55 protein-coding genes (2 of these 55 running past the window's edge) are annotated in these 55,320 nt (G+C 60.0%); 28 read left to right on the forward strand and 27 right to left on the reverse strand.

Annotated features, from left to right (window positions below; translation table 11 throughout):
- The 3 genes from C4J84_RS08320 to C4J84_RS08330 form a co-directional block, all read right to left on the reverse strand.
- Nucleotides 1-2,010, reverse strand: the beginning of a protein-coding gene (locus C4J84_RS08320; RefSeq protein ID WP_124370107.1) for an RHS repeat-associated core domain-containing protein. The gene continues 2,700 nt to the left of window position 1, outside the view; 2,010 of the gene's 4,710 nt are visible here — the first part of the coding sequence; it begins with the start codon at nt 2,008-2,010; its stop codon lies beyond the left edge, outside the window.
- A 198-nt stretch (nt 2,011-2,208) separates the two neighbouring features.
- Entirely contained in the window at nt 2,209-3,690 is a 1,482-nt protein-coding gene (locus C4J84_RS08325; RefSeq protein WP_124370108.1) for a methyl-accepting chemotaxis protein, read from the reverse strand.
- 96 nt (nt 3,691-3,786) lie between these two features.
- On the reverse strand, nt 3,787-4,593 hold the full coding sequence (locus C4J84_RS08330; RefSeq protein ID WP_124370109.1) for a TatD family hydrolase: 807 nt from the start codon (nt 4,591-4,593) through the stop codon (nt 3,787-3,789).
- A gap of 236 nt (nt 4,594-4,829) precedes the next feature.
- On the opposite strand from C4J84_RS08330, the gene C4J84_RS08335 reads away from it, so the two are divergent.
- From C4J84_RS08335 to C4J84_RS08345, 3 genes are all read left to right on the forward strand, one after another.
- The gene (locus tag C4J84_RS08335) at nt 4,830-6,251 is read left to right on the forward strand and encodes a transglycosylase SLT domain-containing protein (protein ID WP_124370110.1); all 1,422 of its coding nucleotides are present in this window, start codon (nt 4,830-4,832) and stop codon (nt 6,249-6,251) included.
- A 103-nt stretch (nt 6,252-6,354) separates the two neighbouring features.
- Nucleotides 6,355-6,789: a DoxX family protein gene (locus tag C4J84_RS08340; protein ID WP_124370111.1), complete on the forward strand. Its 435-nt coding sequence runs from the start codon at nt 6,355-6,357 to the stop codon at nt 6,787-6,789.
- A 257-nt stretch (nt 6,790-7,046) separates the two neighbouring features.
- The gene (locus C4J84_RS08345; RefSeq protein ID WP_124366363.1) at nt 7,047-7,355 is read left to right on the forward strand and encodes a class I SAM-dependent methyltransferase; all 309 of its coding nucleotides are present in this window, start codon (nt 7,047-7,049) and stop codon (nt 7,353-7,355) included.
- A 17-nt stretch (nt 7,356-7,372) separates the two neighbouring features.
- Here the strand turns inward: C4J84_RS08345 and C4J84_RS08350 are convergent, their stop codons facing one another.
- Genes C4J84_RS08350 through C4J84_RS08360 form a run of 3 tightly spaced genes read right to left on the reverse strand, consistent with a single transcriptional unit; the run spans nt 7,373 to nt 10,776 of the window.
- Nucleotides 7,373-9,112 (reverse strand): Gldg family protein, encoded by a 1,740-nt coding sequence (locus C4J84_RS08350; RefSeq protein WP_124370112.1) that lies wholly within the window; start codon nt 9,110-9,112, stop codon nt 7,373-7,375.
- 15 nt (nt 9,113-9,127) lie between these two features.
- On the reverse strand, nt 9,128-9,853 hold the full coding sequence (locus C4J84_RS08355) for an ABC transporter permease (RefSeq protein ID WP_124370113.1): 726 nt from the start codon (nt 9,851-9,853) through the stop codon (nt 9,128-9,130).
- Nucleotides 9,850-10,776: an ABC transporter ATP-binding protein gene (locus C4J84_RS08360; protein WP_124370114.1), complete on the reverse strand. Its 927-nt coding sequence runs from the start codon at nt 10,774-10,776 to the stop codon at nt 9,850-9,852. Before C4J84_RS08360 ends, C4J84_RS08355 begins: the two co-directional genes overlap by 4 nt.
- A 239-nt stretch (nt 10,777-11,015) precedes the next feature.
- Between C4J84_RS08360 and C4J84_RS08365 the strand changes: the two genes are divergently transcribed.
- On the forward strand, nt 11,016-12,029 hold the full coding sequence (locus C4J84_RS08365) for a hypothetical protein (RefSeq protein WP_124370115.1): 1,014 nt from the start codon (nt 11,016-11,018) through the stop codon (nt 12,027-12,029).
- A gap of 125 nt (nt 12,030-12,154) precedes the next feature.
- Nucleotides 12,155-12,628 (forward strand): transcription elongation factor GreB, encoded by a 474-nt coding sequence (gene greB / locus C4J84_RS08370; protein ID WP_065892558.1) that lies wholly within the window; start codon nt 12,155-12,157, stop codon nt 12,626-12,628.
- Between the two features lie 45 nt (nt 12,629-12,673).
- Here greB and C4J84_RS08375 read toward each other — a convergent pair whose 3' ends face one another.
- Both C4J84_RS08375 and C4J84_RS08380 read right to left on the reverse strand, forming a co-directional pair.
- Nucleotides 12,674-15,184, reverse strand: coding sequence for an ABC transporter permease (locus tag C4J84_RS08375; RefSeq protein ID WP_124370116.1), 2,511 nt, complete (start codon nt 15,182-15,184; stop codon nt 12,674-12,676).
- On the reverse strand, nt 15,184-15,867 hold the full coding sequence (locus C4J84_RS08380) for an ABC transporter ATP-binding protein (protein WP_124435168.1): 684 nt from the start codon (nt 15,865-15,867) through the stop codon (nt 15,184-15,186). Before C4J84_RS08380 ends, C4J84_RS08375 begins: the two co-directional genes overlap by 1 nt.
- A 10-nt stretch (nt 15,868-15,877) precedes the next feature.
- Here C4J84_RS08380 and C4J84_RS08385 point away from each other — a divergent pair, with 10 nt between their 5' ends.
- The 3 genes from C4J84_RS08385 to C4J84_RS08395 all read left to right on the forward strand — a co-directional run bounded on the left by C4J84_RS08385 (nt 15,878) and on the right by C4J84_RS08395 (nt 17,881).
- Nucleotides 15,878-16,483 carry an arylesterase gene (locus C4J84_RS08385; RefSeq protein WP_124370117.1) on the forward strand — a complete coding sequence of 202 codons (606 nt, stop codon included), beginning with the start codon at nt 15,878-15,880 and terminating at the stop codon, nt 16,481-16,483.
- 58 nt (nt 16,484-16,541) lie between these two features.
- A complete protein-coding gene (locus C4J84_RS08390) occupies nt 16,542-16,835 on the forward strand; it encodes a hypothetical protein (protein WP_057722836.1) in 294 nt (97 codons plus the stop codon).
- Nucleotides 16,836-16,915: 80 nt separating this feature from the next.
- Entirely contained in the window at nt 16,916-17,881 is a 966-nt protein-coding gene (locus C4J84_RS08395; RefSeq protein ID WP_124370118.1) for a L,D-transpeptidase family protein, read from the forward strand.
- Between the two features lie 98 nt (nt 17,882-17,979).
- Here the strand turns inward: C4J84_RS08395 and oprI are convergent, their stop codons facing one another.
- On the reverse strand, nt 17,980-18,231 hold the full coding sequence (gene oprI / locus C4J84_RS08400) for an outer membrane lipoprotei OprI (protein WP_003172710.1): 252 nt from the start codon (nt 18,229-18,231) through the stop codon (nt 17,980-17,982).
- Between the two features lie 612 nt (nt 18,232-18,843).
- Between oprI and C4J84_RS08405 the strand changes: the two genes are divergently transcribed.
- Complete coding sequence (locus C4J84_RS08405) at nt 18,844-19,125, forward strand: GNAT family N-acetyltransferase (RefSeq protein WP_003233387.1); 282 nt, start codon at nt 18,844-18,846, stop codon at nt 19,123-19,125.
- Nucleotides 19,126-19,187: 62 nt separating this feature from the next.
- Here the strand turns inward: C4J84_RS08405 and C4J84_RS08410 are convergent, their stop codons facing one another.
- Both C4J84_RS08410 and C4J84_RS08415 read right to left on the reverse strand, forming a co-directional pair.
- Complete coding sequence (locus tag C4J84_RS08410) at nt 19,188-20,264, reverse strand: 3-deoxy-7-phosphoheptulonate synthase (protein ID WP_124361897.1); 1,077 nt, start codon at nt 20,262-20,264, stop codon at nt 19,188-19,190.
- A 131-nt stretch (nt 20,265-20,395) separates the two neighbouring features.
- On the reverse strand, nt 20,396-20,830 hold the full coding sequence (locus C4J84_RS08415; protein WP_124370119.1) for a PilZ domain-containing protein: 435 nt from the start codon (nt 20,828-20,830) through the stop codon (nt 20,396-20,398).
- On the opposite strand from C4J84_RS08415, the gene C4J84_RS08420 reads away from it, so the two are divergent.
- The 5 genes from C4J84_RS08420 (at nt 20,829) to cysB (ending at nt 24,752) form a co-directional block, all read left to right on the forward strand.
- Nucleotides 20,829-21,215 carry a thioredoxin gene (locus C4J84_RS08420; protein WP_124361899.1) on the forward strand — a complete coding sequence of 129 codons (387 nt, stop codon included), beginning with the start codon at nt 20,829-20,831 and terminating at the stop codon, nt 21,213-21,215. The two genes, C4J84_RS08415 and C4J84_RS08420, sit on opposite strands and share 2 nt — an antisense overlap.
- A complete protein-coding gene (locus tag C4J84_RS08425; RefSeq protein WP_124370120.1) occupies nt 21,212-22,174 on the forward strand; it encodes a putative 2-dehydropantoate 2-reductase in 963 nt (320 codons plus the stop codon). The genes C4J84_RS08420 and C4J84_RS08425 overlap by 4 nt, the downstream gene beginning before the upstream one ends.
- Nucleotides 22,175-22,190: 16 nt before the next feature.
- A complete protein-coding gene (locus tag C4J84_RS08430; RefSeq protein WP_124361901.1) occupies nt 22,191-23,108 on the forward strand; it encodes a 5'-nucleotidase in 918 nt (305 codons plus the stop codon).
- Nucleotides 23,109-23,173: 65 nt separating this feature from the next.
- The gene (locus C4J84_RS08435) at nt 23,174-23,680 is read left to right on the forward strand and encodes a universal stress protein (protein WP_124366373.1); all 507 of its coding nucleotides are present in this window, start codon (nt 23,174-23,176) and stop codon (nt 23,678-23,680) included.
- Nucleotides 23,681-23,777: 97 nt separating this feature from the next.
- The gene (gene cysB / locus C4J84_RS08440; protein WP_124370121.1) at nt 23,778-24,752 is read left to right on the forward strand and encodes an HTH-type transcriptional regulator CysB; all 975 of its coding nucleotides are present in this window, start codon (nt 23,778-23,780) and stop codon (nt 24,750-24,752) included.
- 39 nt (nt 24,753-24,791) lie between these two features.
- Here cysB and C4J84_RS08445 read toward each other — a convergent pair whose 3' ends face one another.
- A complete protein-coding gene (locus C4J84_RS08445) occupies nt 24,792-25,274 on the reverse strand; it encodes a GreA/GreB family elongation factor (RefSeq protein ID WP_124370122.1) in 483 nt (160 codons plus the stop codon).
- A 5-nt stretch (nt 25,275-25,279) separates the two neighbouring features.
- Nucleotides 25,280-25,648 carry a hypothetical protein gene (locus tag C4J84_RS08450; protein WP_124366375.1) on the reverse strand — a complete coding sequence of 123 codons (369 nt, stop codon included), beginning with the start codon at nt 25,646-25,648 and terminating at the stop codon, nt 25,280-25,282.
- A gap of 132 nt (nt 25,649-25,780) precedes the next feature.
- On the opposite strand from C4J84_RS08450, the gene earP reads away from it, so the two are divergent.
- Nucleotides 25,781-26,914, forward strand: a complete 1,134-nt coding sequence (gene earP, locus C4J84_RS08455; RefSeq protein ID WP_124370123.1) for an elongation factor P maturation arginine rhamnosyltransferase EarP — start codon at nt 25,781-25,783, stop codon at nt 26,912-26,914.
- Nucleotides 26,915-26,963: 49 nt separating this feature from the next.
- Nucleotides 26,964-27,536, forward strand: a complete 573-nt coding sequence (locus tag C4J84_RS08460) for an elongation factor P (RefSeq protein ID WP_003172723.1) — start codon at nt 26,964-26,966, stop codon at nt 27,534-27,536.
- A 65-nt stretch (nt 27,537-27,601) separates the two neighbouring features.
- Here C4J84_RS08460 and C4J84_RS08465 read toward each other — a convergent pair whose 3' ends face one another.
- The 4 genes from C4J84_RS08465 to C4J84_RS08480 form a co-directional block, all read right to left on the reverse strand.
- Complete coding sequence (locus tag C4J84_RS08465) at nt 27,602-28,618, reverse strand: alpha/beta hydrolase (protein ID WP_124370124.1); 1,017 nt, start codon at nt 28,616-28,618, stop codon at nt 27,602-27,604.
- Nucleotides 28,619-28,643: 25 nt separating this feature from the next.
- Nucleotides 28,644-29,063 (reverse strand): organic hydroperoxide resistance protein, encoded by a 420-nt coding sequence (locus C4J84_RS08470; protein WP_124370125.1) that lies wholly within the window; start codon nt 29,061-29,063, stop codon nt 28,644-28,646.
- A 229-nt stretch (nt 29,064-29,292) separates the two neighbouring features.
- Nucleotides 29,293-29,745 (reverse strand): MarR family winged helix-turn-helix transcriptional regulator, encoded by a 453-nt coding sequence (locus C4J84_RS08475; RefSeq protein ID WP_124435169.1) that lies wholly within the window; start codon nt 29,743-29,745, stop codon nt 29,293-29,295.
- 81 nt (nt 29,746-29,826) lie between these two features.
- Nucleotides 29,827-30,777, reverse strand: a complete 951-nt coding sequence (locus tag C4J84_RS08480) for a LysR family transcriptional regulator (protein WP_124370127.1) — start codon at nt 30,775-30,777, stop codon at nt 29,827-29,829.
- 108 nt (nt 30,778-30,885) lie between these two features.
- Between C4J84_RS08480 and C4J84_RS08485 the strand changes: the two genes are divergently transcribed.
- Nucleotides 30,886-31,635: a sulfite exporter TauE/SafE family protein gene (locus C4J84_RS08485; RefSeq protein WP_124366380.1), complete on the forward strand. Its 750-nt coding sequence runs from the start codon at nt 30,886-30,888 to the stop codon at nt 31,633-31,635.
- Here the strand turns inward: C4J84_RS08485 and C4J84_RS08490 are convergent.
- Entirely contained in the window at nt 31,625-32,506 is an 882-nt protein-coding gene (locus C4J84_RS08490; RefSeq protein ID WP_124370128.1) for a LysR family transcriptional regulator, read from the reverse strand. The genes C4J84_RS08485 and C4J84_RS08490 overlap by 11 nt on opposite strands.
- Before the next feature lie 70 nt (nt 32,507-32,576).
- Here C4J84_RS08490 and C4J84_RS08495 point away from each other — a divergent pair, with 70 nt between their 5' ends.
- Both C4J84_RS08495 and C4J84_RS08500 read left to right on the forward strand, forming a co-directional pair.
- The gene (locus tag C4J84_RS08495; protein ID WP_164487521.1) at nt 32,577-32,783 is read left to right on the forward strand and encodes a DUF1127 domain-containing protein; all 207 of its coding nucleotides are present in this window, start codon (nt 32,577-32,579) and stop codon (nt 32,781-32,783) included.
- A 45-nt stretch (nt 32,784-32,828) separates the two neighbouring features.
- Nucleotides 32,829-34,058 carry a winged helix-turn-helix domain-containing protein gene (locus tag C4J84_RS08500; protein WP_124370130.1) on the forward strand — a complete coding sequence of 410 codons (1,230 nt, stop codon included), beginning with the start codon at nt 32,829-32,831 and terminating at the stop codon, nt 34,056-34,058.
- 99 nt (nt 34,059-34,157) lie between these two features.
- Here the strand turns inward: C4J84_RS08500 and C4J84_RS08505 are convergent, their stop codons facing one another.
- Nucleotides 34,158-35,504 carry a class II 3-deoxy-7-phosphoheptulonate synthase gene (locus C4J84_RS08505; RefSeq protein WP_124370131.1) on the reverse strand — a complete coding sequence of 449 codons (1,347 nt, stop codon included), beginning with the start codon at nt 35,502-35,504 and terminating at the stop codon, nt 34,158-34,160.
- A gap of 125 nt (nt 35,505-35,629) precedes the next feature.
- Between C4J84_RS08505 and C4J84_RS08510 the strand changes: the two genes are divergently transcribed.
- From C4J84_RS08510 to C4J84_RS08520, 3 genes are all read left to right on the forward strand, one after another.
- Nucleotides 35,630-36,385 carry a spermidine synthase gene (locus C4J84_RS08510; protein WP_124370132.1) on the forward strand — a complete coding sequence of 252 codons (756 nt, stop codon included), beginning with the start codon at nt 35,630-35,632 and terminating at the stop codon, nt 36,383-36,385.
- 637 nt (nt 36,386-37,022) lie between these two features.
- Entirely contained in the window at nt 37,023-37,331 is a 309-nt protein-coding gene (locus tag C4J84_RS26405) for a transposase (protein ID WP_256660109.1), read from the forward strand.
- Nucleotides 37,332-37,339: 8 nt separating this feature from the next.
- Nucleotides 37,340-38,170: an IS3 family transposase gene (locus C4J84_RS08520; RefSeq protein WP_256660197.1), complete on the forward strand. Its 831-nt coding sequence runs from the start codon at nt 37,340-37,342 to the stop codon at nt 38,168-38,170.
- 112 nt (nt 38,171-38,282) lie between these two features.
- Here C4J84_RS08520 and C4J84_RS08525 read toward each other — a convergent pair whose 3' ends face one another.
- Entirely contained in the window at nt 38,283-39,074 is a 792-nt protein-coding gene (locus C4J84_RS08525) for a crotonase/enoyl-CoA hydratase family protein (protein ID WP_124370133.1), read from the reverse strand.
- A gap of 424 nt (nt 39,075-39,498) precedes the next feature.
- On the opposite strand from C4J84_RS08525, the gene C4J84_RS08535 reads away from it, so the two are divergent.
- Nucleotides 39,499-41,172, forward strand: coding sequence for a DEAD/DEAH box helicase (locus C4J84_RS08535; RefSeq protein WP_124366387.1), 1,674 nt, complete (start codon nt 39,499-39,501; stop codon nt 41,170-41,172).
- A 90-nt stretch (nt 41,173-41,262) separates the two neighbouring features.
- On the opposite strand, the gene C4J84_RS08540 is transcribed toward C4J84_RS08535, so the two are convergent.
- Entirely contained in the window at nt 41,263-42,030 is a 768-nt protein-coding gene (locus tag C4J84_RS08540; RefSeq protein WP_124435170.1) for a class III extradiol ring-cleavage dioxygenase, read from the reverse strand.
- 104 nt (nt 42,031-42,134) lie between these two features.
- Here C4J84_RS08540 and C4J84_RS08545 point away from each other — a divergent pair, with 104 nt between their 5' ends.
- Nucleotides 42,135-42,791 carry a thiopurine S-methyltransferase gene (locus C4J84_RS08545; protein WP_124435171.1) on the forward strand — a complete coding sequence of 219 codons (657 nt, stop codon included), beginning with the start codon at nt 42,135-42,137 and terminating at the stop codon, nt 42,789-42,791.
- A gap of 57 nt (nt 42,792-42,848) precedes the next feature.
- Here the strand turns inward: C4J84_RS08545 and htpX are convergent, their stop codons facing one another.
- Nucleotides 42,849-43,736 carry a protease HtpX gene (gene htpX, locus C4J84_RS08550; RefSeq protein ID WP_124361920.1) on the reverse strand — a complete coding sequence of 296 codons (888 nt, stop codon included), beginning with the start codon at nt 43,734-43,736 and terminating at the stop codon, nt 42,849-42,851.
- Between the two features lie 304 nt (nt 43,737-44,040).
- Nucleotides 44,041-45,252, reverse strand: coding sequence for a pyridoxal phosphate-dependent aminotransferase (locus tag C4J84_RS08555; protein WP_065885153.1), 1,212 nt, complete (start codon nt 45,250-45,252; stop codon nt 44,041-44,043).
- Nucleotides 45,253-45,454: 202 nt separating this feature from the next.
- Here C4J84_RS08555 and msrB point away from each other — a divergent pair, with 202 nt between their 5' ends.
- Nucleotides 45,455-45,847 (forward strand): peptide-methionine (R)-S-oxide reductase MsrB, encoded by a 393-nt coding sequence (msrB, locus tag C4J84_RS08560; RefSeq protein ID WP_124370136.1) that lies wholly within the window; start codon nt 45,455-45,457, stop codon nt 45,845-45,847.
- Between the two features lie 151 nt (nt 45,848-45,998).
- Complete coding sequence (locus C4J84_RS08565) at nt 45,999-46,484, forward strand: glutathione peroxidase (protein WP_124370137.1); 486 nt, start codon at nt 45,999-46,001, stop codon at nt 46,482-46,484.
- Here C4J84_RS08565 and C4J84_RS08570 read toward each other — a convergent pair.
- Complete coding sequence (locus C4J84_RS08570; RefSeq protein WP_124372406.1) at nt 46,477-48,789, reverse strand: response regulator; 2,313 nt, start codon at nt 48,787-48,789, stop codon at nt 46,477-46,479. The genes C4J84_RS08565 and C4J84_RS08570 overlap by 8 nt on opposite strands.
- A 167-nt stretch (nt 48,790-48,956) precedes the next feature.
- On the opposite strand from C4J84_RS08570, the gene C4J84_RS08575 reads away from it, so the two are divergent.
- Together C4J84_RS08575 and C4J84_RS08580 are read left to right on the forward strand one after the other, a co-directional pair.
- Nucleotides 48,957-49,847, forward strand: a complete 891-nt coding sequence (locus C4J84_RS08575) for an ATP-binding protein (RefSeq protein ID WP_124370138.1) — start codon at nt 48,957-48,959, stop codon at nt 49,845-49,847.
- Nucleotides 49,844-50,326 carry a GAF domain-containing protein gene (locus tag C4J84_RS08580; protein ID WP_124361924.1) on the forward strand — a complete coding sequence of 161 codons (483 nt, stop codon included), beginning with the start codon at nt 49,844-49,846 and terminating at the stop codon, nt 50,324-50,326. Before C4J84_RS08575 ends, C4J84_RS08580 begins: the two co-directional genes overlap by 4 nt.
- A 208-nt stretch (nt 50,327-50,534) precedes the next feature.
- Here C4J84_RS08580 and C4J84_RS08585 read toward each other — a convergent pair whose 3' ends face one another.
- From C4J84_RS08585 to C4J84_RS08595, 3 genes are all read right to left on the reverse strand, one after another.
- A complete protein-coding gene (locus C4J84_RS08585; RefSeq protein WP_124435172.1) occupies nt 50,535-54,170 on the reverse strand; it encodes a transporter substrate-binding domain-containing protein in 3,636 nt (1,211 codons plus the stop codon).
- An 8-nt stretch (nt 54,171-54,178) separates the two neighbouring features.
- Nucleotides 54,179-54,805: a response regulator transcription factor gene (locus C4J84_RS08590; RefSeq protein ID WP_124366395.1), complete on the reverse strand. Its 627-nt coding sequence runs from the start codon at nt 54,803-54,805 to the stop codon at nt 54,179-54,181.
- Between the two features lie 255 nt (nt 54,806-55,060).
- A protein-coding gene (locus C4J84_RS08595; protein WP_124370140.1) for a response regulator crosses the window boundary here: on the reverse strand, nt 55,061-55,320 show its 3' portion. The gene runs 136 nt beyond the window's last position; the window shows 260 of its 396 coding nt (coding positions 137-396); its start codon lies off the right edge, out of view; the stop codon is at nt 55,061-55,063.

A 55,320-nucleotide genomic window follows, 5' to 3' on the forward strand; every position in this document is an offset into this window, starting at 1 on the left:
GAAACTGGCCCAATGGCGGACACAGCGCGCCGCCTTGCCAACGCGCTCCCATTCCCAAAAGAAACGCGCCCCACCGGCCAACTGCCGTTCAAGAATGACGTGCTGCTCGTCGTACCGATAAACTTCGCTTTCACCGACAGCATTGGTCGCTGAAACCAGTCGTCCGGCGCCGTCATAGGCGTAGGCAACGACGTTCTGCTCGGTCACCCAAACAAAGGGTTCATGCCCCGTGGCGCGATGAATCTGGTAGTCCACCGCCACGATGCGGTCGAATTCATAACGCAACAAAAGCGAACGGCCCACACCGTTATCCAACCGCTCGATCCGCCCCAACCGATCCCGGACAACCAACAGCCGGTTGTCATACGCATCGCTGATCGCCGTCAGCCCACCGTCGCGAAAGTGGTAGAACCGCGACCCCTGGGCCAGCACCAGTTCATCAGGCAACGACCCCAAGTAAATCGCCGCTTCCGCCAGGCTGTTGGTAATCGCCGGCCGAGCAGCCGTCGGCAAGGGCAGGGTGGTCGAGCGATTCTCATGGTCCGTCCACACCACCGAATCGCCCGCCACCACAAGCCGCTGCGCCAGCGCATGACTCCAGCCAAACCCCAGCCCACAGTCCACTTCCACCGCACTGCTGCGATACAAGCGCGTCCACTCGAACGGCAAGACCCCATCCAGCGCGCCATCGGTAAGCGTCAGCAATTCCTCGCCAGTGACCATCGACACCGGGCAACCGTTAGTAACGGTTTTATCCGCAGAGGCCGCCGCATCACCCTTCGGGTTCGAAGCCACGGCAGGCACATCATCCACCGCCTCCTGCCGAACCAACGCCGTACGCTGGGTCTTGCTGCGCACCGCCGGCACCGGGTTCGAAACCAGCGTGTCACCCGCCTTCAACGGCGCCACCGGCACTGCCTTGACCAGCGTCGCCGCACTGCTTAGCAACACCGGCTTGGCCGCCTCCACATGGGTTTCCAGCCCAGGCCCCACAACCTGCTTGGCCAGCAGCTCCAACAGCGCCCGCGCCCGTCCGGATTTGACCTGGCTGAGCACCTGAGCCCCCAACCGAAGCTGTACCCCAATTCCCCGCGTCGCCCATATCAGCAACAGATTGATCAACACTTCGCCGGTAATCTCACCCAGCAGTTCATACATCTCGGGCGGCGGCAACATGCGCATCCAGGCCACCGCCGCCGAGAGATAAATGAACAACAGCGGCTCATCACTCAGCACCAGTAAACCCTGGGCGAGCGTGTCTTTACCCAGCTTGAGTAACTGATCCAGTTCGGCTTGGGAGATGTACTTCAACAACCGTTCGCTGTTGGACTTGAGGTTCGCCAGCAGGTCGTACAGCTCGGTAATGTTGTCCCACAGGTTGTAAAAAGCCTTGCCAATCCCGGTTGCAAAGGCCGCGCCCTGTTTCGCGCTGCGTGTGAAGGGCGGGGCGTTTGCAAAATCTGTCCACTGAAGCTTGAAGCGCTCGTTCCATTGCTGGCGCAGTTCAGCTTCCAGCCCGGCGATCACCGACTGGTAGGACGCATACAGCGCCTTGACGTGATCTTTGGAAACGTTGGGGTAAAAGGTGACCTGGTACCGCTGGTCGCGAGTGCATTCTGGGACTTCAAGAATGCCGCTGGGGCCGATGGTTCGCTGCAGCGGCGCGCCAATGGGATTGCCGTCCTTGGCGATGGCTTGCAGCGTGACCGGCGTGTTGCCGATCGGCACGAACCGGGTGCTTTCGAACAGGTGCACCAGGGTCAGCCCACCCTGGGCTTTGCACATGGCGACGGTGCGACTGGGCATGTCGGAAGAGATCGGCGCAACCAGTGCGACGTCTTCCCCGACCTTGAACACCTGCTCCACTTCCAGTGCCGAGCCACTTAAAAAGCTGTCGGCCCAGTCGTCGAACGTATTCAGGCAGTCGCGCAAATTCCGAAGAATGCTTTCAACATCTGGCGCTTCGGGGTCCATGGGGGCCAGCACAAAGCTGGCAATCACCGGAATCAAAAGACGGCCCTGGCGACCTGGGCTCTAACGAAAAAAACCATCTGCACTCCCTCGCACTGTTTGATCAGGCGAGGGACTTTGCAGAGGTTCGTCGGTAAAAGAAGTCGGCGTTATTCGCGGGAGTGGCGAGGAAGTTTCGTCTTAATCTCAGGTAGGCTGCGGCTTGGTCGTAGGAATCGGATTACGGTCTGAACGGCCCTACAGCTTCAACTGCCCAATCGCTGTGCTCAATTCTCCCGCCAACGCCGCCAGTGCATGGCTGGTGGTCGCCGAATCTACGGTCTGCCGCACGGTGTTCTCGGTTACATCGCGAATACTCACCACTGCGCGGTTCATCTCTTCGGCGACATGGCTTTGCTGTTCAGCGGCCACCGCGATCTGGGTATTGCTCTCGCGCATCTGCGCCACGGCGCCGGTGATGTCGGCGAGTGCGGCACCGGCTTCCTGGGCCTGTTTTACGCAGTCGTCAGCCTTGAACGAGCTTTCCTGCATGAAGTCCACCGCGTCGCGGGTGCCGGCTTGCAGCGCCGAGACCATGCGGGTGATTTCGTCGGTGGAGCTTTGTACGCGCTTGGCCAGGTTGCGCACTTCGTCGGCGACCACCGCAAAGCCACGGCCCATTTCTCCGGCGCGGGCAGCTTCGATGGCGGCGTTGAGGGCGAGCAGATTGGTCTGTTCGGCGATGCTGTGGATCACCCCGACCACGCTGTTGATTTTCTGGCTGTCTTCGGCGAGTTTCTGGATCATCTCAGCGGTCTGTTGCACGCCGCTGGACAGCCCGGCAATCGAACGTTGCACGCGGGTGACCACTTCCTGCCCGCTGCCGGCGAGGGTGTCGGCGGTTTGCGAGAGGTCGCGGGTGGCACCGGCGTGCTGGGCAATGTGGTAGACGGTGGCGGTCATTTCGTTGATCGCCGTGGCGGCCTGGTCGGTCTCGCTTTGCTGGCCGAGCATGCCGCGCTGCACCTCGTTCATGCTGCTGGCCAGCCGCGCGGCGCCCTCGTCCAATTGTTTGGCAGTATGGGCCACGGTGTTGACCACCCGCTGGTAGCCGGCCTGCATGGCGTTGAAGGCGCTGGCCATCTGCCCGACTTCATCCTTGCAGGCCAGGGGCACGCGGGCGGACAAATCGCCGGTCTTCTCCACATGCAGCATCACGTCCTTGAGAGTGTTGAGCTGGCTGAGCAGGAAGCGGATCAGCAGTTGTGAGGCGCCAAGCATCGCGAGCATCAGGATCGCCACCGCCAGCGCATAGTTGACGAAACGTTCGCCGAACACCTGGCGCAGGCTTGGCGCGTATGCGAGTACGGCGACTTGCTGTCCGTCGGCACGGCGGATGACCTCGGCGCCCACCAGCGGATTGACGCCGAACAATGGCAGGTGACTGAGCTCGATCCAGCCGCTCGCGTCTTGCAAGGCTGAGAGATCCTCGCCTGCGCGTTGTGGGACTTGGCCACGGGTGAAGGTCAGCCAGTTCTCGCCAGTGGGCAGTGGCGTGTCAGCCGGCCAGGCGTTGAGCAACTGCCCCTGGGCCTGGGCCGACACCTGGGAGGCATGGCTGCGCGCCTGTTGTTCGAGCTGGACGGCATACAGCACCAGCAACAGGGTGGTGATGAAGGCCACCGCATTGACGGCCCAGAATTTGTATTTAAGCGAGATATTGCTAAGCCAGGCACCCATGGAAGGTTTTCTCTGATAGCGGAAACAGCATTGGCAAGGTGCCATTATTGTGCCGCTACTCAGGAAAGCGTTTTTGACATGGGTCAATGCGCCGCATCACTCCACGGCAGGCAGGCCGAAAAAGGCGCGGGCACAGGCGGTGCTGTGCATCGCCAGCTCTTGCATCGTTTCATTGCGATGCAGGGCAACCTCGCGTAGCACTTCGGTCAGGAAGGCGGGCTCATTGCGGCCGTTCTTCGGCTTCGGACGCAGCGTGCGCGGCAGCAGGTAGGGCGCGTCACTTTCCAGCATCAGACGGCCACGGGGAATTTCCCTGACCAACGGGTGCAGATGCGTCCCACGGCGCTCGTCGCAGATCCAACCGGTGATGCCGATGTGCAGGTCAAGGTCGAGGTAGCTGAAGAGCGCCGCTTGTTCGCCAGTGAAGCAATGCACCACGGCGGCGGGCAGATGGTCACGGTAGTCCTTGAGAATCTCCAGCAGGCGTTGGTTGGCATCGCGCTCGTGAAGGAACACGGGAAGTTTCAGCTCGACGGCCAGGGCCAGGTGTTCCTCGAGGACTTTTTCCTGCTGCGGGCGCGGCGAAAAATCACGGTTGAAATCCAGTCCGCACTCGCCGACGGCGCGCACGCGTGTTTCGCTGAGCAAACCGCGCAAACGCTGGGCGCTGTCGCGGTTCCAAGCGCTGGCGGAGTGGGGGTGGATGCCGGCGGTGCTGAACAGGCGTTGCGCGCTTTCATCGAGTTTTACACATAGTTCCAGGGCCTGCTCGCTGCCTTCGACGCTGGTGCCGGTGAGCACCAATTGTTGCACGCCAGCGGCGTAAGCACGCTCTAGAACGGCCGAGTGCCTCTCGTCGAAACTGGGGTTGGTCAGGTTGACGCCGATATCAATGAGTTGCATGGTGCTATCTCCGCCTGCGGCCGGAAAGCATATCAGAGCTGTAGATTTATAAGAAAAACGAAGAACTACAACGCGTTATCGCTGTCTTTGAACGTCGCAAGCGACATTGTGCCGGGCCTGCTGCCTCTCACTGTGTCGCCGTTGCGCGCCTTGCCAGCGCTTAAAGCGCTCTGTTTCTGACGCCCAACACCTCGCTTTTCACGAAGGCGTTGGCCAGTATTCTTTCCGGAGAGCGGATGATCCGACCCTCGGCTTTGCTTTTAGTGTGCGTGACGTTGCTGCTGCCCATGGCGGCGGTCGCGCGTCTGGATGGGCCGCTGGAAGTGACAAAGCCCGGCAAGGTGCGTGACCTGGCAGACATTCGTTCCAGCCGCACCCTGCGCGTACTGGTCAACCAGAGCCGTAACAGCTCCGGTGAAGTGCAGGGCCAGGCCATCGGTGTCGAATACCATCGCCTGCGTGCGTTCGAGCAATACCTCAATGGCCATGCCCGTGATGGCCAGCAAATCAACCTCAAGATCATCCCCAAGGCCAAGGAGCAGTTGCTTGGCGCACTGGCCCGTGGCGAAGGCGACCTGGTTGCCCCTGGCGAATTGCTGGACGTGAAGGCCGCGCACAAGATCAGCGCCAGTGCCCCGATTGCCAGCGATGTGCCGTTGTGGCTGGTCGGCGTCAAGGGTGAACGCCGGTTTACCAGGTTGGAGCAGTTGTCGGGCCGCACCCTGACGCTGACCACCGGCAGCGCGGCGGCGGATGCGATCAGCCAGGTCAACCAGAAGCTGGCCCTGCACAAGCAGCCGCCGATCAAGGTGGAATGGGTCGACCCGAGCCTGGCGGTGGAAGACGTGCTGGAGATGGTGCAGGCCGGGATCTTTCACCTGACCATCGTGGAAAAGCCGATTGCCGAACGCTGGTCGAAAATTCTGCCCAAGTTGCGCTTTGACAAGCAGGTGGCCATCAGTGAGCCGGGTGACGAGTACTGGTTCGTACGCCAGGATGCGTCAATGCTGCGGGCGAGCATCGATCGCTTCCTCAAGACTTATCACACCCCCTCCGACCAGGATGTGGCGTTCCAGCGTATCTATCGACGTCTCTATCAAGTGCGCAACCCGTTGGCCCGCGCCGATCGTCAACGCCTGGAGAAACTGCGCCCGATTCTGCAAAAGCATGCACGCGAGCAAGGCATGGACTGGTTGAACCTGGCTGCGCTGGCCTTCAAGGAGTCTGCGCTGGACCCTGGCGCACGCAATAGCGGTGGGCCTACCGGGCTGATGCAGATCACGCCTTCGGCGGCGCAGCGGGTAGGCGTCAACAATATCGAGAATCTGGACAGTAATGTGCAGGCGGGTGCGCGCTACCTGGCGATGATCCGCCGTAAGTTTTTCGCCAGCCCCAAGCTCAATGAGCGCGAACGCATGGCCTTTGTGCTGGCGGCGTATAACATGGGGCCGGAGCGGGTGCAGGGCATGCGCACCGAAGCCAGGCGCCGGGGGCTCAACCCCAATCAGTGGTTCTTTCAGGTTGAACGCATTGCCATGGAGCAGGTGGGGATGGGCGGCGTCAGCTATGTTAATAGTGTCAACAAATACTATCTGGCGTTCGATCGGGAGCGGGAGTCCCTGGAGCCGCCAGCGGCGAAAGTTGCGTCTCGCAAATAATCGATTTTATCGATGTTGATAAGGCAATTTTTCGGCTTTTATCATTGTTTAAACTGATTAATATAGCGGCCAACCAACCCCTACCTGAAAAAGGATTTACCCCATGCGCCCACTGATTACCCGCGTCCTGTCCACCCGTGCCGGCTACGGCCTGACTGTTCTGCGCATTTTCGTCGGCATTATCTTCGCTGCCCACGGCTCGCAAAAACTTTTCGGCTGGTTTGGCGGCGGTGGTCTGGCGGGAACCGCACAGTGGATGGAGAGCATTGGCCTGGCGCCGGGCACGCTGATGGCCGTGCTGTCGGGTGGCACCGAGTTCTTTGCCGGCCTGGCGCTGATCATCGGCCTGCTTGCACGTCCAGCAGCTTTGGGCCTGACCTTCCTGACACTGGTGGCGATCCTTTCGGTGCACATTCATAACGGGCTGTTCATGGCCAACAATGGGTATGAATTCGCCCTGGCCCTGCTTGGCGGCTCGCTGGCGGTGCTGTTCGAAGGCGCCGGCAAACTGTCGGCCGACCGCGCCATCGCCAGCTGAGCGTTTCGCACCTCATGAGAGGCCCGCCCTGTGCGGGCCTTTTTCGTTGCTCGGGATTCTTGACACTGCCCCGCCAGCTTCTCTAGGATGCTGCTCATGCGCCGATTTAAACAGCTAATTGCGGGGCGCCACTGGACTCGATGCAGTCCGACAGAACCATGCACTCGTCAGGAGGCACGGGTCGAAATACCGCTAAAGCGCTGGTTCGGTGTTGCCTCTCACCTGCCCGCAGACTTTTGAGGCAGAGACACGACACGATGAATGCACTACGCCCCCTGATACGCCTGGCCCCGATCACTGCGGACCTGACTCAACGCAACCCGAAAATCCTCCTGGGCGGCAAGCACCAGCCGACGCTGCTGCGTTACCTGGACGGCTGGCCACGTCGCACCGGGCGGCCTTCGGCGTTCTTGATCCAGTTCGTGGAAGACGGCGACTCCCTGGCCCGTTTTGCCAGTAACAGCTTTGACCTCGCGGTGATCCAGGCGCCGAGTGCGGACAACGCCGAAGAAGTGATCCGCCAACTGACGCGGATTGCGCGGCAAGGGCTGATCGCCCGTCGCTGATTACCAACCCCAAATGTTCAGCTGAAGCCCGCGGGCGGCCATCGGCGTCGACACAGCCAGCGATAACGTACCCAGGCGATCAGGCATAAAACCAGCGGTACCGTTACGATCAGCAGCAGCTTCAGGTTCCGCTCGAAGCGGTGCAGCGGCGCGTACGCCTGAGTCTTGAGGGCATGGAGTTCCATGGGCAGGCGCAGGCGCTCTTTGTTGAGCGCTTGCAATTGGGTATTGGTGTCCACGGCCTGGGTGCCCAAGTGTGTGGGCTGTGGATTCAACCGCTGCCACGCTTGCTCGGTACGCTCAAGGCGACGTTCCAGTTCTGCGGCCGTTTCCCGATAGGTCTGTGCGGCGGCTTCGCGCATGGGTTCCAGGGTACTGAGTGAATGCGAAGTGAGGCGCGGACGAATATTCGCCAGTTCTGCGGGAGCCGCCAGGTTATCCAGGGTATTCAATACGAACTGCACGTTGCTGTTGGCCGTTGTCTGGCTGACAGCGTCCGCGAGTAAATCGGTATCGGCAACTACCACCACCTCGATTCGGGCAGCCTTTTGTAAGCCTGGCGGCTGCCCCCTGAGACCGTCAGGAAATGCCGAGTAGGCCGGCCCCTCCAGGCGAGCGGCGATCACATGGCGCTGACCCGAGGTGGAAGCTTCGTCGATGAGTGAATCGAACGCCGTCGCTGAAGCGAAACGCCCGGCGTCCAGCAGCGCAGACTGCCGGGAGCTTTGTAGCAGCGGGGTGAACGTCATCCGGCTTTTTCGCGTGCGCAAGAGTGCGCCACTGCTTGATACGCTCAGGCTGTCGAGTTTCCAGGTGCTGACGTCGTGCGCGGTCATTGCCAGGCGTGGCAGTTTCAACCTGGCTGGGTGCAATACGGTAGGCATGCCTGGGCCGAGCGAGGCCGAGGAGGCGTAAAGACTGTCAACCAACAGCTTGTTCGCGGGCATCCGTATGCCCCATGTGGTCAACAGGCCATCCAGCTCGGAGTCTACCGCTACGGTTTCAGCCCCCATCTCGCTCACCGGGTCGATGAAAACCATCAGCTTGCCGCCGCTTAAGGCAAATTGCTCGATGGCGTAAAGCGTTTGTTCGGCTAGCGCCCGTGGCTGTACCACCATCAAGCTACCTACAGATGGAGGCACCTGGGTAATGTTCGATGCCAACTCCACCAGGTTGAAATGCTCGCGCATTTGCTCCAAAAGGTGTCCGGCGGACTCATCCAACGGCAACCCGGACAGGAGGCCGACGCTGGGACGCTGGGGGTGCATCAATTTATGGATCAGCTGGCTGATTTGATACTCGAGCAACGGCTCGTCGTCGGGGTTGAACGCTTCGATACGTTGCGTGCCCTGGCCGGCACGCGTGCCTATAAGGCCGAGGTATCCCTGTGTGTCATCCAGGCCGAATAAGCTGGCCTTGTAGGCGTCTTCTGAAAAAGGAGTGGGGTCAATAACGTGCAAATTGATCATGCCCTCGGCGGCTGCTTCAAATTCCTGGAGCACGTCTTCTACGCGTTGGCCGAAGCGTTTCATAATGCGGCTTTTCTTCGGTGCAGTAAGCGAGTTGAAATAATACAAGTCCAGCGGGCTATCAAGTGTTGCGAGCAGTTGCCGCGTGGATGGCGATAAGGTGTGAATTTTCTGTTGTGAAAAGTCCCAGCGAATATCGGGTAGTTTGTTTATCCAGACCAGATTGAATGCCAGGAACAGTAATGATATGACGATCAATGTCATACCCGTACGAAGAGCGGATCGCATCAGCGACTTTCCTTCTCAGCTGTTTTTATAGTTGAGTGTGACAATGGATGCAGAGAGAAAAGCAAGGATCATGCTGACAAAATATAAACAGTCATGAAGTGTTATTTTGCCGTTGTCCATTGAGCTGAAGCGGGAAATCGGGTCAAGCCTCATCACGCTATCAACTATCCAGATCGGTGCCTGATGTTCAAGTGCATCCAGGATTGAAGAAAGCCCGCTGATGGTCAGCAGCAAGCCCGTCGTCAATAGGAAAATTACAAGGCGCTGGTGCGTGAGTACACAGATAAAACAACCGGCAGCTAGATAACTTCCTGCCAGCAGCCAGCTTGCCAGAAATTGTGATGCGATCACCCCGTTATCAGGCGTTCCAAGATAATGGGCGGCGATCACTATAGGAAAATTCAACAACAACGCAGCACTGCATACCGCCCAGGCTGCCAGGAATTTTCCGATCACCCGTTCTGCTGAGGTGACGGGCAGGGTTTTGATCATGTTGGAAAATCCGGCGCTGTGTTCATCAGACCACATTTGCATGGATAAGCTGGGTATCAGTAGCAGATAGAGCCAGGGGTGCAGCTCGAAAAAAGCCTGCAAGTCGCTGCTGTCTCGCTCCATCCAGCGGTAGGTGTGCAATCCCAGCGCCGCACATAGCACCAGGAAAAACGCCACGCTCAGGTAAGTGATGGGGGTGCTGGCATAACTGGCGAGTTGGCGTTTGAAAATGAGGGGCAGCAGTTTCAAGGCGATACCTCGTGGCTCAGAGGGTGAACGACATCGTTCAAGCGACCTGGCTCCAGATGCAGTGACGTTATGTTCCAGCCGCGATGGGTAATGAGTGAATTGATGGCGGGGAAGATGGCGTGCCCGGGCATGGCCAGAACCGTCACTTTGCCTGGGTTTAGACGGTCTTCTTCGATGCCTGCAACCCCTGGTAATACCGCAAGCGCGAGTAGATCCAGGGGCGGATCCGCTGCGAGTGTCACCGCCTGGAAGTGCCGGGAACTGCGCTGCAAATCCTCCAGCGAAGCGTCGATAATCAGTCGCCCGCTTGCGATGACCAGGGCGCGGGTGCAGATGTCGGACAGCCAGTCGTAATGGCGGGAGGCAATGATGACGCTCATTTCCTCGTTAAGGGACTGAACAAGCGCCCTGAATTTGAGCCGTTGCTCGGCGTTCATCCCTTCCATGGGCTCGTCCAGCAGGAGCACGCTGGGGGAATGCGCAATGGCTTGCGCAATCGCGACTCTGCGCTTCAAGTCCTGGCTGAGCACATCGATGGGGCAGTTGAGTACAGGAAGTAGCTCCAGTCGCGTGGCGACCCGGTCCACGTGCCTGCGTTTTTCGGCACCGCTGAACCCTCGAGCGGCGGCAACGAAGTTGAGGATGCTTTTGACCGACAGCGTGTGATGGGTGATTCCCCCTTGAAGCTGGTAGCCAACGGCTTGCCTGGCGAGAACTGAATCGGTCTGGGTACTGAAACCCTGAATGCTGATATGCCCACTGGTGGGCTTGATCATGCCGGAAAGCAAATTCAGCAATGTTGTTTTACCGGCGCCATGCTCGCCCAGCAAACCCACGCATTCCTTGCGTTGGGCACAGAACGAAAAGTCGCTGATCACGCTTTTTTTGCCCAGGTGCTTTGTCAGGTTGCTGACCTCGATCATAGGATTACCGAATCTATTGGGCGGTGCCTGAAGAAAGTTTTGTTAGTGTGTGGCGGTGCCTTAAAAAGACTACGTTCAATACCCGTGCTTGGGAACGCTGGGTGCACTTAATAAGTAAAGTCCTACGTTTGAGTTGATTACGTACTGAAACAATTGTTGTGTGTTGAGTACTTAATAATGGTCGGATATTTGTCTGATATTTATATAAGGTTTTCTTTTTATAATGAGGCCTGACTGCCATGATGCTTTTACGTACCCTTGTTCTTGAGCGCAGCGGCGAGAATGCCCCGGTCAACGGCGCACTGCTGTGTGGGTTCGCTGTCGAACAGACTGCTTCCAACTTCCTGGTGTATAGCCTTGATGAAGAAGCCGAGCCTGGTCATTCCAGGGTGTATATCGCGGCCTTGCGCAAAAAACTCGAGCGGTATTTCCTTGGCGGCGTCGAGTCCAAAGACGATTTGCAAGTAGCGATGCAAGTCTTCAAGCAAATCCTGATGATGGCGGCGGCATCGGGCAATAAGGACAGCGCCCTCAGCGAATCTCAGGTTCCGTTTCATTTCATTGACCTGAAAGGCTGCAGGTTGCCGCCTGCCAGGCCCGAGGACCATCACTCGGTGATCGTCAAGAAAGCGCTGGTGATGAAGGTGATTACATTGGGCATGTCCGCCCCTGCTGCGCCTGCGATCGAAAGCAGCGCAGTCATCGTGCCTTCCATTCGCTTTTCATCGCAAATGGTTGCACCGCCCCGAGGCAAGAGCCAGCCCAAGTCCGCCCCGCCGCCAGTGGAAGAAGCCCTCGTTGAAGAGCCACCTCATTCACCGGTCACGGAACCCGAGGTGCCGGAGGTGCCGCAGGTGCCAGCCGAACCTCGAGCGCAGTCCGTTCAGGCAGAACACCTCGGAACCCCGTCGTCCTCCCTCTCTCCTAGAGAGCATACCTCCATGCTCGAGATAGACAGTACGCTGAGCAATCTCGCAAGGGTTGCCCAGGAACTGACGCAGAAAAAACAGGCCGTTACCGAACGCGAAGAGATGCTTGAACAGTGGCAGGCTCGGCTGCAACAACAGCAGACCCAGCAGGATGAAAAAAGCCGGGCGTTGGACCAACGCCATTCGAGACTGCAGGAGCAAGAACTGGAGGTGAGTCAAAAGACCGAAAAAATGGTGCTGATGATGTCGCAGCTATCGCTGATGCGACAGCGCCTGCAAGGCACGCTCGTTGAACTGGACCAGGTACTCGATGGACAGGGCTGAGTCGATGAGCCTGTCGATCTGGAAACTTTGCGCCGTTGATTTATCATCGCTCCCCGCCAGCCGACGCCAGGGTATGATGCCGTGGCCTGTCGACACTAATGGACATTGCCTGGGGATGTGCGCGTTTGAGTACCAAGCTGATTACCAAAGAAGGCCATGAAGCGCTGAAAAAGGAGCTGGACTACCTTTGGCGTGAGAAGCGCCCGGACACGACGCGCAAGGTGACGTGGGCGGCTTCTCTGGGAGATCGCAGCGAAAACGCGGATTACCAGTACAACAAGAAGCTGTTGCGTGAGATCGATCGGCGGGTGCGCTACCTGCGCAAACGCCTCGAAGATATGCGCGTGGTGGAATACATGCCCGAGCAGGAGGGCAAGGTGTTTTTTGGGGCGTGGGTCGATGTCGAGAACGAGCAGGGCGAGACCAAGCGTTTTCGCATTGTGGGGTATGACGAGATCTACGACCGGATGGATTACATCTCTATCGACTCTCCCATGGCGCGTGCGCTGCTGCGCAAAGAGGTGGACGATGAAGCCATCGTGCAGACCCCCGGCGGTGAGGTGTGCTGGTGGATTACCCGGATTGAATATGTGAAATAGCAACGAATGGCGCTTGCTCCGAGTGGAGCAAGCGCCATTCGTGTTTCAGCCCTCGCGCAGCACCGTCAGCGGGCTGGCGTTCAACGCACGGCGTGTACCGAATACCCCGGCGCCACCGATCAGCACCGCACCGATCACTGGCAGCAGCAACAGCCAGGGGTGAGGGTGCCAGGCCAGATCGAAGGCATAACGGTACAACACCCAGGTCACCAGTTCCGTGCCCAGTGCCGCCAGCAAACCACTGACCGCCCCCAGCAGGCCGAACTCGATGCGCCGGGCCTTGATCAGCAGCCTGCGCTCGGCCCCCAGTGCACGCAGCAGCGCACCCTGGCGGATTCGCTCGTCCAGGGTGGCCTGCAAACCGGAAAACAGCACGGCCATGCCCGCGGCGAGCACGAACAGCAGTACGTATTCCACCGCAAGGGTCACCTGGGCGAGGATGCTGCGCAGCTGCTCCAGCAGGGCCTCGACCTGCAGGATAGTGACGGCCGGGAAGGCTCGGGAGAGGTCGACAATCTGTTGGTCATGCCCAGGCGCCAGGTAGAAGCTGGTCAGGTAGGTGGTCGGCAAATCCTTCAAGGTGCCCGGTTGGAAGATCATGAAGAAGTTGGGCTGGAAGTTATCCCAGTTGATGGTCCGCAGGCTGGTGACCCGTACCTCGCGATTCTCCCCGCCGATGGTGAATACCAGATGGTCGTTGAGCTTGAGTTTCAGGCTTTCAGCCACCTTGGCTTCCACCGACACCCCGGGAATGTCATCGCCCGGTTGCGCGGTCCACCAGGCACCCGCCGTCAGTACGTTACCTGGGGGCAAGTCGGCCGCCCAGGTCAGGCTCAGGTCCCGTTGCACGGCGCGATCACCGCTGGAATCCTTGCTGACAATCTCTTGTACGGGTTCGCCGTTAATGCTGATCAGCCGACCGGGCACGACGGGATAGAGCGGTGCCGATTGCGCCTGGACTTCCAGAAGGCGGGCGCCAAAGGCGTCTTTGTCGGCTGGCAGGATATTGAGCGCGAAGTAGTTGGGCGCATCCTTGGGCAATTGGTTCTGCCAGGTGTCGAGCAGTTCACCGCGTAGCAGGGCGATCAAGCCCATGGACAACAGGATCAAGCCAAACGCGAGGGACTGGCCGGCGGCGGCCAGTGGATGCCGCAGCAATTGCCCCAGGCCCAGTCGCCACGGCAAGGAGGCGCGCGCAAGTAACCGGCGCAGGCTTTGCAATAACAGCAGCAACAACCCGCCGAGGATCAGTGCGGCTACCACGCCGCCGCCCAATAACGCGAAGGTCAACACCAGGTCGAGGCTCAGGCGCCACATGATCAGGCCCAGGGCGAAGAGCGCCGCCCCATAAACCATCCAGGTGCTCGAGGGGATAGGCAGCAGGTCACGACGCAGTACCCGCAGCGGCGGCACCCGGCCCAGTGCGGCCAGGGGCGGGAGGGCGAAGCCGGCGAGGGCAACCAGCCCGGTGCCGATCCCTGCAACGGCCGGTAGCAGCCCGCCAGGTGGCACGTCTGCGGGCAACAGGTCGTGCAGGAAGTAGAACAGACCAAATTGCGCGAGCCAGCCGAGGAGGGCGCCGGCCAGGCTCGCCAACAGGCCCAGTACGCTCAGTTGCAGGCTGAACAGCAGCATGGTTTCGCGTCGTGACAACCCCAGGCAGCGCAGCAGGGCGCTGGCGTCGAAGCGGCGGCTGGCAAAGCGGTTGGCCGACAGCGCCACGGCCACGCCGGCCAGTAACACCGCCACCAGGCTGGCCATATTCAGGTAACGCTCGGCCTTGCCCAGGGCACCGCCGATCTGCTGGTTACCATCGCGCGAGTCCTGCAGGCGCTGGTTGGCCGCCAGGCCCGGCTTGACCAGGTCGCGATAGGTTTGCAGCGCCGTGCTGCCCGGTGGTGCGCGCCACAGTTCGCGATAGCTCACGCGGCTGCCAGGCTGGACTACGCCGGTGGCATCCAGGTCCGCCAGGTTGATCATTACCCTGGGCGTGAGGCTGTAGAAATTGCCGGCGCGGTCGGGCTCGTACGTCAGTATGCGTGCCAGCCGCAGGGTCTTCATGCCCACGTCGATGCTGTCGCCGACCTTCAGGTCCAGCGCTGTCAGCAGCCGCGCTTCCACCCAGGCTTCACCGGGTTTGGGGCCGCCGCCTGGGGTTTCGGCGCCAAAAGGCTCACCCGTACTTTTGAGTTCGCCACGCAGTGGGTACTGCTCGTTGACCGCCTTGATACTGGAGAGCTGGATGCCGTTGTCCGCAGCGATAACACTGGAAAATTCGACGATGCGCGCATGATCCAGGCCCAGCTCGGTGCCGGACCTGACCTGCTCGGGGCGGGCCGGCGAGCTGCCTTCGAGTATCAGGTCCGCGCCCAGGAACTCGGTGGCGCGCAACAGCATGGCGCCGTTGAGGCGCGCGCCGAAATAGCCGATAGCGGTGCTGGCGGACACGGCCACCAGCAGCGCGAAGAACAATACACGCAGTTCACCGGCGCGGGCATCGCGCAGTAATTGGCGCATGGCAAGGCTGAACAGACGTAACAACGGCAGGCGTGCCATCAAGGCTCCAGGGGCGCGACCATCAGGCCGGCTTCAAGGCGGATCAGGCGTCGGCAACGATGGGCCAGGCGCCCGTCATGGGTGACCAGTACCAACGTCGTGCCGCTCTCTTTATTGAGTTCGAACAGCAGGTCGCTGATGCGCTCGCCGGTGTGGCTGTCGAGGTTGCCGGTGGGCTCATCGGCAAACAGTACGTCCGGCTCGGCGGCAAACGCGCGGGCAATCGCCACACGTTGCTGCTCGCCGCCGGACAGCTGGCGCGGCGAATGGGTCAGGCGCTTGCCAAGGCCGACGCGCTCCAGCAGATGCGTGGCGCGCTCGCGGGCATCTTTGCGGCCGTCGAGCTCCAGTGGCAGCATGACGTTTTCCAGTGCATTGAGGCTGTCGAGCAACTGAAAGGACTGGAATACGAAGCCCACGTGTTCGGCACGGATCCGCGCGCGCTGGTCTTCGTCGAGGCTGCTCAACGCTTGGCCCGCCAGGGTGACTTCACCGCTGCTGGGCAGGTCAAGGCCGGCCAGCAGGCCGAGCAGGGTGGATTTGCCGGAACCGGAGCTGCCGACGATAGCCAGGCTATCGCCCTTGTTCAGTTCCAGGCTCAGTTCGTGCAGGATAGTCAGTTCACCTTCCGCGCTGGGAACCACTTTGCTGAGGTTTCGCGCGGTGAGAATGCTTGCGCCCATGGAGAATCCGATGCGAATGTGGTTTTTGAGTGCTGGCCTGGCCTTGATGTGCATGGCCCAGAACGCAGCGGCGGGTACAGTCCTGATCGTTGGCGATAGTATCAGTGCCGGTTTCGGCCTGGATACCCGCAAAGGGTGGGTTGCCCTGCTGGGGCAACGGCTCAAGCAGGAGGGTTTTGACGATAAAGTGGTGAATGCTTCGATCAGTGGCGACACCAGTGCCGGAGGCCTCGCGCGGTTGCCTGCGGCGCTTGCAGCGCATAAACCGGATGTGGTGGTGATCGAGTTGGGCGGCAACGATGGGCTGCGTGGTCAGCCGCCGGCGCAATTGAAACAAAATCTTGCTTCGATGATTCAGGCGTCCCAGGACAGCGGTGCCAAGGTGCTGCTGCTGGGCATGCAGATTCCTCCCAACTATGGCAAGCGTTACGTCGAAGCGTTCGCCAAGGTATTCGGCGAAGTAGCAGAGGAAAAAAAGGTGCCGCTGGTGCCGTTTTTCCTGGAGGGGGTGGGCGGTCATCCCGACCTGATGCAAGCGGACGGCCTGCACCCGGCAGTCCCGGCCCAGGGCAAGTTGCTGGAAAATGTCTGGCCAACGCTAAAACCGCTGTTATGACGCTTTTCTACCGGCAGGCTTTCGGCTAAGGTGGCGCCCCCCCGATTTGGAGCCCCTGATGTCGCGTCCTGCCTGGTCCCTGTTTAATTACCAACTGATCGAGCCGGACGAACAGCTGGATCTGTTCGCCTGCCAGGAAGTCCGGGTGCATCTGGTGGCGCGTCAACTGGAGTTGGGCGGCTCGATTGACCGCACGCTCTGCGGCACCTTATTGCCGGCGCAACCGCTCTGGTCCTCGGTGGATCGTTCGATCTTCCAGGACCAGCGGCTGTGCCCGTTGTGCAGGGCGATTCTCGAGTCGCAAAAGCGCGGTACACCGCCGATCTGGCCAGAGCTGCGCTTCGAGCTCTAGCGCGGTCGGCTTGATGCCAGGCGCTCGCTTCACGTATACAATCAGTTTTTTCCTACCGTCGTCTGCGAAGGATTTTCCGGATGTTGTCGCGCCTCTCCGTCGTTACCTGCTGCCTGTCTCTTGCCGCGCTCTGTGCGGCCGGCGCGGCGCAAGCCTTGCAGTTGCCGTTGCCGCCCCCTGGTGAGGACATCGTCGGCCAGGTCCAGGTGATCAAGGCCAAATACGAAGATACGTTTGCCGACCTGGGCACCACGTATGACCTGGGGTATTCGGAAATGGTCGCGGCCAACCCGGGCGTCGATGCCTGGCTGCCAGGTGCGGGGACGGACATCGTGCTGCCGACGCGTTTCATCCTGCCGCCGGGCCCGCGCGAAGGCATTGTGATCAACCTTGCGGAATATCGGCTCTACTACTACCCCAAGGGTCAGAACGTGGTCTACACCTTTCCGTTGGGGATTGGTCGTGAAGGCTGGGGCTCGCCCATTGCCCATACCAGCATCATCGCGAAGACGCCGAACCCTACCTGGACACCGCCCGCCTCGATCAAGGCCGAACACGCCGCCAACGGTGACCCGCTGCCCAACGTGGTGCCTGCCGGCCCCGACAACCCGTTGGGCCCGTTCAAGTTCACCCTGGGCACGCCGGGTTATCTGATTCATGGCTCCAACATGAAATTTGGTATCGGCACGCGTACCAGCCACGGTTGCTTCCGTATGTTCAACAACAACGTGTTGGAAATGGCCAGCATGGTGCCGGTCGGCACCTCGGTACGAATCATCAACGACGCCTATAAGTTCGGCAGCGCCGGCGGCAAGGTCTACCTGGAAGCCCATACGCCGTTGAACGACGATGGCACGCCGTCGGTGGTCGACAAGCACACGGCGGTGATCAATGCCTTGCTCAAGCGTGAGGACCTGGCCAATAGCCTGCGGGTGAATTGGGATCAGGTGCGTGATGTGGTGGCGGCGGAGGATGGTTTGCCGACTGAAATCGGTGTGCCTGGCGTCGCGCCTGTCGCGTCCAGCGCGCCGGTGGACTTTCAATAAAACCCTCAAGCCCGCACATGCCGTCAAGCGCAGCGGATTTCAGGTAAAAAAAAGCCGACCCATAAATGGATCGGCTTGATAACAACCCCGAGGGATTATTACTTGCGGCTTGCTTTTTCAAGCATGCGCAGAGCGCGCTCGTTAGCTTCGTCAGCAGTCTGTTGTGCTTTTTGAGCAGCAGCCAGCGCTTCATCAGCTTTACGGTAAGCTTCGTCTGCACGAGCCTGGGAGCGAGCTGCTGCGTCTTCCGTTGCAGTCAGACGAGCTTCGGTTTCTTTGGAGACGCTGCTGCAACCGGTAGCCAGAACTGCGGCCAGAGCCAGAGCAGAGAATTTCAGAACGTTGTTCATCGTGTTCCCCTTCAAGGACTTTCTATTAGATGGCTACTGTCTCAGAGTGAGCTAATAGCCGGCGTACATACTACCCATTACTTGTAGTAAGTAAACTGACGTAGCGCAAGAAGCAAAAAAAATTCTTGCACCGAATCTATTTTGGCTAATCTTTTGAAGGTTTGTATAAAAACCCGCCAGATTTTTCCATTCTGCCGAAGATTGGATCCAGGCTGAAAGGGCCGGCCCGCATGCGTCGAGCGGTGTAAACAGATGAAATTTTATATATCCAAGCCGGCACTTTCGTTGCGGTGGGTTGTCTCGCACCGGGCATCTTTCGCTCATCTAGAGGTGACTTTAACGGCGCCAGTTCGTCTCACGCTTCAACTGCCGGCAATGTTCAGGCGTTCGATCACCGGGTGATCGAGGCGCTTTCTAATATTGCACCTGTGGCAGGGGATGACGAGTGTGCCTTGAGCAATTGCTGGATTGGTGCCTACTATTCCCTACGTGCAGGTGTGAGCGCTCAGGGTTTTCTCGTTGTCGAAACCGGCACGGGGTGGCGTAGATGTTCCTTCGCCGGAAAAACATCGGTAAGGTAGGGTCAATATTCAAGACCCGCGAGGAGTAGTGATGAGCGAGGCGTTGTCCATCCACCATGACCAGGCTGGTCATCAGTTCGAGACCAATGTGGACGGTCATCGTGCCTATCTGACCTACATGGACCTCGGGAAACAGACCCTGGATATCTATCGTACGTTCGTGCCCAACGCGTTGCGTGGGCGTGGCATTGCGGCCGCATTGACCGAAGAGGCGTTGAAGTTCGCCGAAGAGTCAGGCTATACGGTCATCCCGTCCTGTTCTTATGTGGAACGCTACATGGAGCGCCACCAGCGCCATGCCGCAAAGCTCTGAACGAGCAGCCATAAAAAAACGCCGGGTTTAGCCCGGCGTTTTTGTGTGTGCCTGATTCAGCTTCAGGTACGTTTGCGATTGGGCAATACGTCCTTGAGCTTGGCGTGCATGCTGCGCAGGGTGTTCTCGGTAGCGGCCCAGTCGATGCACGCATCGGTGATCGACACGCCGTACTGCAAGTCGGCCAGGTCTTTTGGAATGGCCTGGCAACCCCAGTTCAGGTGGCTCTCGACCATCAAGCCGATGATCGACTGGTTGCCTTCGAGGATCTGGTTGGCGACGTTTTCCATCACCAGCGGCTGCAGGGCCGGGTCCTTGTTGGAGTTGGCGTGGCTGCAATCAACCATGATGTTGGGCTTGATCCCGGCCTTGTTCAGCGCCTGTTCGCACAGCGCAACACTGACCGAGTCATAGTTGGGCTTGCCGTTGCCGCCGCGCAGCACCACGTGACCGTAGGCGTTGCCCTTGGTCGTGACGATGGACACGCCGCCTTCCTGGTTGATGCCCAGGAAGCGGTGAGGGCTGGAGACCGATTGCAGCGCGTTGATCGCCACCGTCAGGCCGCCGTCGGTGCCGTTCTTGAAGCCCACGGCCGAGGACAGGCCGGACGCCATTTCGCGGTGCGTCTGGGACTCGGTGGTGCGGGCGCCGATGGCCGACCAGCTGATCAGGTCCTGCAGGTACTGCGGGGAGATCGGGTCCAGCGCTTCGGTAGCGGTGGGCAGGCCCATTTCCGCCAGGTCCAGCAGCAGTTGACGACCGATGTGCAAGCCGTCCTGGATCTTGAACGAGTCGTCCAGGTACGGGTCGTTGATCAAGCCTTTCCAGCCGACCGTTGTACGCGGCTTCTCGAAATACACGCGCATCACCAGGTACAAGGTGTCGGACACTTCCGCCGCCAGCACCTTGAGGCGTTCGGCGTATTCGTGGGCCGCCTTGAGGTCGTGGATCGAGCAAGGCCCGATCACGACGAAGAGGCGGTGGTCGGTGCCGTCGAGAATGTCACGGATGACTTCGCGGCCCTTGGTGACGGTCTGCAGGGCAGCGTCGCTCAGGGGGATTTCGCGCTTGAGCTGATCGGGCGTGATCAGGGTCTCGTTGGATTCAACGTTAAGGTCATTGATCGGTAAATCAGCCATCGTGTTACTCGTCAGGGTCACGGGTGCCGGCCGCCAGCCATCCCCGTGCGGCGGAGCACAGCATGATTTGGATGCAGGGGGGAGGAACCTTAGCGCGTAACACGGGCCCGCGACAATGGGCAAAGCCCGCTTTAATCCAGCACTGGCTGCACAACCGTCTCATGGGAGAACTCATTGGCGTGGCGCGATACCCAGTCGCGAGCCAGGGCTTCGAGTTGCTGGGGCGTGGGCTCGGCGGCGTCGTGCAGGCGGCAGTAGCGTTCGATCTGGCACACTTGCTCACCCATTCGTGCGCCGAACAGTGCATGTTCGTCGGCAAAACAGATGCCGATGCGATAGCCGGCCTCCACCCTGCGGCACCACGCGACATAGCCTGGATAGCGGGCGCTGGCGCCCAGGGAGGGAATATGCAGGTCCACCGCCGTGCCAGGGCGCCAGGCACGCGGCCAGTTGCAGGCAATGCCACCACGGCCGATAGTGCGCAGGCGTTGGGAGGGCAGGGCAGGAGAGGGACGTTGGATCAACTCGACAGCGACATCATCAGGGTGAGGTAGAAAACGACCCATGTACACGGACTCCGAACACCGTCCAATGGACGGCAGTGGCAGCAGTATAGTGAAACAACTGGAATTGACCGACCTGGATATCGACCAGCAATTGCTGGGGCTGCCAGGGTGTTCGCTGGTCGTGTTTACCAGTGTCGGTTGTTCCAGTTGCCGCTGGGCACGCCAGCAGTTGCCGGGCTGGCGCTTGCCGGTGGACCGGCTGTGCTGGGTGGATGCCGGGCACAACGGCGGCGCGGTCGAACGTTACCAGATCTTTCATTTGCCCGCGTTGTTCCTCGTGTGCGAGGGTCAATTTCTTGGGCAATTACAGACGCGTCTAACACCGCCCGACCTTGTCGACGCGATAAACCAGGCGCTCACCCGCACACCAGAGGATTTGCCATGACCGCACTTGCACACCCTTCGCCACGCATTGGCATCATTGGCACCGGTGCCATTGGCGGTTTCTACGGCCTGATGCTGGCGCGTGCCGGGTTCGATGTGCATTTCCTGCTGCGCAGCGAATACGCGGCGGTCCGCGAGCACGGCCTGCGCGTCAACAGTAGCGTGCATGGCAACCTGCACCTGCACCCGGTGCAAGCGTATGCCAGCCCTGCCGATATGCCGCCGTGCGATTGGTTGTTGGTGGGGACCAAATCCACCGGCAACCCCGAGCTGGCGCCGACCCTCGCCCAGGTTGCGGCGCCGGACGCCAAGGTGGTGCTGCTGCAAAACGGACTGGATGTGGAAGACAGCCTGCGCGCGCACCTGCCGTCGTCGCTGCATTTGCTGGGTGGCCTGTGCTACATCGGCGTGCATCGCGCTGCGCCGGGCGTCGTCGAGCATCAAGCGCTCGGGCGGGTCAATCTGGGCTATCACAGTGGCATGGCAGCCAACGATCAAGCGCGCCAGCAAGCGATTGTCGAAGAGGGGGCCGCTCTGTTTCATCAAGCGGGCATCGAATCCCAGGCCATGGCCAGCGTGCATCAGGCGCGCTGGCATAAGCTGGTGTGGAACGTGCCGTTCAACGGCCTCTCCGTCTTGCTGGGCACGGGGACCCGCGCGATGATGGCGGATGAGTCCAGCCGCGCGCTGATTCAAGCGCTGATGGCCGAAGTGGTACAGGGCGCCCGCGCCTGCGGCCATGACATTGCGGCAAGTTACGCCGAGCAGATGTTCGCCATGACCGAAACCATGGACGACTACCTGCCCAGCATGTACCACGATCACGCGCACAAGCGCCCATTGGAACTGGAGGCCATCTACGCCCGACCGCTGGCTGCCGCCAGAGCGGCCGGCTGCGAATTGCCGCGCATGCAGGCGCTTTACCAGGCCTTGAGTTTTATTGATCGGCACACTCGCTGATTCGGGGGGCAAGCACATGGCGACAGGATTGAGCGACAAACTGGTGCTGGCGATTTCATCGCGGGCCTTGTTCGATTTGAGCGAGAGCCACACGGTGTACCTCGCCGAAGGGGTTGAGCCCTATCGCAAATACCAGATCGAGCACGAGGAGGAAATCCTCGAACCCGGCGATGCCTTTCCGCTGGTCAAGAAACTGCTGAGCCTCAACGCCAGCCTCGGGCGTGCCCGTGTCGAGGTGGTCTTGGTGTCACGCAACAGCGCCGATACCGGCTTGCGAGTGTTCAACTCGATCCAGCATTACGGTCTGGATATTTCCCGCGCCGCTTTCGTCGGAGGGCGTAGTCCCTATCCGTATCTGGCCGCTTTTGGTTGTCATCTGTTTCTGTCGACCCATGCCGAGGATGTGCGCAGTGCCCTCGACGCCGGTTTTGCGGCGGCGACTATTTTGTCCGGTGGTGCGCGTCGGGCGTCGAGCGAGGAATTGCGCATCGCCTTCGATGGTGATGCGGTGCTGTTTTCCGACGAGTCCGAGCGCGTCTACCAGGCTGGCGGGTTGGAAGCATTCCAGGCCAGCGAGCGCGAGTCGGCGCGCCAGCCCTTGCACGGTGGCCCGTTCAAGGGGTTCCTCGCGGCACTCAACCTGTTGCAGCGTGAGTTCGCCGACGAGGCCTGCCCGATTCGCACCGCATTGGTCACCGCGCGCTCGGCGCCGTCCCACGAGCGGGTCATTCGTACGTTGCGCGAATGGGATATCCGCCTGGATGAATCGCTGTTCCTGGGTGGCCTGGATAAATCCGCGTTCCTGGAAGCATTCGCCGCCGATGTGTTCTTCGATGACCAGGCCGGCCATTGCGAAAGAGCCAGGCAGGTCGTGGCCACCGGGCATGTGCCGCACGGCATCAGTAATGAGTTGAAAATCCAGGGCGAGCGCTGAGTCGTACCCCCTGGGCGCTGCTAAGCTGATTTAATCTCCGCCATCCTGGCAGTCCAGGGGGTTCTATGATTCGTTCGATACTGTACGCCACGGATCTTGGCCTGTATGCGCCGTACGTCATGCAACATGCCCTGGCGTTGGCGCGAACGTTCAAGGCAGATTTGTATGTGATTCATGTGGTAGAGCCCATCGGGCTGTTCGCAGAGTCGGTGTTGCAGAGCTACCTTGATGAAAAGGCGCTCAGCGAATGGCAGAGCCAGGGGCTGAGCACGGTCATGGCAACGATCGAGCAGCGGGTGCTCGACAGCTTTCGCGAGGAGTTGGGGGACGGAGAGCAGGACCTGGAGTTGATTCGTTCGGTGCGGGTGATCCAGGGCGACCCTTGCGAGGTGATTCTCGACCAACTGCATAAACTTTCCGTGGACCTGTTGATCGTAGGGAGTCATAGCCAAGCCAGCGCGGCGGCGACACCGCTTGGGCGTACCGCCGCACGGTTGCTGCAGCTGGCGAGCGTGCCGGTTTACCTGGTGCCGTCGCTGCAACGTCGACGCAGCGATGATAGGGATCGGTAAAAAACGATAAAAAGTTCTAGATTTATATATCTTACCTTTAATATAGTTATATACCGTCGCTGATACCCGTGGCGTCTATCTGCTTTGAGGGATTCATATGAAGCTTCAACAACTGCGCTACATCTGGGAAGTGGCGCACCACGACCTCAACGTTTCCGCTACCGCTCAAAGCCTTTACACGTCGCAACCCGGTATCAGCAAGCAGATCCGCCTGCTCGAAGACGAGCTGGGCGTTGAAGTGTTCGCGCGCAGCGGCAAGCATCTGACCCGCGTCACCCCGGCCGGCGAGCGCATCATCACCACCGCCGGTGAGATTCTGCGCAAAGTCGAAAGCATCAAGCAGATCGCCCAGGAATTCTCCAACGAGAAGAAGGGCACCCTGTCGATTGCCACCACCCACACCCAGGCACGCTACGCCTTGCCGCCGGTGATCCGTGATTTCATCAAGCAATACCCGGACGTGGCGTTGCACATGCACCAGGGCTCGCCGATGCAGATTGCCGAGATGGCCGCTGATGGCACCGTCGATTTCGCGATCGCCACCGAAGCCCTGGAGCTGTTCGGTGATTTGGTGATGATGCCGTGCTACCGCTGGAACCGTTGCGTGGTCGTGCCCCAGGGGCACCCACTGGCCAAGTTGTCGAAGCTGACCCTGGAAGCCCTGGCGGAATACCCCATCGTCACCTACGTGTTTGGTTTCACCGGTCGTTCGAAGCTCGACGAAGCCTTCAGCCACCGTGGCCTTACGCCGAAAGTGGTGTTCACCGCAGCCGACGCCGACGTGATCAAGACTTACGTGCGCCTGGGCCTGGGCGTGGGCATCGTCGCCAAGATGGCGGTCGACACCCAGCTCGATAAAGACCTGGTGGTGCTCGATGCCAGCGAGCTGTTCGAGTCCAGCGTGACCAAGATCGGCTTCCGTCGTGGCACCTTCCTGCGCGGTTTCATGTGCGATTTCATCGAGAAATTCGCCCCGCACCTGACCCGCGAAGTGATGGCCAAGGCGATCCAGTGCCACAACAAGCAGGAACTCGAAGAGCTGTTCGACGGCGTTGAACTGCCGGTTCACTGATCCCTATGGCGAGGGAGCCAGCGCCCTCGCCACCGCGCTTTATCTGGCCTCGGTAACCGTGAAATGTTGCCGGGCGCCCGCCACCAGAATCTCTACCTCATCCTCGACACGCTTGCCCAGCAGGCTTTTGCCCAAGGGCGAGCGCGGGGTGATGACGGTTACCGGCTGGCCGACCACTTCAACCTTTAACCCCGCGGCATCCGGCGCCAGGAACAGCCATTGCTGGCGACCGTTCTCGTCTTCCAGGCCCAGCAGCGTACCCACTTCGATCCCGCGTTGGTCATCGTACGCACGCACCTGCAGGTTCTGGCACAGCGCCAGCGACTGCTTGATCTCTTCGACCCGCTTGGCCTGGCCGGCCGCCAGATACGAAGCCTCCAGCCCCAAAGTGTCGTACTTGTTTTCTGCGATGTTCTCCTCGTGTGTCGCTGTCTCGTAGGCGGTTTGCGCGGCGCGCTGGGCGATGTCGAGGTCGGCGCAGAGTTTTTCCAGGATCAGCTGGAGGACGGCGTGTTTATTCATGATCTCTAATCGCAGAATTGCAGGACATTGGCTTTGGATTTTTCATTTGGAGCGTTCTGATCCTGTTGCAGCCAGAACTGGCATTTGGGGTTGGCCAGGTTGCGCGCATTGCTTCGGGCCTGGTCCAGGGCTTGTTGCTGCTCCTGCTTTTGCAGGTTCTGCTGGTACTGCTCGAACATACGGTTCGGCGGCTCCGGCGCGACCACGGTCGGCTTACCCAGTTGCTGCACCGCCTGGGCCACGGGTGCGAGGCTCTGCGGGAACAGGTAGCGCGATGCCAGCCAGCTGGTCAGCGCGATGGCGATAAACCCCAGCCACACGCCCGCGGCAATGGCGATACACAGCTTGAACAGCGACAGCGGACGGTCAGACATGGTGGCCTCCTGGCAGGCATTGACGGCGTGGCAGCGATTGTCGCACAGCCACTGCGCAGAATAATCGCGATCAAGCCTTCTGCATCGGCGCATTTATGCGGACAATCGAGCCTTTGAGCCGTGGAGCCCGGAATGAAAGCCCGCTGGGATATTTTTTGCAGCGTCGTCGATAACTACGGCGACATCGGCGTGACCTGGCGCCTGGCCCGCCAATTGGTCGCGGAGCACGCGTGCGATGTGCGCCTGTGGGTCGATGACCTGCGCGCCTTCGAGCGCATGTGCCCACAGATCGATGTAAACCTGGCGCAGCAATGGCAAGCGGGTGTGGATGTGCGCCACTGGCCGTTTGACTGGTCGACAACGCCTGCGGCCGATGTGGTGATTGCCGCGTTCGCTTGCCAGCTGCCGCCTGACTATATGGAAGCCATGGCCGCGCGTGAACGCACGCCGTTGTGGATGAACCTGGATTACCTCAGCGCCGAAGACTGGGTGGTGGGCTGTCACCGCCTGCCGTCGGTGAAGTTCAAGGGTGTGCAGAAGTACTTCTTTTTTCCGGGCTTTCGTCCAGGCACCGGCGGGCTGTTGCGTGAGGCGGGGCTGCTGCAACAGCGTCAGGCTTTTCAGCAGGATGCCGATGCGCAGCGACAATTCCTGCAAAGCCTGGGCGTATTTCCGCTAGCCGATGCGCGCCTGATCTCACTGTTCGCCTACGAAAACGCCGGGCTCGGCAGTTGGCTGGACGTGTTGTCGACAGACGGGCGTGCCACTCATCTGTTGGTGCCGGAAGGGCGCATCCTGGGTGACGTGCAGCGCTGGCTGGGCGAGGAGGGGTTGACGGCAGGTGTTGTTCACCAGCGCGGGGCCTTGACTGTGCAAGTGCTGCCGTTCGTGCGCCAGGCCCAGTACGACCTATTGCTGTGGTGCTGTGACATCAATGCCGTGCGTGGCGAAGACTCGTTCGTGCGCGCCCAGTGGGCCGGGCGCCCGTTGCTGTGGCACATCTATCGTCAGGACGACGACATCCATCTCGACAAGCTCGATGCGTTCCTCGAGCTGTACACCGCCGCATTGTCGCCGGCGGCCAAGGCGGCGCTGGTTGCACTCTGGCAAGCCTGGAATACCGAGGGCGATATGGCCCAACCCTGGAAAATGCTGCTGGAGCACTGGCCGGAACTCAGCCAGCATGCGCAAGACTGGTGTCTGGAACAGGGCTTGCAGGCCGATCTTGCGACGGCGCTGGTACAGTTTTATGAAAGTTGGATATGATACGCCACCTTGATTTTTGTAAATCCCATCCAAATTTCGGATATATGCAATGAAAACTGGTAAAGAACTGAAACCCGGTACAGTGATCCGTCTCGAAAACGACCCTTGGCTGGTTCAGAAAGCTGAGTTCACCAAGTCTGGTCGTAACAGCGCCATCATGAAGACCAAGCTGAAGAACCTGCTGACCGGTTACAAGACCGAGATCGTCTACAGCGCCGATGACAAACTGGACGACGTGATCCTCGACCGCAAGGAAGCGACCCTGTCCTTCATCAGCGGCGACACCTACACGTTCATGGACACCACCGACTACACCATGTACGAGCTGAACGCTGAAGATATCGAAGCCGTTCTGCCGTTCATCGAAGAAGGCATGGAAGACGTCTGCGAAGCGATCTTCTTCGAAGAGCGCCTGGTTTCCGTAGAGCTGCCGACCACCATCGTGCGTAAAGTGGCCTACACCGAAGGTTCCGCTCGCGGCGACACTTCCGGCAAGGTGATGAAGCCTGCCAAACTGAGCAACGGTACCGAGCTGCAAGTAGCCGATTTCATCGAAATCGACGACCTGATCGAGATCGACACCCGCGAAGGTGGTTCGTACAAAGGTCGCGCCAAGAAGTAATTCTGGCCCTGCCTTACGAACGGAAAAGCCCGACCATGCGTCGGGCTTTTTTGTGCCTGCGGGGTTTACTTCAGGTGTTGCTTGAGTTCGTCCGACGCTTGCAGCAATGCCGAGCGCACCGCCGGTACCTGGCTGACCACGTTCAGCAAACCGTAGTCGTGGATCATGCCGTTGTAGCGTACGGTAGTCACCGGCACGCCGGCCTGATCCAGCTTGCGGGCGTAGGCTTCACCCTCGTCACGCAGTACATCGGCGCCAGCGGTTTGCACCATCGCAGGTGGCAACCCCTTGAGTTGATCAGGGGTGGCTCGTAGTGGCGAGGCGTAGATCTCGGCGCGCTGGTTGGCGTCGGTGGTGTAATTGTCCCAGAACCATTTCATCATGTTCCGGGTGAGGAAGTGCCCCTCGGCGTACTGGTTGTAGGAACCCGTGTCGAAGTTGGCATCGGTCACCGGCCACAGCAGCAGTTGGAACTTGATCGCCGGCGTACCCTTGTCCTTGGCCATCAGGCTGACCACCGCTGCCATGTTGCCGCCGACACTGTTGCCCGCGACCGCCAGGCGCTTGCCATCGACGTTGATCTCTTTACCGTGCTCGGCCACCCATTTTGTCGCGCCATACGCTTGGTTGATCGCCACGGGGTAATGCGCTTCCGGTGACGGCGTGTAGTTGACGAACACCGCCACTGCCCCCGAACCCACCACCAGGTCCCGCACCAGGCGTTCATGGGTGGGGTAATCCCCCAGCACCCAACCACCGCCGTGGAAGAACATGAACACCGGCAAAGCGCCCTTGGCCCCGGCTGGACGCACAATGGTCAGGTCCAGCGGCTGGCCGTCGACCTGAATGGCCTTCTGGCTCACGTCTGCCTTGGGCAGGCTCAACTTCACCCCGGCCTGGGCACCCGTCAGCACCGCACGGGCCTGTTGGGGCGTCAATTGCTCGATGGGCTTGCCGGTGCCGGCGTTCAGCGCATCCAGGAAACCCTGGGTACTGTGCTCCACATCACCGCTAGCGGCGAAGGCGGTGCTGATGGACAGGGCAAGCAGGCTGCCGGTGAGCGCTTTAGCAAAGGTGTTCATGGTCTTCTCCGATCTGGGCGCGTGGTTAAACGGTTACGTGCAGGCGCACATCAACGTTGCCGCGAGTGGCGTTGGAGTACGGGCAGACCTGGTGGGCGGCGTCGACCAGGCTTTGCGCATCGTCTTGCGCCAGGCCTGGCAGGCTGATGTGCAGGTCGATGTCCAAGCCGAAGCCACCAGGGATCTGGCCGATGCCCACATGGGCGGTGATCGAAGCGCCATCCGGGATCTTGCGTTTGGTCTGGCTGGCGACGAATTTCAGCGCGCCGATAAAGCAGGCCGAGTAGCCGGCAGCGAACAGTTGCTCAGGGTTGGTGGCTTGGCCGCCAGCGCCGCCCAATTCCTTGGGGGTGGAGAGTTTGACGTCGAGGATGTTGTCGCTGGAGACAGCGCGACCATCACGGCCGCCGGTGGCGGTGGCTACTGCGGTATAGAGCGTTTGCATGGTGTCGTCCTCTGTGTTGTTAGCGCTAAATGTTTGTGCGCTAAGTAGTTGGTGAAGTGAATGTATAGCGCTAATGTTTAGCGCGCAAGATAATTTTATAAATATTTTTGGGCGATGGAAAACAATGTGGGAGGGGGCTTGCTCCCGATAGCGGTGCGCCAGCCACTCAATGCGTATCTGGCCCACCGCTATCGGGAGCAAGCCCCCTCCCACATGTTCAGTTGCGTCTTTAGATTGCGTTCTGCAGGTTGCTGCGCAGGGCAATCAAATCCGCCTGCAGCTTGCGTAGCTGCTCCAGTTCCAGTCCGCTGGCTCCCAGGATGCACTGGGGAATACCCATCGCACGGTCCTGCAGCGCCCGCCCGGCGTCGGTCAACTCCACCACCACCACGCGTTCGTCTTCGCGGCTGCGGGTGCGGCTCAACAGGCCTTCGGCTTCAAGGCGCTTGAGCAGCGGCGTCAGGGAGCCGGGGTCGGTGAGCAGGCGATTGCTGATTTCACCGACGGTCAAACCATCTTCTTCCCACAGCACCATCATGGCCAGGTACTGCGGATAAGTCAGGCCGAGCGCCTGGAGGAGAGGCTTGTAGACCTTGGTCATCAGCAGCGAGGTGGAATGCAACGCGAAACATAGCTGGTTATCCAGCATCAAGGATTCGCAGGGTGTGGGATTCTTGCTCATGGCGTTGCCTCGAAAAAAGCCTGTATGGGCTGGAATCTAGCGGGCAAATCTTTAATGCACCAGATAATTCTACCCGGACGGTCAGACCATGGTGCTTCGCAGCGCCAGATCCCAGGGTGGCACCGGGCTGAAACGGGACTTCAGGTATTCCAGCAGCAATCGGCTGCGCGCATTGGGTTGTTGTTCCAGGCGTAGCGCGTAAATGCCAGTGGTTTCCGGGCTGGGCAAGCCGTTTTCACAAAACAGAGGCAAGAGTTCACCGCGCACCAGGTATTCGCTGGCCAGCCATGTCGGCAGGTGCGCAATACCCAACCCCGCCAGGGCGCCGCTGAGCAGAGCTTCGGCATTGTTGGCGCTCATACGGATACGGCGAGGGCGGTAGATGGCACGGCGCCCGTCCAGTTCGAAGCGCCAGGCGAACATCGGCGCCAACCCGTCCCAATCCAGGCCGTCATGTTCGCTCAGCTCCCGCGGGTGCGTCGGCGTGCCGCGGCTTTTCAGGTAGCCCGGACTGGCGCAGGCGATGCGCACAATACTGGCGAGCGGCGTGGCGATCAGCCGGGTGTCGGCTATATGCCCGGCGCGCAGTACCAGGTCGACCTTGCCCAAATGCGCGCCCTGCATATCAACAAAGCTGTCGATCAGATGCAGGTGCACATCCAGTCCAGGGTACACCTTCAGGAAATCTGCAATCACCGGCGCCAGGTGCCGTCGCCCGAAAGCCGCCGGTGCATCCATGCGGATCAGGCCTTCCGGCGCATGGCTCAACGACACGGCTTCGGCGCGCGCCAGTTGCAATTCACTCACAATCCGTCGCGCCCGCTCGGCAAAGGCCAGGCCAGCCGGGGTGGGCACCACGGCATGGGTGCTGCGCTGGAACAGGCGGCTGCCGACTGAGTTTTCCAGGCTGTCGATACGCCGCGCCACGGCCGAGGGGGTCAGCGGATGGCGGCGTGCAGCGGCGGAAAAGCTGCCGGTTTCGAGTACATCGAGAAACAGGCACAGTTGGTCGGTGAGGGTATTGGGATTCATCGGCTCATGCTTATGCGAGGTTGGCACAACCATTGTGCGTTGCTGTGCGTTTCCGTACCAGGGCCGACTGCGTAGCATGCGAGGCTTGGGATGACGGAGTAGCGAGCGGTGTTGGATTTAGCGATGTACCTGGTATTGGGTGCGGCCCTTGGCACAGTGGGCGGCTTGTTTGGCATTGGAGGCGGGCTGATTGCCATCCCCGTGCTGGGGGTGCTGTTCGGCCTGGACCAGCAGATCGCCCAAGGCACTGCGCTGGTCATGGTAGTCCCCAACGTGATGCTGGCCCTGTGGCGCTATCACCAGCGCAACCGCATCGAGCTGCGCCACGCCTTGCCGCTGGGTGTGATGGGCTTCAGCTTTGCCTGGCTAGGATCGATCTGGGCGGTAGGCCTGGATGCCGGGGCGATGCGGATTGGGTTTATCGTGTTTTTGGTGGTGCTGGCGGCCTATAACCTGTTGCGCATGTTCACCCGCAACGCACCGCCGACCGCGCAAATGCGCTATTCCTGGCCCTGGTTGGGCGTACTCGGCGCAGCGTCGGGCGCCATGGGCGGGCTGTTTGGCGTGGGTGGCGCGGTGGTGGCCACGCCGGTGCTGACCAGTGTTTTCGGCACCACCCAGGTCGTCGCCCAAGGCTTGTCCCTTGCGTTGGCGCTGCCCAGCACCGGAGTGACGCTGGTCACTTACGCCTGGCACCACCAGGTGGACTGGCTGATCGGCGTGCCGTTGGCGGTGGGCGGCCTGCTCAGTATCAGCTGGGGCGTGAAAGTTGCCCATGCGCTGCCCGAGCGCGTATTGCGTGGCCTGTTCTGCGGCTTCCTGGTGGTGTGCGCGGTGATGCTGACCTTTAAAGTCTGAAGCCTTCGAGGATGTAGTCGGCCAGGCATTCGGTGATGGGCGACGTCATCTGCGGATTGCGCAACAAGCGCAGGTGCATCGACGGCAAGGGTGGGAAGCCTTCGTCGCTGCCGAGTACGCGCAGGTCCTGGGGCACCAGGCTTTCCATGCTGATCATTGCCGCCAGGCCGGCACTGACGACTGCCAGGATCGCCGCGCCGTTGGAGCTGTGATAGGCCAGGCGATAATCCCGTCCGGCCGCATCCAGTGCCGCTCGCGCCCACTGCGTGTAAACGCAGTCTTCGCCGGAAACCGCCAGCGGCATGGCGTCATGCTCGTCCACGCAGAAACACGGCGAGGCGGCCCACACCATGCGCTCAGTGCGCAGGAATTCACCGAGATCATTGCCGGGCTCGCGGCTGATCACGGTCAGTGCCAGGTCCCGGCGCTGCATCAGCACCGTTGACGACTCGCAGTGCAGTTCGATCTGGATCAGCGGGTAAGCCTTGGAAAACTGCTTGAGGATGCCCGGCAGGAAGCGCATCACGTAATCGTCCGGCGTGCCGATGCGTACCAGGCCCACCATATGCGGCTCGCGCAGGGTGTTGAACACTTCGCTGTGCAATTTCAGGATGCGCCGCGCATAACCCAGCAACACTTGGCCCTCGGGGGTCAGCCGCACCTGACGGCCATCGCGTTCGAACAGCTTGCGCTGCAGCACGTCTTCTTCCAGGCGTTTCATCTGCATGCTCACCGCCGACTGGGTGCGGTTGACCAGCTCGCCTGCCCGGGTAAAACCGCCCTGATCGGCGATGGCGACGAAGGTGCGCAGCACTTCGGTGTCGATGCTGGGGTACGTGGACAATTGATCAATCTCCGAGATGTGTTTCATAAGAAACATTCGTTGGATTGATCATATGCCCAGGCACACACTGGCGTCATCCCCACTGGAGGGCGAGAAGATGAAAGGTCAAACAGATGTTGTATTGATGGCAAAGTGGCCGCTTTCCGGGCTTCTTCATACGATTTCGCGTTGGCAGGCGCTGCATCGTGAACGCCAGATGCTGGCGGGCATGAGCGACGACGCGCTCAAGGATATCGGTCTTAACCGTATCGATGTGGAGCAGGAAATCCATCGACATTTCTGGGAAGACCCGCTGCGAAAGTAACCGGGAATACAGTAGGGTAGGACGCGCGTATTCAAGGAGCTATCCATGCCCGCCGTCCTGTCCTTTTCCCTCAAGCAAGCACGACGCATGGCGCTGGCAGCCCAGGGGTTTTCCGGGCGCCAGCCGCCGGCACAGATAAAAGCCGCGCACCTCAACCGTGTGATCGAGCGCCTCGGTGTGCTGCAGATCGATTCGGTCAATGCCGTGGTGCGCTCCCATTACCTGCCGCTGTTTTCTCGGTTGGGCCGTTATTCTCCCTTGATGCTCGAACAGGCCGCCTGGAGCCAGGGGCGGCAGCGCTCGCTGTTCGAATATTGGGGGCACGAAGCCTCGTTGCTGCCCATGGCGCTGTACCCAATGATGCGCTGGCGCATGGAGCGGGCCAAACAAGGGCAGGGGATCTACGCGCAAATGGCGCGATTCGGGCGTGAGCAGCAGGGCACTGTCCAGCGCGTACTGCGCGCCGTCGAAGAGCAGGGCGCCTTGGGCGCGGGCAGTTTGTCGACCCGCGAGGTGCGTGCCGGGCCCTGGTGGGACTGGAGCGACGAGAAGCACGCGTTGGAATGGCTGTTCGCGGCCGGTCTGGTCACCGTTGCCGGGCGGCGTGGCTTTGAACGCCTCTATGATTTGCCCGAACGGGTATTCCCCGCCGGAGTCCTTCAAGCCAACCTGAGCGAAGCCGAGGCCCAGCGGGGCTTGTTGTTGCACAGCGCAACCGCCCTGGGAGTGGCCACTGAAAAAGACCTGCGCGATTACTTTCGCCTCGAACCCGTCGACAGCCGCCAGCGCCTGGCCGAGCTGATCGAGGATGGACAGTTGCTGAACTGCCAAGTGCAAGGCTGGAAGCAGCCGGCGTATTGCTTGCCGGCACCCAAAGTGCCACGCAACGTGCCGGCCAGCGCCTTGCTGTCGCCCTTTGATTCGTTGATCTGGGAGCGTGCCCGCACCGAGCGCCTGTTCGATTTCCGTTACCGGCTGGAAATTTACACCCCGCAACACAAGCGGGTGTACGGCTACTACGTGCTGCCGTTTTTGCACAACGAGCGGATCGCTGCGCGCGTCGACGTGCGTGCCGAACGAGCCAACGGGTGCCTGGCGGTGCATGCGGTGCACGAGGAAGAGCGGGGGCTGGATGAGCAGGGGATGTTGGCGTTGGCGCTGAACCTGCGGCAGATGGCCGATTGGTTGGGGCTGCAACAGGTCGTGCTCAATTGCCAGCGGCCGAGCGCCGCGCGGTTACGGGTGGCAATGCTCGGTCTGGATGTTGGTTTTTAGGGCGCCATCGGGGGCAAGCCCCCTCCCACATTTTGAAATGCATTCCAACCTGTGGGAGGGGGCTTGCCCCCGATGGCATCAGTCCAGGCGACAACGTCTTCAGCGTTTAACCTGTTTCAAGGTTTCGGCAATCAAAAACGCCAGTTCCAGCGACTGATCAGCATTCATCCGCGGGTCGCAGTGGGTGTGATAGCGGTCCGACAAGCCGTCCTCGGTGATCGGCCGTGCGCCGCCAATGCACTCGGTGACGTTCTGCCCGGTCATCTCGATATGAATGCCGCCGGCATAGCTGCCTTCAGCCTGGTGTACCTGGAAGAACTCTTTCACTTCGCCGAGGATCTGCGCAAAGTCGCGGGTCTTGTAGCCGCTGCTGGCCTTAATGGTGTTGCCATGCATCGGGTCGCTGCTCCACAGCACGTGCTTGCCTTCGCGCTGCACGGTGCGAATCAGGTCAGGCAGGTGGTCGCCGACCTTATTGGCGCCCATGCGTGCGATCAGGTTCAGGCGGCCAGGGTCGTTGTCCGGGTTGAGGATGTCGATCAGGCGGATCAGGTCGTCCGGGTTCATGCTCGGGCCGACCTTGACCCCGATCGGGTTGTTCACCCCGCGCAGGAACTCGACGTGGGCGCCATCCAGCTGACGAGTACGGTCGCCGATCCAGAGCATATGGGCTGAGCAGTCGTAGTAGTCGTTGGTCAGGCTGTCACGGCGCACGAAGGCTTCTTCATAGTTGAGCAGCAACGCTTCGTGAGCGGTGAAGAAGCTGGTCTCGCGCAGTTGCGGCGAATCGTCCATGCCGCAGGCGCGCATGAAGGCCAGGGTCTCGTCGATGCGGTCGGCCAGTTGGCTGTACTTTTCGGCCAGCGCGGAGTTGGCAATGAAGTCCAGGTTCCACTTGTGCACCTGGTGCAGGTCAGCGAAGCCACCCTGGGCAAACGCGCGCAGCAGGTTGAGGGTGGCGGTGGACTGGTGGTAGCTCTGCAACAGGCGGTCCGGGTCCGGGACGCGGCTCTTTTCGTCGAAGCCGATGCCATTGACGATATCGCCGCGGTAGGCGGGCAGGGTAACGCCGTCGATGGTTTCATCGTTGGACGAGCGCGGCTTGGCGAACTGGCCGGCCATGCGCCCGACCTTCACCACCGGGCAGCCGGCGGCGAAGGTCATGACGATCGCCATCTGCAGCAGCACCTTGAAGGTGTCGCGGATTTTTGCGGCGGAAAACTCGGCAAAGCTCTCGGCGCAGTCACCGCCTTGCAGCAGGAAGGCGCGACCCTGGGTGACTTCGGCAAACTGACGACGCAATTCGCGGGCTTCCCCGGCAAACACCAGCGGCGGGTAACTGGCCAGGCTCTGCTCCACTTGCAGCAGGTGCGCGGCATCCGGGTACCGGGGTTGTTGCTGGATCGGCAGGGCACGCCAGCTGTCGGGGCTCCAGGGTTGGCTCATCATGCACTCGTTGGGTAGGTTGACGTTCGGGCGTCAATGTTAGCAGCAATTAGTGCGTGACCTGCTGCCGTCGCTTGGCCGACAATCGCGCACTTTGCCCCGCAGCCAACCCGTTAGGAGTAGTGATGAGCGAGGAGCGTGTCGAGCGCCTGCTGGCCGAAGTCCATGATGATTTCGGCATGATCCGTGTATTGGAAGTGGCCGATTACCGTTTTCTCGAATTTGGCGATGCCATCGAGCAAAGCTGCGTGTTCACCGCCGACCCGAGCTGGCTGGAGTATGACTACACCCGCGCCATGTTGGTCGGTGCGTTGTGCCATGAACAGCCGGAGAGCGCGCTGTTCCTTGGCCTTGGCGCCGGCACGCTGACCCAGGCCTGCCTCAAGTTCCTGGCGCTTGAGGACGTCGAAGCCATCGAGCTGCGCCCCGACGTACCGCGCCTGGCGATTGAATATCTGGGCCTGGACGATGATCCACGCCTGTATATCCGTATCGGCGATGCCCTGGAGTTGCTCGACAGCGCCGAATCGGCCGACCTGATCTTCGTCGACCTGTACACCGACGTGGGGCCTGGCGTCGGTCACCTGGCCTGGACGTTCCTGGAGAATTGCCAGAAAAAGCTCAATCCCGGCGGTTGGCTGGTGATCAACCAGTGGGCCACCGATGATGGCAAGCCGCTGGGCGCGGCGTTGTTGCGCGGGTTGTATCACCGGCATTACTGGGAACTGCCGGTGAAGGAGGGCAACGTGATCCTGCTGGTGCCTTCGGAGCTGGATCAGGAGCTGGACCTGGAGGCGCTGTCCGCTCGCGCCGAGGCCTTGGCGCCGCGACTGGGGTATTCGTTGCAGGCGTTGATCAAGGCGATTCGGCCGGCGACCTAGGCGTCTGTTCTGGCGCTATCGGGGCATGGGTATCTACACAATTTTGTAGCAGCCTACGGTAACCACGATGCGAAGCGAGCCGCTCTTGATCTTGCTTTTGATCTAGGCGCCCCGTTAAACCACGCTGGCCGTAATCCGATAGTGATTTGGGGGGTAAACCGGCAGGGATGCCGGTTTAGCCGCCCCGCGCCATGGATGGCGCGTGGCGGCGACCCCCCAAATCACTGTCGGATTACGGGCACACCGAGCCTAGGCGAGGTGCCGAGTGGTGGGGCAAGAGCCCTTTGGTTACTTTGGGGCTCTTTTCCAAAGTGACCCGCCGTCAGGGCGGACCCCTAAGCCGCCGTTACCGCAGCAACGGATATGTACTCGCTCTGATCCAACATCCTGGTCGGCTGTCAGGCCGCCATCGGGGGCAAGTCGAATCGTCGCACCGCCCCTCCCACATTTGGAACGCGGGGCATCAGTCAGATAGCTATAGGCCGCCAGGACGCCACGGGAGCAAGCTCCCTCGCCACAGGTTCAGGGCTACGCCAAAGTTGTGTAGATACCCATGGCTATCGGGGGCAAGCTGAACTGGCCTAATGATCCCGGACACCTCTTAAGGGCGATATGATTCGCCCAATCAGGAGGTTCCATGCAAGAACGAAAGACCTACACCCGCGAGTTCAAGCAACGTGCTGCAAGTATGGTTCTTGATGATAACTGCTCAGTTCCTGACGTCTGCGCGTCGATGAGCGTTGGGCCTACGGCTCTGCGCCGCTGGATTGATCAGGTTCGCAAAGAGCGTCAGAAAGGGCAGCCAGTGGCAGGTACCAAGGCAATCAGCGACGAACAGCGAGAGCTTCAACAGCTGCGAGCCAAGGTCAAGCGCCTGGAGACCGAGGCTGAAATCTTAAAAAAAGCTACGGCTCTCTTGATGTCGGATCCCGATCGTTTTTCCTGATCGAGGAGCTGAGAGAGTCGAGCTCATATCCGACCCGCCTTCTTTGTAGTGCGCTGAACGTTTCCCGCAGCGCGTTTTATGACTGGCTTAAGCGTCGCTCAGAGCCGAATACCAAGCGTGACGCGCTTAGAGCAAAAGTCGTGCAACTGCATGACGAAAGCCGGGGAAGTGCAGGTGCACGGATGATCTCTCAGCACTTGAAGGCCCAGCAGATCAAGGTAGGTCGGCATCTGGCCGGAAAACTTATGGCGGAGGCAAATCTGGCCAGCAGACAGCGCCGCCGCCATCAATATCGCTCTAGAGGCGTTGAAGCATTTGTGGCCAAGAACCTGCTTGAGCGTAACTTCGAGCCAACCGCAATTAATCAAGTCTGGTGCGGCGACGTTACCAGCCTAATGGTTGGGAAACGCTGGTATCACTTGGCAGTGGTCATTGATCTGTTCGCCCGCCGAATCGTTGGCTGGGCGTTTTCTCTGATCAATGACGCCAACCTGGTTAGCAAGGCGCTGAGAATGGCGGTGGAGGTTCGAGGCAAACATGCAGGCTTGATGTTTCATTCGGATCAAGGCTGCCAATACACCAGCCAGCTCTTTCAGTCCGCGTTGCTGGAGTATGGGATAACCCAAAGCATGAGCCGCAGAGGGCAGTGCTGGGACAATGCACCAACAGAGCGTTTCTTTGGGACGCTCAAATCAGAGTGGGTGCCCACCAAGGGCTATATGACAGTTGAAGAAGCCAAGCAGGATATGACCAGCTTCTTCATGCGATACAACCGAATCAGGCTCCACAGCTACAACAACTACCTGTCGCCAATAGCCATGGAGCAGGAGGCGGCTTGATCACCGTAATCGGTGTCCGGAAAAACTTGACCAGAACAAGCCCCCTCCCACATTTGGAACGCATTTCAACTGTGGGAGGGGGCTTGCTCCCGATGAGGCCGGCACTGCCCACTCAAATACCCTTGAACACCCCAGGCCGCTTCTCGATCATCGCCCGCACGCCCTCCTTGGCGTCTTCGCTGTTCAGCAACTTGTTCACCATCGGCGGCAACGCGGCGGCCGCCACGGTCTCGCCTTCCTTGTGCGCCAATCGCGCCGACATCAACGTTGCCTGCACCCCAAGCGGCGCCTGGCGCGCGATGCGATTGGCCAGCTCGATGGCGCGGGGCAGCAGGTCTTCGCTGGCCATCACTTCCTGCACCAGGCCCAGGCGCAGGGCTTCGTGAGCGTCGAACTCGTCGCCGGTCAGCAGCCAGCGCATCGCATTGCCCCAGCCGGCGATCTGATGAAAGCGTAATGTCGCACCGCCAAACGGAAAGATCCCACGCTGCACTTCCATCTGCGCAAAGCGCGTGTTGCTCGCGCAAAGATTGATATCCGCCGCCAGCATCAGCTCGATGCCGAGGGTCAGGCAGTAGCCATGGGCGGCCACGATTACCGGTTTATTGACCCTGGGACCGGCGAACACGCCCCAGGGGTCGCAGCCGCCCAGGGGCGGTTGCCAGCCTCCCGCCATGACGCCGCTGACATTGGCCAGGTCGAGCCCGGCGGTGAAGTGGTCGCCATGGGCAAACACCACGGCAACGCGCGCGTCCGGGTTTCGATCAAAATCGCCATAGGCCATGCTCAGTTCGTTGAGCAGGTCGAGGTCGAAAGCATTGCGCTTTGCCACTCGGTCCAGCCCCAGCAACAGGACATGGCCCTGGAGTTCACGGGTAACGCGGCTGGTGCTGGCTTGATTCATCGGGTGTGCCCTCGGGGCGCGGATTAAGGTTTCAGACCAAGGGGCAGGCCTGGACAGGTGAACCGTTTAAGCGTGATGACCAACAGGGCCGGGCCTTTGCAAAATAGACCCTGGCGCAGTTATCTGCAAAGGCTGTGACGCAGCACGGTTTATCGGTGCTTTGCGATAAAAAAAGCTCCCTTTTTCAGCTATTTCCGGTATAGTGCGCGCCGGCCTTTAACCGGGCCGCGTTTAGGTAGCGCAATTCCCCGAAGTCAGCTTCGGCTGCACGTCCGCACAGCGGACTCTTCCTTGACGAATCTTTTTCATTCATTCGTTTTCGCAAATCCCCGCCGACAAAGCAGCCAGGGCGACTCTTGAGTCTCAACACGGCATGCGCAGCTTTGGAGCATGGGTCTTTGCGGATGCACTTAGAGGCAGACCCATGACCCAGGAAACCGGCGGCTTCGCCGCTTTTAATCTTAATCCGAACATTCTCGCCGCCGTCATCGCGACTGGCTACGAAGAACCTTCGGCTATTCAGCAGCAATCGATCCCGATCATCATGGCCGGCCAGGACATGATTGGTCAGGCGCAGACCGGTACCGGTAAAACCGCCGCGTTCGCCCTGCCTATCCTGCACTGCATCGATCCTGCCAAGCGCGAACCGCAAGCCCTGATCCTGGCGCCAACCCGTGAGTTGGCGCTGCAAGTAGCAACTGCTTTCGAAACCTACGCCAAGCAAATGCCAGGTGTAACCGTTGTGGCCGTTTACGGCGGCGCGCCTATGGGCCCACAACTGAAAGCCATCCGTAACGGCGCACAGATCGTTGTCGCCACACCGGGCCGTCTGTGCGACCACCTGCGTCGCGACGAGAAAGTCCTGTCGACCGTGAACCACCTGGTTCTCGACGAAGCCGACGAAATGTTGAAGCTGGGCTTCATGGATGACCTGGAAGTCATCTTCAAGGCACTGCCACCAACCCGTCAGACCGTGCTGTTCTCGGCCACCCTGCCGCAGTCGATCCGTGCCATTGCCGAACGCCACCTGCGCGATCCGCAACACGTGAAGATCCAGACCAAGACCCAGACCGTTACCGCGATCGAACAGGCTCACCTGTTGGTTCACGCTGACCAGAAGACCTCGGCTGTATTGAGCCTGCTGGAAGTCGAAGACTTCGACGCCTTGATCATGTTCGTGCGCACCAAGCAAGCGACCCTGGACCTGGCCAGTGCCCTGGAAGCCAAAGGCTACAAGGCCGCTGCGCTGAACGGTGACATCGCCCAGAACCAACGTGAGCGCGTGATCGACTCCCTCAAGGATGGCCGCCTGGACATCGTTGTGGCGACCGACGTTGCCGCCCGTGGCCTCGACGTTCCACGTATCACCCACGTATTCAACGTTGATATGCCGTACGACCCAGAGTCCTACGTTCACCGTATCGGCCGTACCGGCCGTGCCGGTCGCGAAGGTCGGGCATTGCTGCTGGTCACGCCACGTGAGCGCCGCATGCTGCAAGTCATCGAGCGTGTTACCGGCCAGAAAGTGGCCGAAGTGCGCCTGCCGGATGCCCAGGCCGTTCTCGATGCCCGCATCAAGAAACTGACCAACAGCCTGGCGCCACTGGTGGCTGACGCTGAATCGACCCACGGCGAACTGCTGGACCGCCTGACCGCCGATATCGGTTGCACCCCCCGTGCCCTGGCTGCAGCGTTGCTGCGCAAGGCTACCAACGGTCAGGCACTGACCTTGGCAGCGATCGAGAAAGAACGCCCACTGGTACCGAACAACGCGCCACGCGGTGATCGTCCAGAGCGTACCGGCGACCGTCCGGACCGTGGTGATCGTGAGCGTCGTGCTCCGGTTCCATTGGCTGAAGGCCGTGCTCGTTGCCGTACTGCGCTGGGTGCGCGTGACGGTATCGCTGCCAAGAACCTGCTGGGCGCTATCCTCAACGAGGGTGGCCTGGCACGTGAAGCCATCGGTCGCATCCAGGTCCGTGACAGCTTCTCCCTGGTGGAGCTGCCGGAAGACGGTCTGGAAAAACTGCTGGCCAAGCTCAAAGACACACGCGTTGCCGGCAAGCAGTTGAAGCTGCGTCGCTACCGCGAAGATTGATCCGCCCTTGGGCTGATTGATCGCACATAAAAAATCCCCGACTGGTTCGGGGATTTTTTTTTGCCTGGGATTTCAGGCAGTGCACCTGTGTTAGCCAAAGCGATAGATGTCCATGCCCAAGGCGCCGAGGGTGAAGCCCTGATGCGCCACGCTGAAATCACCGCCGGCACCTCGCGCAAAGTAAAGCGGCAACAAATGCTCGTCGCTGGGGTGGCTGCGCACTGCATGGGGCGCCAGGAGGCGATAGTCATGCAAGGCTGTTTCGTCACTGGCAGCGAGTTTTTCGACCACCCAGTCGCGAAAGGCTTGCGCCCATGGCGTGATGGTTTCCGGCCCGGCGCGCCAGTCCAGCTCACCGAGATTATGGGTGATGCTGCCGGAGCCGATCAGTAGCACACCTTGATCGCGCAGACTGCAGAGGGCATTTCCAACCCGGGTTTGAAAAGCCGGACCCATGCGGCTTGGCAGGGACACTTGCACCACCGGAATATCCGCCGCCGGGTACATCAGCGACAGGGGCACCCAGGTGCCATGGTCGAAGGGCCGTTGGTTGTCGACCTGTGCAGTCAGGCCGTCAGCCTGCAATAACTCGGCAATTTCATTCGCCAGCCGTGGATCACCCGGCGCAGGGTATTGCACCGCAAACAGTTCGCGAGGGAAGCCGCCGAAGTCGTGCCAGGTTTCGGGCGCGGCGCTGCCACTGACCAGCAGTCCGTGGCTTTCCCAATGCGCCGATACCACCACAATCGCCTTGGGCCGTGGCAGCGCGGCTGCCAGGGCCTGCAGCGCCGGGCCGCTGGCGCCGGGTTGCAGAGCCAGCATCGGGGAGCCATGGGAGATAAACAGGCTGGGGAACATAAGAAGAGTCCTGAAGATTAATATCGGGCTATCTTCATTCAGATCATTAATCGAGATCTAATATAAGATTTAGTGTCTTTTGATCGATTTTTTCAGGGTGACGCATGGACGCAAGAATTTGGCAGGAACGCTGGGCAACCAATCAGATCGGTTTTCATCAGGCCGACGTTAATCCTAACTTGCAGCGGCATTGGTCAACGTTGGCTCTGGTCGATGGTGCCAGGGTTTTCGTGCCTTTGTGTGGCAAAAGCCTGGACATGAAGTGGTTGGCGGATCGCGGGCATCGCGTGATGGGTGTGGAGGTGTCGGATAAAGCCGTTGAGGCATTCTTCAGCGAACAGGGACTTACGCCGCAGATCGATCAGAGAGGCGTGTTCAAGGTGTATCAGGCGGGCCTGATCGAAGTGTGGTGCGGTGACTTCTTCGCCCTTGACGCAAGTGCTGTGGCTGATTGCGTGGCGTTGTATGATCGTGCGGCACTGATCGCCTTGCCGCAGCCAATGCGCTCGCGATACACCGAGCATCTCGATACCCTGCTGACCCCCGCCTGTGAGGGGCTGTTGATCACTGTCGACTACGACCAGGCGCAAAGGGCTGGCCCGCCCTTCGCTGTTCCGGATGAGGAAGTGCAGTCGCTGCTGTGCCCGCACTGGAATGTGGTCACGCTGCAAGAGCGGGACATTTTGAGTGAAAGCAGCAAATTCAAGGCGGATGGCGTTACTCGGCTTGATGAGCGTGTTTATCGCCTGACCAGGCGGTAAATCACGCCCACGAAAAAGGGGCGATCCAATCGCCCCTTTCTGTGTTGCCCTGCGCTATCAGCCGCGACGACGCAATGCGTCAATCCGCTCTTCCAGCGGTGGGTGGCTCATGAACAGGCGAGCCAGGCCCTGCTTGACGCCGCCGTTGATGCCGAAGGCGGTCAGGCTGTCCGGCATATGCACCGGCAGGCCTTGTTCGGAGCGCAGGCGTTGCAGTGCGCCGATCATCGCGCTGGTGCCCGCCAGGCGCGCGCCGGCTTCGTCTGCGCGGAACTCACGTTTACGCGAGAACCACATTACGATGGCGCTTGCCAGGAAGCCCAGGACCAGCTCGGCGAAGATGGTTGCCACGAAGTAGGCGATACCGCGGCCTTCTTCGTTCTTGAAGATCACCTTGTCGACGAAGTTGCCGATGATTCGCGCAAAAAACATCACGAAGGTGTTCACCACGCCTTGGACCAGCGCCAGGGTGACCATGTCGCCGTTGGCCACGTGGCCGATCTCGTGGGCCAGCACCGCCTTGACTTCGTCGGGCGAAAAACGCTCCAGGAGCCCCTGGCTGACAGCGACCAGCGCGTCGTTCTTGTTCCAGCCGGTGGCGAAGGCGTTGGCCTCATAAGCAGGGAAAATCCCCACCTCGGGCATTTTGATGCCTGCTTCTTGAGACAACTGCTCCACGGTTTGCATCAGCCATTGTTCATGGCGAGTGCGTGGTTGAGTGATGATCTGGGTGCTGGTGCTCATTTTCGCCATCCACTTGGAGATGAACAGCGAGAACAGCGAACCGGCAAAACCGAAGACCGCACAGAAAATCAGCAGCTGATTGAGGTTCAGATCAACCCCGTTGGCCGCCATGAACCCGTCGAAGCCAAAAAGGCTCAGGGTGACGCTGGCAATCAGTACGACCGCCAGGTTAGTGGCCAAGAACAGCAGGATGCGCATCATGGTTGTAGAATTCTCCTCATGCTTAATATGTCGCTTACTGCGGGGTATATAAGGTGCGGCATGGGGTGATTCAACCGAGCGACTATTTCAAACTGTGTCCTACAGCGAAAATGTAGCGCCTTGAAGGGATTTTCCCACAACAATTAGCCTCGCCGGTTCGCCGCCAAGCGTGTCGCACCCCCGTTAACGCTAGGGTAGGGCGCCTGGCGCGGTGCTATCACCCCGTTCGAGGTCGCCCGCGCCAGAGAAGTGTTGCCAGATAATCGCTGTACGACCAAATGCAGGTCGTACGGCATCATTTGCGTTACTGGCGATAGGACTTCAGGAAGTTGCCGATGCGACCGATCGCCATATCCAGTTCATCCACGCGCGGCAACGTCACCACGCGGAAGTGATCCGGCCACGGCCAGTTGAAGGCGGTGCCTTGCACCACCAGCAGCTTTTCCGACAGGAGCAGGTCGAGCACGAACTTTTCGTCGTTGAGGATCGGGCAGACTTTCGGATCGATCCGCGGGAACGCGTACAACGCACCCATGGGCTTTACGCAACTGACGCCCGGGATCGCATTGAGCAACTCCCAGGTGCGGTTACGTTGCTCCAGCAAACGACCTTGGGGCAGTACCAGGTCGTTGATGCTCTGGTAGCCGCCGAGGGCGGTCTGGATCGCGTGCTGGCTCGGCACGTTGGCGCACAGGCGCATGTTGGCCAACATGTCGATGCCCTCGATATAGCTCTGGGCGTTGTGCTTGGGCCCGGAAATGGCGATCCAGCCGGAGCGGAATCCCGCCACGCGGTAGGACTTGGACAGGCCGTTGAAGGTCAGGCACAGCAGGTCTGGCGCCAGGGAGGCGGTGCACACGTGGACGGCGTCATCGTAGAGGATCTTGTCGTAGATCTCGTCGGAGAACACCACAAGGTTGTGTTGGCGCGCCAGTTCGAGCATGCCCAGCAGCACTTCCCTGGAGTACACGGCACCGGTGGGGTTGTTCGGGTTGATGATCACCAGGGCCTTGGTGTTCGGGGTGATCTTGGCCTTGATATCGGCCAGGTCCGGGAACCAGTCGGCCCCTTCGTCGCACAGGTAGTGCACCGGGTGGCCACCGGCCAGGGTCACGGCGGCGGTCCACAACGGATAATCCGGCGCCGGCACCAGCACTTCGTCGCCGTTGTTGAGCAAGGCCTGCAGCGACATCACAATCAGCTCGGACACGCCATTGCCCAGGTAGATGTCTTCAATCCCGACACCTTCGACCTGTTTTTGCTGGTAATACTGCATCACCGCCTTGCGCGCGCTGAACAGGCCCTTGGAGTCGCTGTAGCCTTGGGCCGTGGGCAGGTTGCGGATCACGTCCTGGAGGATTTCGTCTGGCGCTTCGAAACCAAAGGGCGCCGGGTTGCCGATGTTCAGCTTGAGGATGCGATGGCCTTCCTCTTCCAGGCGTTTGGCGTGCTTGAGCACCGGGCCGCGAATGTCGTAGCAGACGTTGGCGAGCTTGTTCGATTTGCTGACCTGCATGGTGATGTGATCCTGAAAATGAACGATCCAGACGGCACAGGCACTACCGTACTGTGAATCCCGCGCACCGCGCACCCATAAATACGTTTGAATGGTGATGGCGCGGGTGCCAGACTGGCGTTTTGAAGAGGCGCAATCATACGTGCCGCCTGATCCACGGAAAAGACACAGATCAGGGTTTTTCAGTTGCCGAGGTGTACCGATGGAAAAGCTGCAGAAAACCATTGAAGAATGGAAAGCGATGCTCGACCCGGAGCAATATAACGTGTGTCGGCTCAAAGGCACCGAGCGGCCGTTCTCCGGCAAGTACAACGAGACCAAGACCGACGGCGTGTACCACTGCATTTGCTGCAATGAACCGTTGTTCGATTCCAAGGCCAAGTTTGACTCGGGCTGCGGCTGGCCAAGCTTCTACGAGCCGATTGCCGATAACGCGATGGTCGAGATCCGTGACATCAGCCACGGCATGATCCGCACCGAAGTCACCTGCGCCAAGTGCGACGCGCACCTGGGGCATGTGTTCCCGGACGGTCCGCCACCGACCGGGCTGCGCTACTGCATCAACTCGGTGTGCCTGGACCTGGTGCCGCGCTAGGCGAGTACCCGCGTGGTCAAATGTGGGCGGGGGCTCGCTCCCCCCATGTGAGGCCCTGGGTTGATTGCACGTCATCATTGCCGTCAATTGAGTTGACGCTATTGAATGGCGAGTTACCTTTCTGCTTCTTCCCTTAATCAAAGGCACTGCCATGAGCGACAACTTGCTGAGCATCCCTTGCACCACCATCACCGGTGAGCAAAAGACCTTGGCCGATTTCGCCGGCAAGGCCATTCTGGTGGTCAACACCGCCAGCAAGTGCGGTTTTACCCCGCAGTACAAGGGCCTGGAACAGCTCTGGCAGCAATACAAGGACCAGGGCCTGGTGGTGCTGGGCTTTCCGTGCAATCAGTTCGGCAAGCAGGAGCCGGGCAACGAAGGCGCGATAGCCGAGTTCTGCGAATTGAACTTCGGCGTCAGTTTTCCCTTGTTCAAGAAAATCGACGTCAATGGCAGCGATGCCCACCCGCTGTTCGTGCAGCTCAAAAGGGCTGCGCCAGGGCTGCTGGGCTCGAAGAACATCAAGTGGAACTTCACCAAATTCCTCATCGGGCGTGACGGCAAAGAGGTCAAGCGTTTCGCCCCGACCACCAAGCCCCAGGACCTGAGCCAAGAGATCGAAGCCCTGCTCAAATGAGACGTGTCGTCTCAGGCACCCACAGGTCCAGCAGGGCCTTGAGTTCCTCGCGGCGAAACGGCTTGGCCAGGTAATCATTCATCCCCGCGGCACGGCAACGCTCACGTTCTTCGGACAGGGCGTTGGCGGTCAGGGCGACAATCGGCAGGTCCGGCCAGCGACCGCTCTGGCGAATTTGCCGGCTGGCCTCGTAGCCGTCCATCACCGGCATGTTGCAGTCCATCAACACCAGATCGAAACGCTGGTCCTCAAGGAACTTGAGGGCTTCGCCACCATGGGCGGCCACGATGACCTCGCAGCCGAGCTTGCCGAGCATGCCCTTGGCCACCAGTTGATTGACCGGGTTGTCCTCCACCAGCAGGATGCGCGCACGTTGGCTGAGGGGCGCGGCGTCGATTTGGACCGGGTCCAGAATTGGCTGCGTGTCGCTGCGCAAATTACGCTGCAGGATTTGGTACAGCGCGTTACGGCTCAGCGGGCGGGCTTGTTGCTGCAGCGGCGCCAGGGCCGCGACTTCTTCGCTGGGCATGAAGTTGCCATAGGCAGTCACCACCAGAATCGGCGCGCTGATGCCCGGCCTCAGGCGGAACAGGCACTCCGGGCAGTCGGTGATCAACAGGTCGGGGTACTGTCCGCTCAGGTCGTCTTCCATGGAGTAGCAACGCGGCGCCAACCCCCAATGGGGCAGCAGGGTCGTGAGCAACTCCCCCAGGCCACTGCTGTGGTGGGTGATGACGATCACATCCCCCACCAATGGCACCCGAGCTGCCGCCGGCAGGTGTGTGGGCAACGGCAGGTCGGCGCAGAACTGGCTGCCGAAGCCGACCTCCGAACTGATGCTCAAGCGGCCCTGCATGGCTTCGCAGAGGTTATGGGTCAATGCGAGCCCCAGGCCGGTGCCGCCGAATTGGCGCGTAATACCAGCGCCGGCCTGGGTGAACGGCTGGAAAATCTTGACCTGTGCATCCTGGGCAATCCCGATACCGGTATCACAAACTTCAATGCGCACTCCGTCGCCGTGGTGGCTCAGGCGCACATCCACCCGGCCGAAGCGGGTGAACTTCAAGGCATTGGACAGCAGGTTACTGACGATTTGCCGTACCCGCGTCGGGTCGCCAATGACTTGGGCAGCAAACAGCGGGTCGATCAGGCAGGTCAGTTCCACGCTGGGCGCGGCGTTTTGCGACAACAGGTTGGCGGTGTCTTCCACCAGTGAGCCGAGGTCGAACGGGATTCGTTCAAGCTCCAGTTGACCCGCGTCGAACTTGGACAGGTCGAGGATATCGTTGAGCAACTCCACCAATACCTTGCCGGAGTCATGAGCAATGGACAATTGCTGGCGCTGCTCGGCGTTGAGCGGGCTGTCCAGCGACAGGGCAATCATGCCCAGCAGGCCATTGAGCGGGGTGCGGATTTCATGGCTCATATTGGCCAGGAACGCCGCCCGAGCCTGGGCCATGCCCAGGGCGGTCATCCGTGCTGCTTCCAGCTCATCATTGATCTGGCTCAAGCGTTGGTTGCTGGTCTTGAGCTCAAGGGTGCGCGCAGAAACGATGTCTTCCAGTTGGCCCAGGTATTCGGTGAGACGATCTTCGGCATGGCGACGCTGCTGGATCTCGGTTTCCATGTTTTCGAATTGCTGGTTGGCAACGTTGACCAGCACGCCGATTTCGTCGTGCTCATGCCCTGGCGGGCAGTCCAGACGCGCCTGTTTGCGCGTGCTCAACGCGCGAATAATGCGCACCAGCGGCTGGGTGAGCATGACGTAGAACAAGCCCAGCAAGATCCCGGTCAGCAGCAGGCTGCGCACAAAACCATTGAGCAACGTGACCTCGGCGCGGCGCAGGAAACGGCTGCCAAACGCGTAGGTATCGACATCAAGGCGCAGCACACCCAGGGATTCGTTGGGCATATGGCTGAGGTACAGGCGGTCTTCGAATTGACGGTTGGCACCGAACAGAAAATCGCTGACAGGCCGATAATGGCTTTCCTTGCGCGGCCGCTCGACGTCGGCCAGCACCATGCCGTTGTTGTCGACCAGCTGTGCGTGGGCGATGGCAGGGGAGTGCAGCAGGCCCAGGGTCAGTTCCTGGGCAAGTTCGGCATCGATGTTGTAGGCGATACGCGAGGCAGGGTTATGGCTGATTTCGATCAGCGAGCGTATTTCACGGTTGATGGATGCGTCTTCACTGGCATAATCAATGCCGATTTGGATAAAACTGAGCAAGGTTCCCAAGACGAAACCGACCAGCACAGTCAATCTGGCTTGTTTATAAGACAAGCGGTGGGCGAACTTGATATCCATCGAGTGTTGAACCACTTCACGTTTCCCTTCGCCCGGCAAGCATAGCTGAACATCCCACCAGCGCTGACTTGCCCGGCATAAATCGATTTTCTTGACGCAGCCTTGTGCGGTCTGCCACAGGGTTGCCAATACGCCATCTTTTACAAGAACTTGCCAGAGGAATAGATGTGGATTCTCGATTGAATGCCTTTCTTGAACGGGCTGACGCCGTGCTGGCGCGCCTGGAGCCCCTGTTACCCGCACCGCGTCAAGCCATCGACTGGAACCAGTGCCTGGCCGCCCGCTGGCAGCGCGAAGGCCGTACAGGCTTCCTGTTGCCGCTGGAAGTCAGCCTGGACATGCGCCTGTCGGACCTGATCGGCGTCGACAAGCAGCGTGAACAGCTGGCGCGTAACACCCAACAGTTTCTCGACGGCTTACCTGCCAACCATGCGCTGCTATGGGGTTCGCGTGGCACCGGGAAATCATCCATGGTACGCGCCTTGCTCGCCCAGCACGCCGAGGCCGGCCTGCGCTTGATCGAAATCGAGCGTGACCACCTGGCCGACCTGCCGCGCGTGGTCGAGCAACTGCTCAAGCTGCCGCAGCGTTTCATCCTGTTCTGCGATGACCTGTCGTTCGATGCCGGGGAAGGTGACTATCGCGTGCTCAAGAGCGTGCTGGATGGCTCCCTGGAGCAGGCGCCGGAAAACGTGTTGCTGTATGCCACCTCCAATCGTCGTCACCTGGTGCCGGAGAACCAGAGCGACAACGACAATTGGAAGCGCGTGGATGGCGAACTGCACCCGAGCGAGGCGGTAGAAGACAAGATTGCCTTGTCCGACCGTTTTGGCTTGTGGCTGTCGTTCTACCCGTTTACCCAGGAGCACTTCCTGAATGTGGTGGAGCACTGGATCGGCGAATTGGCCGGCAAGACCGGCCTGCAGTGGCAGCGTGATGAACAACTCGACATTCTCGCCGTGCGCTGGGCGACCGGGCGCGGCAACCGCAATGGCCGCTGCGCCTATCAGTTCGCTCGTTACTGGGTGGGTCTCAAATTGCTGGAGCGTCAACCATGATCGATTTACAACAGGCCGGCACCGGCCTCGAGGGCTATGCGCTGCTGTGTGCGCAACTGGAGTCGCTGCTGGCGGATGAGCGGGATTTCATCGCCAACAGCGCGCAATTTTCCGCGTTCCTGTTCAATCAGTTGGACGACCTGAACTGGGCGGGTTTCTATCTCAATCGCAATGATGAGCTGGTTCTTGGACCCTTCCAGGGCCAGATCGCCTGCGTGCGCATCCCTTTTGGTCGTGGCGTGTGTGGTGCCGCAGCGGCGTCCCGGCAAACCCAGCGAGTGGAAGACGTGCATGCGTTTGCCGGGCACATTGCCTGTGACAGCGCCTCCAACAGTGAGTTGGTGGTGCCGCTGGTCAAGAACGGCCAATTGATTGGCGTCCTTGACCTCGACAGCCCGTCGCTGGCGCGTTTTACGCCTCAGGACCAGGCGGGTATCGAACAACTCGCGGCTATCTTCCTGCGCTTGACCGATTGCTGAGCGAGCGAGGCGGGGGGCAAGCCCTAATGCCAGTGAGTTAAGAAGTAGAAAGGGTAAAAAGTAACCTGTGGCGAGGGAGCTTGCTCCCGCTGGACTGCGCAGCAGTCCCATCTTTGGGGCCGCTTCGCGGCCCAGCGGGAGCAAGCTCCCTCGCCACAGGTACAGTGTTCGCCCTTAACTGACTGGCATTAGGGCAAGCCCCTGCCTCCTATTGGCCGTCCAGGTCATGCAGTTGAACCTGCAGTGCCCGTTCCAGCTCGAGCATGAGCTTTTCCAGGGATTTGACCCCCGTCTCGATCACTCGCCGATCATCGTTGCGCGAGCAGGCCTGCTCCAGTGTTTCGCACTGCCCGGCCAAGGCATTGGCTTGGACTATGCGTGCGGCCCCCTTGATCTTGTGGGCCTGTTCGATGATGTCGGTGGATGAAGCCTTGCGATCCAGCAGCGCAATGAGTGCCTGACGATCATCAACGCTGCTGGTCAGCAGTTCTTCGAGCAGGCGTCGACTCAATTGCGAATCCCCTCCGGTCAGCGCGTCCAGGCATCCCAGGTCCAGCTGCGGGCTCGTGGGCTGGGGGATGATCTGTGCCAACTGCCGTTCCAGCACGGTGAGGCTGATAGGTTTGAACAGGCAGTCATCCATGCCCGCTTCCATGCAGCGTTGTCTTTCCTCCGGTTGTGCATTGGCGGTAAACCCCAGTACCACGCAGTGCGCCAACTGTTCGCGTTGCTCGTACTCACGGATGGAACGGCTCAACTCGTAGCCATTCATGATGGGCATGTTGCAGTCGGCGATCACCAGGTCGAACTGTTCCTGGCGCCAGGCCTGGAACCCGGCGGCACCATGCTCGGCGGCAGTGAATTGATGACCCAGGTAGCCCAGTTGCTGGCACATCAGCAGGCGGTTCGCCGGATGGTCGTCTACTACCAGTACATTGAGCACCGGGGTAGAGACCGGCTTCGCAGGCGTGTGTTCACCCTGGGGGGTGATCGGATGCAGGCGCGGCATTTTCAGGTTGACGTGCACCTGGGTGCCGACCATGGGCACGCTGCTCAGGCTCAGCTGGCCGCCCATCATTGCGCAAAGGCTGCGGCAGATCACCAAGCCCAGGCCGGCACCGCTTCTGGCCAGGTGCCCGGAATTGTCGGCCTGGGCGAACGGCTCGAACAGGCGCAGTTGGTCGTCCCGGTTGATGCCGATACCGGTGTCTTCCACGACCAGCTTCACGTCGACCTGTTCCTGGGTCTGGCTCGGTTGCACCTCCACCTTGATTTTCACCTGGCCGTGTTCGGTGAACTTGATGGCGTTGCTCACAAGATTGGACAGCACTTGCTTGAAGCGCAGCGGGTCTATGAGGACTTCGATGTCGTTCAGGTCGGGCTTGAACTCCAGTAGCAGGCTGAGGGTTTTCTGGCGCGCAAGACCGTCAAACACGCGTACCACGGACTCGATCACCTCGCGCAGATTGACGCGTTCCGGCGCCAGGCTGAGACGGCCGGACTCAATGCGCGCGATGTCGAGAATGTCGCCTATCAGCTCCAGGAGATCCTTGGCTGAGTTGTAGGCCACTTCTATCGCCGGACGGTCGAGATGCCCTTGGTCGGCCCGCTTGAGCGTCAGTTCGAGCATGCCGATCACGGCGTTCATGGGGGTGCGGATCTCGTGGCTCATGGTGGCAAGGAACGTGCTTTTGGCGCGGTTGGCCTCGTCGGCGCGCTCTTTGGCGGCGCGCAGTTCATCGAACAACTGACGCCGTTCACTGATGTCGATCCAGCCGCCGATGATGCCCTGGACTTCGCCAGTGGAATCGCGGTAGGGCAGGATCCAGTGGTAGATCGTCAGCTTCCTCTCCTCGATATGCAGGGTGCGGTCCAGAATCAATGGATTGCCCTCAGCCACCACCCGCAGGTAGTCGGCATGGTACTGCGCTGCTTCGGGCGCGAGGGCCATGCTCATCTGGGTCACGCTTTTGCCGATCACGTCCTCCCGCTTGACGTCGAAGGCCTGCAGATAACTGTCGTTGCAGGTTTGCAGCAAGCCATTACGGTCGCGTACATAGATGGGGTGCGGTGTTTCGTTGACCAGCGCGCGCATGAATTCGAACTGATCGTTGAGGGCGCGCTCGGCCATTTTTCGTTGCCTGATCTGGCGCCGCATGTAGGCATTCCAGGTCAGGGAAATCAGGAGCAGCAAACCGGTACCGATGACGATTTTGGCAATCAGTTGGTTGTAATTGCGCCAGTAGCTATCGGATTCGACTGTGTAGCCACGCCAGCGACTGTTGATCACCCCCATTTCATCCGGGGCGATACTGAGCAGCGCTTTATCGAGGATCGAGCCCAACTCGGTGGCATGGCGAGAGGTGGCCAGGGCGAACGTCGCTGGCGTGGTGCCAATACTCGTGGTGATCTGCAGCTTGTCCCGGAAAACCTTCGAGGACAGGAAATAGTTAGCGATCAACAGTGTGTTCACAGCGCCATCCACTTGCCCTTGTGCAAGCAACTCGGAGGCCCTGAAGGTATCGCCGGTTTCCACCAGTTGAATCCGCGGAAAGTCTTTGCGCAGGATTTCGGCCAGCGGAGTGCCCAGAGTCACCGCCAGGCGCTTGCCCGCCATCTGCTCCAGGTTCAGCGGTGCTCCGGGTTCTTTGCGGGTCAATAGCACGTACGAGTTTTCCAGGTAGGGACGGCTGAAATTCAGCTGCGCCTCCCGTTGGTTACTCGGCACGATCGCCCCGATCATATCGACTTTCTGCGTGGCGACCTGCTCGATCATATCGTCGACTTTACGTCCGCGCTGCACCGCAAAACGCAAGCCGGTCCGCAAGCGAATGAGTTCAAGAAGGTCGGCGGTGATGCCGCGAAAATTGCCCTCCGCATCGAAGAAGGTGAGCGGGGCAAAGGTTTCATTCACGATGACCGTTACCACCGGGTGCGCCTTCAACCAGCGTTCTTCGCGCGGGGTCAGTTGCAGTTTCTCGTCGGTCAGCAAGATATCGCTGCCGGCGCTCCAACGCTTGGCGATGCTATCCCGCTCATTGATGGGCACGGCCGCCAGCACCGTGTCGACAATGCTCAGGAGAACGAGGTTGTCGTGGCGCAGGGCAAAGCTGAAGCCATAGGCCTCATGCTTGCCGAAGTTGGCCATGCGAACGTTTTTGAGGTAGCCCTTGTTAATCATGAAGTGGGTGGAAATCGTATCGCCAAGAAATACATCCGCCTGGTCAAACGCCACTGCATTCAGGGCATTTTGATAAGAGGGATAGGTGCGGATATCCGCCTTGGGGTACAGCTTCTCCACTTCATCGAACGGCAGGTAATGATAGACGAGGCTCAAGCGCAGCCCTTCAAGGCCATCGCTGAGGCTGCGGGTTTCCCCCTCGCGAGTGACCAGTACAGGCTGGTCCACGGCGTAAGGTGCCGACAATGTGAGATTGGGGTTCGCGGCCTCAAAGCCGTTGGAGGAGCCCAGCAAATCGATGTCGCCAGCTTCGAGGGCTTGAATGGCGGCCACCCGGGTAGGGTAGCGCAGGACCTTCACCGGTATGGCCAGTGCCTTGGCCAGCAGGCCTGCATAATCTGCGGTAAGGCCTTCGTAATCGCGACCACTGGAGGTGAGGTCGAACGGCGGGTAGTCAGGCGCGGCAGTACCCAGCACCAGTTCGCGCTTGTATTGCAGCCACTGGCGCTGGGTCCTGTCCAGTTGAGTGTTCAGTTGAACGATTCCGGCGCGGCTCAATAAAGTGAAGTGTTGCGGGTCGGTGGAGTCGTCCGCAAGCACGGTAGTGCTGAAGTACAAACCGGCACTCAATATGATCAAATAGTCCTTGATACGGCTGGGCATCCGTTTTCTCACACTAGCGCGTTTCGTTTTGCCATCTCGATGAGCTCGACTAAAGACTGGGCTTTTAGTTTTTGCATTAGTCGCTTTTTATACGTGCTGACGGTTTTATTACTCAGGAACATGCCCTTGGCTATTTCTTTGTTGGTGCGGCCTTGTGCAAAAAGTTGCAAGACCATGAGTTCTCGGTCGTTAACAGCCCTGAACAAGTCCAGCTCCTGCGTGTCCATGCCTTCCGTTCCATTTGCATTCAATGCCTGGCTGGGGAAGTAGTTGTACCCGGATAGTACGGCGCGGATAGCACTCAGTAGTTCACTCAGGTCGCCTTCCTTGCAGACGTAACCGTCCGCGCCCGAACGCATGCAGCGCGTGGCAAACAGCGTCGGGCATTGGGCGGTAAGTACCAGGGTTTTCATCGAAGTGTTCATGGCGTTGAATCGGCAGAGAACTTCGAGGCCGTCAAGTTTCGGAATGCTGATGTCCAGGATTACCAAGTCCGGCAGGCATTCGCGGACCATTTGTATGGCGTCGCACCCGTTATCCGTTTCTCCAACGACTTTGTAACCTTCATGTTCCAATAACATTCTGATGGCGAGCCGTATAACGGGGTGGTCGTCGATAATAAAAACGGTGTTCATAATCACATTCCATGCAGGTGCAAATAAAGCATTCACATTAGCTCAGAAGACGAGGCAGCAGCATGAAGCGTGGGGGCGACAAGCGCAAAACAGGAAGTTTCCTACACAAAGAAAGGCATAGGCCTACGAGTTGCTAGGTAATTGTGACACTAAGTGTGTGTGTTTTCAGGGCGGTTGGCGTAGCTAACGGTCACGGGTATTTTGCGACGGCTCTCTCGTTGTTTTTCGCAATTACTAAGGTATAAATTCCTACACTTATAATGGGTGAGTTGAACTCATTAAACGCTCAAGTTCATCTTTATTTAACGGTTTTGATAAACAACCCAGAAGTGGCAGATTACGCTGCGCAGCTTGTGCGGTCAGTTTGAGTAATTCCGTCGTTGGTAGCCCGCTCAATAGAATCGCTCGGGTAATAAACTGACCACGGCTGGCGATTTCTACCAACTCAAGTCCGGGCAGGTCGGGCAGGCATTGGTCGCATAACATCAAGTCGAAGGGGAATTCAGACTGGGTCA

It is taken from the genome of Pseudomonas sp. R11-23-07, assembly GCF_003852295.1.
Lineage (GTDB): Bacteria > Pseudomonadota > Gammaproteobacteria > Pseudomonadales > Pseudomonadaceae > Aquipseudomonas.

Excerpts from the sequence above, each read along its gene's own strand:
- C4J84_RS08325 (WP_124370108.1), bottom strand. The coding sequence starts at position 3,690 with ATGGGTGCCTGGCTTAGCAATATCTCGCTTAAATACAAATTCTGGGCC.
- C4J84_RS08330 (WP_124370109.1), bottom strand. The coding sequence starts at position 4,593 with ATGCAACTCATTGATATCGGCGTCAACCTGACCAACCCCAGTTTCGAC.
- C4J84_RS08335 (WP_124370110.1), top strand. The coding sequence starts at position 4,830 with ATGATCCGACCCTCGGCTTTGCTTTTAGTGTGCGTGACGTTGCTGCTG.
- C4J84_RS08340 (WP_124370111.1), top strand. The coding sequence starts at position 6,355 with ATGCGCCCACTGATTACCCGCGTCCTGTCCACCCGTGCCGGCTACGGC.
- C4J84_RS08345 (WP_124366363.1), top strand. The coding sequence starts at position 7,047 with ATGAATGCACTACGCCCCCTGATACGCCTGGCCCCGATCACTGCGGAC.
- C4J84_RS08350 (WP_124370112.1), bottom strand. The coding sequence starts at position 9,112 with ATGCGATCCGCTCTTCGTACGGGTATGACATTGATCGTCATATCATTA.
- C4J84_RS08360 (WP_124370114.1), bottom strand. The coding sequence starts at position 10,776 with ATGATCGAGGTCAGCAACCTGACAAAGCACCTGGGCAAAAAAAGCGTG.
- C4J84_RS08365 (WP_124370115.1), top strand. The coding sequence starts at position 11,016 with ATGATGCTTTTACGTACCCTTGTTCTTGAGCGCAGCGGCGAGAATGCC.
- C4J84_RS08375 (WP_124370116.1), bottom strand. The coding sequence starts at position 15,184 with ATGGCACGCCTGCCGTTGTTACGTCTGTTCAGCCTTGCCATGCGCCAA.
- C4J84_RS08380 (WP_124435168.1), bottom strand. The coding sequence starts at position 15,867 with ATGGGCGCAAGCATTCTCACCGCGCGAAACCTCAGCAAAGTGGTTCCC.
- C4J84_RS08385 (WP_124370117.1), top strand. The coding sequence starts at position 15,878 with ATGCGAATGTGGTTTTTGAGTGCTGGCCTGGCCTTGATGTGCATGGCC.
- C4J84_RS08390 (WP_057722836.1), top strand. The coding sequence starts at position 16,542 with ATGTCGCGTCCTGCCTGGTCCCTGTTTAATTACCAACTGATCGAGCCG.
- C4J84_RS08395 (WP_124370118.1), top strand. The coding sequence starts at position 16,916 with ATGTTGTCGCGCCTCTCCGTCGTTACCTGCTGCCTGTCTCTTGCCGCG.
- oprI (WP_003172710.1), bottom strand. The coding sequence starts at position 18,231 with ATGAACAACGTTCTGAAATTCTCTGCTCTGGCTCTGGCCGCAGTTCTG.
- C4J84_RS08405 (WP_003233387.1), top strand. The coding sequence starts at position 18,844 with ATGAGCGAGGCGTTGTCCATCCACCATGACCAGGCTGGTCATCAGTTC.
- C4J84_RS08410 (WP_124361897.1), bottom strand. The coding sequence starts at position 20,264 with ATGGCTGATTTACCGATCAATGACCTTAACGTTGAATCCAACGAGACC.
- C4J84_RS08420 (WP_124361899.1), top strand. The coding sequence starts at position 20,829 with ATGTACACGGACTCCGAACACCGTCCAATGGACGGCAGTGGCAGCAGT.
- C4J84_RS08415 (WP_124370119.1), bottom strand. The coding sequence starts at position 20,830 with ATGGGTCGTTTTCTACCTCACCCTGATGATGTCGCTGTCGAGTTGATC.
- C4J84_RS08425 (WP_124370120.1), top strand. The coding sequence starts at position 21,212 with ATGACCGCACTTGCACACCCTTCGCCACGCATTGGCATCATTGGCACC.
- C4J84_RS08430 (WP_124361901.1), top strand. The coding sequence starts at position 22,191 with ATGGCGACAGGATTGAGCGACAAACTGGTGCTGGCGATTTCATCGCGG.
- C4J84_RS08435 (WP_124366373.1), top strand. The coding sequence starts at position 23,174 with ATGATTCGTTCGATACTGTACGCCACGGATCTTGGCCTGTATGCGCCG.
- cysB (WP_124370121.1), top strand. The coding sequence starts at position 23,778 with ATGAAGCTTCAACAACTGCGCTACATCTGGGAAGTGGCGCACCACGAC.
- C4J84_RS08445 (WP_124370122.1), bottom strand. The coding sequence starts at position 25,274 with ATGAATAAACACGCCGTCCTCCAGCTGATCCTGGAAAAACTCTGCGCC.
- C4J84_RS08450 (WP_124366375.1), bottom strand. The coding sequence starts at position 25,648 with ATGTCTGACCGTCCGCTGTCGCTGTTCAAGCTGTGTATCGCCATTGCC.
- earP (WP_124370123.1), top strand. The coding sequence starts at position 25,781 with ATGAAAGCCCGCTGGGATATTTTTTGCAGCGTCGTCGATAACTACGGC.
- C4J84_RS08460 (WP_003172723.1), top strand. The coding sequence starts at position 26,964 with ATGAAAACTGGTAAAGAACTGAAACCCGGTACAGTGATCCGTCTCGAA.
- C4J84_RS08465 (WP_124370124.1), bottom strand. The coding sequence starts at position 28,618 with ATGAACACCTTTGCTAAAGCGCTCACCGGCAGCCTGCTTGCCCTGTCC.
- C4J84_RS08470 (WP_124370125.1), bottom strand. The coding sequence starts at position 29,063 with ATGCAAACGCTCTATACCGCAGTAGCCACCGCCACCGGCGGCCGTGAT.
- C4J84_RS08475 (WP_124435169.1), bottom strand. The coding sequence starts at position 29,745 with ATGAGCAAGAATCCCACACCCTGCGAATCCTTGATGCTGGATAACCAG.
- C4J84_RS08480 (WP_124370127.1), bottom strand. The coding sequence starts at position 30,777 with ATGAATCCCAATACCCTCACCGACCAACTGTGCCTGTTTCTCGATGTA.
- C4J84_RS08490 (WP_124370128.1), bottom strand. The coding sequence starts at position 32,506 with ATGAAACACATCTCGGAGATTGATCAATTGTCCACGTACCCCAGCATC.
- C4J84_RS08495 (WP_164487521.1), top strand. The coding sequence starts at position 32,577 with ATGAAAGGTCAAACAGATGTTGTATTGATGGCAAAGTGGCCGCTTTCC.
- C4J84_RS08500 (WP_124370130.1), top strand. The coding sequence starts at position 32,829 with ATGCCCGCCGTCCTGTCCTTTTCCCTCAAGCAAGCACGACGCATGGCG.
- C4J84_RS08505 (WP_124370131.1), bottom strand. The coding sequence starts at position 35,504 with ATGAGCCAACCCTGGAGCCCCGACAGCTGGCGTGCCCTGCCGATCCAG.
- C4J84_RS08510 (WP_124370132.1), top strand. The coding sequence starts at position 35,630 with ATGAGCGAGGAGCGTGTCGAGCGCCTGCTGGCCGAAGTCCATGATGAT.
- C4J84_RS26405 (WP_256660109.1), top strand. The coding sequence starts at position 37,023 with ATGCAAGAACGAAAGACCTACACCCGCGAGTTCAAGCAACGTGCTGCA.
- C4J84_RS08525 (WP_124370133.1), bottom strand. The coding sequence starts at position 39,074 with ATGAATCAAGCCAGCACCAGCCGCGTTACCCGTGAACTCCAGGGCCAT.
- C4J84_RS08535 (WP_124366387.1), top strand. The coding sequence starts at position 39,499 with ATGACCCAGGAAACCGGCGGCTTCGCCGCTTTTAATCTTAATCCGAAC.
- C4J84_RS08540 (WP_124435170.1), bottom strand. The coding sequence starts at position 42,030 with ATGTTCCCCAGCCTGTTTATCTCCCATGGCTCCCCGATGCTGGCTCTG.
- C4J84_RS08545 (WP_124435171.1), top strand. The coding sequence starts at position 42,135 with ATGGACGCAAGAATTTGGCAGGAACGCTGGGCAACCAATCAGATCGGT.
- htpX (WP_124361920.1), bottom strand. The coding sequence starts at position 43,736 with ATGATGCGCATCCTGCTGTTCTTGGCCACTAACCTGGCGGTCGTACTG.
- C4J84_RS08555 (WP_065885153.1), bottom strand. The coding sequence starts at position 45,252 with ATGCAGGTCAGCAAATCGAACAAGCTCGCCAACGTCTGCTACGACATT.
- msrB (WP_124370136.1), top strand. The coding sequence starts at position 45,455 with ATGGAAAAGCTGCAGAAAACCATTGAAGAATGGAAAGCGATGCTCGAC.
- C4J84_RS08565 (WP_124370137.1), top strand. The coding sequence starts at position 45,999 with ATGAGCGACAACTTGCTGAGCATCCCTTGCACCACCATCACCGGTGAG.
- C4J84_RS08570 (WP_124372406.1), bottom strand. The coding sequence starts at position 48,789 with ATGGATATCAAGTTCGCCCACCGCTTGTCTTATAAACAAGCCAGATTG.
- C4J84_RS08580 (WP_124361924.1), top strand. The coding sequence starts at position 49,844 with ATGATCGATTTACAACAGGCCGGCACCGGCCTCGAGGGCTATGCGCTG.
- C4J84_RS08585 (WP_124435172.1), bottom strand. The coding sequence starts at position 54,170 with ATGCCCAGCCGTATCAAGGACTATTTGATCATATTGAGTGCCGGTTTG.
- C4J84_RS08590 (WP_124366395.1), bottom strand. The coding sequence starts at position 54,805 with ATGAACACCGTTTTTATTATCGACGACCACCCCGTTATACGGCTCGCC.